47 protein-coding genes, 2 tRNA genes and 7 pseudogenes (1 of these 56 only partly in view) are annotated in these 57671 nt (G+C 42.6%); 31 read left to right on the forward strand and 25 right to left on the reverse strand.

Features of this window, described 5'->3' with window-relative positions:
- A protein-coding gene (gene gyrA / locus CFT61_RS00950; RefSeq protein ID WP_089542623.1) for a DNA gyrase subunit A crosses the window boundary here: on the reverse strand, positions 1 to 465 show its 5' end (the start). 2148 nt of this gene lie to the left of the window's left edge; only the first 465 of its 2613 coding nucleotides appear in the window; the start codon lies at positions 463 to 465; the stop codon falls past the left edge of the window.
- Positions 466 to 819: 354 nt separating this feature from the next.
- Here gyrA and CFT61_RS00955 point away from each other — a divergent pair, with 354 nt between their 5' ends.
- The 3 genes from CFT61_RS00955 to CFT61_RS00965 all read left to right on the forward strand — a co-directional run bounded on the left by CFT61_RS00955 (position 820) and on the right by CFT61_RS00965 (position 4003).
- Positions 820 to 3654 (forward strand): ATP-dependent Clp protease ATP-binding subunit, encoded by a 2835-nt coding sequence (locus CFT61_RS00955; protein ID WP_089542624.1) that lies wholly within the window; start codon positions 820 to 822, stop codon positions 3652 to 3654.
- 150 nt (positions 3655 to 3804) lie between these two features.
- A tRNA-Thr gene (locus tag CFT61_RS00960) sits at positions 3805 to 3877 on the forward strand.
- Between the two features lie 52 nt (positions 3878 to 3929).
- Positions 3930 to 4003: transfer RNA gene (locus CFT61_RS00965), tRNA-Gly, on the forward strand.
- Between the two features lie 425 nt (positions 4004 to 4428).
- Here the strand turns inward: CFT61_RS00965 and CFT61_RS00970 are convergent.
- Positions 4429 to 4584: a sulfate transporter gene (locus CFT61_RS00970; RefSeq protein ID WP_089542625.1), complete on the reverse strand. Its 156-nt coding sequence runs from the start codon at positions 4582 to 4584 to the stop codon at positions 4429 to 4431.
- 79 nt (positions 4585 to 4663) lie between these two features.
- A pseudogene (locus tag CFT61_RS00975) lies at positions 4664 to 5599 on the reverse strand (RluA family pseudouridine synthase); the annotation flags it as partial.
- Positions 5600 to 5847: 248 nt separating this feature from the next.
- On the opposite strand from CFT61_RS00975, the gene CFT61_RS00980 reads away from it, so the two are divergent.
- From CFT61_RS00980 to CFT61_RS01095, 24 genes are all read left to right on the forward strand, one after another.
- Complete coding sequence (locus CFT61_RS00980; RefSeq protein ID WP_089542626.1) at positions 5848 to 7467, forward strand: ABC-F family ATP-binding cassette domain-containing protein; 1620 nt, start codon at positions 5848 to 5850, stop codon at positions 7465 to 7467.
- A gap of 123 nt (positions 7468 to 7590) precedes the next feature.
- Positions 7591 to 8241 carry a nucleotide exchange factor GrpE gene (locus CFT61_RS00985; RefSeq protein ID WP_089542627.1) on the forward strand — a complete coding sequence of 217 codons (651 nt, stop codon included), beginning with the start codon at positions 7591 to 7593 and terminating at the stop codon, positions 8239 to 8241.
- A 14-nt stretch (positions 8242 to 8255) separates the two neighbouring features.
- Positions 8256 to 9416 (forward strand): molecular chaperone DnaJ, encoded by a 1161-nt coding sequence (gene dnaJ, locus CFT61_RS00990; RefSeq protein WP_089542628.1) that lies wholly within the window; start codon positions 8256 to 8258, stop codon positions 9414 to 9416.
- A 146-nt stretch (positions 9417 to 9562) separates the two neighbouring features.
- Positions 9563 to 10816 (forward strand): bifunctional folylpolyglutamate synthase/dihydrofolate synthase, encoded by a 1254-nt coding sequence (locus CFT61_RS00995; RefSeq protein ID WP_089542629.1) that lies wholly within the window; start codon positions 9563 to 9565, stop codon positions 10814 to 10816.
- A 122-nt stretch (positions 10817 to 10938) separates the two neighbouring features.
- Complete coding sequence (locus CFT61_RS01000) at positions 10939 to 12024, forward strand: aldose epimerase family protein (RefSeq protein ID WP_245398453.1); 1086 nt, start codon at positions 10939 to 10941, stop codon at positions 12022 to 12024.
- Positions 12025 to 12157: 133 nt separating this feature from the next.
- Positions 12158 to 13504 carry an MFS transporter gene (locus tag CFT61_RS01005; RefSeq protein WP_089542631.1) on the forward strand — a complete coding sequence of 449 codons (1347 nt, stop codon included), beginning with the start codon at positions 12158 to 12160 and terminating at the stop codon, positions 13502 to 13504.
- Between the two features lie 103 nt (positions 13505 to 13607).
- On the forward strand, positions 13608 to 14768 hold the full coding sequence (gene galK / locus CFT61_RS01010) for a galactokinase (protein ID WP_089542632.1): 1161 nt from the start codon (positions 13608 to 13610) through the stop codon (positions 14766 to 14768).
- Positions 14769 to 15396: 628 nt separating this feature from the next.
- Positions 15397 to 16584 carry an aldose epimerase family protein gene (locus CFT61_RS01015; RefSeq protein ID WP_089542633.1) on the forward strand — a complete coding sequence of 396 codons (1188 nt, stop codon included), beginning with the start codon at positions 15397 to 15399 and terminating at the stop codon, positions 16582 to 16584.
- A gap of 151 nt (positions 16585 to 16735) precedes the next feature.
- Positions 16736 to 18460, forward strand: coding sequence for a sodium:solute symporter (locus CFT61_RS01020; protein WP_089542634.1), 1725 nt, complete (start codon positions 16736 to 16738; stop codon positions 18458 to 18460).
- 254 nt (positions 18461 to 18714) lie between these two features.
- A complete protein-coding gene (locus CFT61_RS01025) occupies positions 18715 to 19395 on the forward strand; it encodes an NUDIX hydrolase (protein ID WP_089542635.1) in 681 nt (226 codons plus the stop codon).
- Between the two features lie 28 nt (positions 19396 to 19423).
- Positions 19424 to 20122, forward strand: a complete 699-nt coding sequence (locus CFT61_RS01030) for an L-ribulose-5-phosphate 4-epimerase (RefSeq protein WP_006846778.1) — start codon at positions 19424 to 19426, stop codon at positions 20120 to 20122.
- A 76-nt stretch (positions 20123 to 20198) separates the two neighbouring features.
- The gene (gene araA / locus CFT61_RS01035; RefSeq protein WP_089542636.1) at positions 20199 to 21740 is read left to right on the forward strand and encodes an L-arabinose isomerase; all 1542 of its coding nucleotides are present in this window, start codon (positions 20199 to 20201) and stop codon (positions 21738 to 21740) included.
- A 27-nt stretch (positions 21741 to 21767) separates the two neighbouring features.
- Entirely contained in the window at positions 21768 to 23360 is a 1593-nt protein-coding gene (locus tag CFT61_RS01040) for a xylulokinase (RefSeq protein ID WP_089542637.1), read from the forward strand.
- Positions 23361 to 23463: 103 nt separating this feature from the next.
- The gene (locus CFT61_RS01045) at positions 23464 to 25038 is read left to right on the forward strand and encodes an alpha-N-arabinofuranosidase (protein ID WP_176425460.1); all 1575 of its coding nucleotides are present in this window, start codon (positions 23464 to 23466) and stop codon (positions 25036 to 25038) included.
- 153 nt (positions 25039 to 25191) lie between these two features.
- A complete protein-coding gene (locus CFT61_RS01050) occupies positions 25192 to 27213 on the forward strand; it encodes a transketolase family protein (protein WP_022122119.1) in 2022 nt (673 codons plus the stop codon).
- A 157-nt stretch (positions 27214 to 27370) separates the two neighbouring features.
- Positions 27371 to 27814 carry an RpiB/LacA/LacB family sugar-phosphate isomerase gene (locus CFT61_RS01055; RefSeq protein ID WP_089542638.1) on the forward strand — a complete coding sequence of 148 codons (444 nt, stop codon included), beginning with the start codon at positions 27371 to 27373 and terminating at the stop codon, positions 27812 to 27814.
- Positions 27815 to 27997: 183 nt separating this feature from the next.
- On the forward strand, positions 27998 to 28870 hold the full coding sequence (locus CFT61_RS01060) for a nucleoside phosphorylase (RefSeq protein ID WP_089542639.1): 873 nt from the start codon (positions 27998 to 28000) through the stop codon (positions 28868 to 28870).
- Positions 28871 to 28925: 55 nt separating this feature from the next.
- Complete coding sequence (gene mnmE, locus CFT61_RS01065; RefSeq protein ID WP_089542640.1) at positions 28926 to 30344, forward strand: tRNA uridine-5-carboxymethylaminomethyl(34) synthesis GTPase MnmE; 1419 nt, start codon at positions 28926 to 28928, stop codon at positions 30342 to 30344.
- A 310-nt stretch (positions 30345 to 30654) separates the two neighbouring features.
- A complete protein-coding gene (locus tag CFT61_RS01070; RefSeq protein ID WP_089542641.1) occupies positions 30655 to 31587 on the forward strand; it encodes a helix-turn-helix domain-containing protein in 933 nt (310 codons plus the stop codon).
- Between the two features lie 124 nt (positions 31588 to 31711).
- Positions 31712 to 32818 (forward strand): site-specific integrase, encoded by a 1107-nt coding sequence (locus CFT61_RS01075; protein WP_089542642.1) that lies wholly within the window; start codon positions 31712 to 31714, stop codon positions 32816 to 32818.
- 163 nt (positions 32819 to 32981) lie between these two features.
- Positions 32982 to 33776: a hypothetical protein gene (locus CFT61_RS01080; RefSeq protein ID WP_089542643.1), complete on the forward strand. Its 795-nt coding sequence runs from the start codon at positions 32982 to 32984 to the stop codon at positions 33774 to 33776.
- A gap of 99 nt (positions 33777 to 33875) precedes the next feature.
- Positions 33876 to 34244 carry a helix-turn-helix domain-containing protein gene (locus CFT61_RS01085; RefSeq protein WP_089542644.1) on the forward strand — a complete coding sequence of 123 codons (369 nt, stop codon included), beginning with the start codon at positions 33876 to 33878 and terminating at the stop codon, positions 34242 to 34244.
- Positions 34245 to 34255: 11 nt separating this feature from the next.
- Complete coding sequence (locus CFT61_RS01090) at positions 34256 to 35650, forward strand: YfjI family protein (RefSeq protein ID WP_089542645.1); 1395 nt, start codon at positions 34256 to 34258, stop codon at positions 35648 to 35650.
- Positions 35651 to 35735: 85 nt separating this feature from the next.
- The gene (locus CFT61_RS01095) at positions 35736 to 36806 is read left to right on the forward strand and encodes a DUF6371 domain-containing protein (RefSeq protein WP_089542646.1); all 1071 of its coding nucleotides are present in this window, start codon (positions 35736 to 35738) and stop codon (positions 36804 to 36806) included.
- Positions 36807 to 37099: 293 nt separating this feature from the next.
- Here the strand turns inward: CFT61_RS01095 and CFT61_RS01100 are convergent, their stop codons facing one another.
- The 16 genes and pseudogenes from CFT61_RS01100 to CFT61_RS01175 all read right to left on the reverse strand — a co-directional run bounded on the left by CFT61_RS01100 (position 37100) and on the right by CFT61_RS01175 (position 49602).
- Positions 37100 to 38131: a hypothetical protein gene (locus CFT61_RS01100; protein ID WP_142990522.1), complete on the reverse strand. Its 1032-nt coding sequence runs from the start codon at positions 38129 to 38131 to the stop codon at positions 37100 to 37102.
- A 61-nt stretch (positions 38132 to 38192) separates the two neighbouring features.
- Entirely contained in the window at positions 38193 to 38681 is a 489-nt protein-coding gene (locus tag CFT61_RS01105; RefSeq protein WP_089542812.1) for an ORF6N domain-containing protein, read from the reverse strand.
- A gap of 793 nt (positions 38682 to 39474) precedes the next feature.
- Positions 39475 to 40107, reverse strand: coding sequence for an imm11 family protein (locus CFT61_RS01115; protein WP_089542649.1), 633 nt, complete (start codon positions 40105 to 40107; stop codon positions 39475 to 39477).
- A 44-nt stretch (positions 40108 to 40151) separates the two neighbouring features.
- A pseudogene (locus tag CFT61_RS17500) lies at positions 40152 to 40277 on the reverse strand (recombinase family protein); the annotation flags it as partial.
- A 107-nt stretch (positions 40278 to 40384) separates the two neighbouring features.
- Positions 40385 to 40798: a hypothetical protein gene (locus CFT61_RS01125; protein WP_089542650.1), complete on the reverse strand. Its 414-nt coding sequence runs from the start codon at positions 40796 to 40798 to the stop codon at positions 40385 to 40387.
- A 31-nt stretch (positions 40799 to 40829) separates the two neighbouring features.
- Positions 40830 to 41255: a hypothetical protein gene (locus CFT61_RS01130; RefSeq protein ID WP_142990523.1), complete on the reverse strand. Its 426-nt coding sequence runs from the start codon at positions 41253 to 41255 to the stop codon at positions 40830 to 40832.
- 161 nt (positions 41256 to 41416) lie between these two features.
- Entirely contained in the window at positions 41417 to 42451 is a 1035-nt protein-coding gene (locus tag CFT61_RS01135) for a hypothetical protein (RefSeq protein ID WP_089542652.1), read from the reverse strand.
- Positions 42452 to 43126: 675 nt separating this feature from the next.
- Positions 43127 to 43645, reverse strand: coding sequence for a hypothetical protein (locus CFT61_RS01140; RefSeq protein WP_142990524.1), 519 nt, complete (start codon positions 43643 to 43645; stop codon positions 43127 to 43129).
- A gap of 224 nt (positions 43646 to 43869) precedes the next feature.
- Positions 43870 to 44136, reverse strand: a pseudogene (locus CFT61_RS17505) (RHS repeat domain-containing protein); the annotation flags it as partial.
- A 457-nt stretch (positions 44137 to 44593) separates the two neighbouring features.
- Positions 44594 to 44758 (reverse strand): hypothetical protein, encoded by a 165-nt coding sequence (locus tag CFT61_RS16755; RefSeq protein ID WP_176425461.1) that lies wholly within the window; start codon positions 44756 to 44758, stop codon positions 44594 to 44596.
- A 315-nt stretch (positions 44759 to 45073) separates the two neighbouring features.
- Positions 45074 to 45298, reverse strand: coding sequence for a hypothetical protein (locus CFT61_RS01150; RefSeq protein WP_089542654.1), 225 nt, complete (start codon positions 45296 to 45298; stop codon positions 45074 to 45076).
- A gap of 217 nt (positions 45299 to 45515) precedes the next feature.
- Positions 45516 to 45746, reverse strand: a complete 231-nt coding sequence (locus CFT61_RS17145) for a hypothetical protein (RefSeq protein WP_089542655.1) — start codon at positions 45744 to 45746, stop codon at positions 45516 to 45518.
- A gap of 260 nt (positions 45747 to 46006) precedes the next feature.
- Complete coding sequence (locus tag CFT61_RS01160) at positions 46007 to 46510, reverse strand: hypothetical protein (RefSeq protein ID WP_089542656.1); 504 nt, start codon at positions 46508 to 46510, stop codon at positions 46007 to 46009.
- A 647-nt stretch (positions 46511 to 47157) separates the two neighbouring features.
- Positions 47158 to 47652: pseudogene (locus CFT61_RS01165) on the reverse strand (RHS repeat domain-containing protein); the annotation flags it as partial.
- An 839-nt stretch (positions 47653 to 48491) separates the two neighbouring features.
- Positions 48492 to 49181: a hypothetical protein gene (locus tag CFT61_RS01170; protein WP_089542657.1), complete on the reverse strand. Its 690-nt coding sequence runs from the start codon at positions 49179 to 49181 to the stop codon at positions 48492 to 48494.
- A gap of 82 nt (positions 49182 to 49263) precedes the next feature.
- Positions 49264 to 49602 carry an ORF6N domain-containing protein gene (locus tag CFT61_RS01175; protein ID WP_254918809.1) on the reverse strand — a complete coding sequence of 113 codons (339 nt, stop codon included), beginning with the start codon at positions 49600 to 49602 and terminating at the stop codon, positions 49264 to 49266.
- Positions 49603 to 49714: 112 nt separating this feature from the next.
- Between CFT61_RS01175 and CFT61_RS01180 the strand changes: the two are divergent.
- Together CFT61_RS01180 and CFT61_RS17150 are read left to right on the forward strand one after the other, a co-directional pair.
- Positions 49715 to 50878: pseudogene (locus CFT61_RS01180) on the forward strand (IS4 family transposase).
- 371 nt (positions 50879 to 51249) lie between these two features.
- Positions 51250 to 51450, forward strand: a pseudogene (locus CFT61_RS17150) (tyrosine-type recombinase/integrase); the annotation flags it as partial.
- Between the two features lie 724 nt (positions 51451 to 52174).
- On the opposite strand, the gene CFT61_RS01200 reads toward CFT61_RS17150, so the two are convergent.
- On the reverse strand, positions 52175 to 52426 hold the full coding sequence (locus tag CFT61_RS01200; protein ID WP_089542659.1) for a hypothetical protein: 252 nt from the start codon (positions 52424 to 52426) through the stop codon (positions 52175 to 52177).
- Between the two features lie 61 nt (positions 52427 to 52487).
- Positions 52488 to 53042, reverse strand: coding sequence for a hypothetical protein (locus CFT61_RS01205; RefSeq protein ID WP_089542660.1), 555 nt, complete (start codon positions 53040 to 53042; stop codon positions 52488 to 52490).
- A 389-nt stretch (positions 53043 to 53431) separates the two neighbouring features.
- Here CFT61_RS01205 and CFT61_RS01210 point away from each other — a divergent pair, with 389 nt between their 5' ends.
- Positions 53432 to 54580, forward strand: a complete 1149-nt coding sequence (locus CFT61_RS01210; protein ID WP_142990526.1) for a hypothetical protein — start codon at positions 53432 to 53434, stop codon at positions 54578 to 54580.
- Positions 54581 to 54786: 206 nt separating this feature from the next.
- On the opposite strand, the gene CFT61_RS01215 is transcribed toward CFT61_RS01210, so the two are convergent.
- From CFT61_RS01215 to CFT61_RS01230, 4 genes and pseudogenes are all read right to left on the reverse strand, one after another.
- Entirely contained in the window at positions 54787 to 55122 is a 336-nt protein-coding gene (locus CFT61_RS01215) for a hypothetical protein (protein WP_089542662.1), read from the reverse strand.
- 5 nt (positions 55123 to 55127) lie between these two features.
- The gene (locus CFT61_RS16760; protein ID WP_176425462.1) at positions 55128 to 55268 is read right to left on the reverse strand and encodes a hypothetical protein; all 141 of its coding nucleotides are present in this window, start codon (positions 55266 to 55268) and stop codon (positions 55128 to 55130) included.
- A 404-nt stretch (positions 55269 to 55672) separates the two neighbouring features.
- Positions 55673 to 56155: a hypothetical protein gene (locus CFT61_RS01225; RefSeq protein WP_089542664.1), complete on the reverse strand. Its 483-nt coding sequence runs from the start codon at positions 56153 to 56155 to the stop codon at positions 55673 to 55675.
- 462 nt (positions 56156 to 56617) lie between these two features.
- Positions 56618 to 56981, reverse strand: a pseudogene (locus tag CFT61_RS01230) (recombinase family protein); the annotation flags it as partial.
- Between CFT61_RS01230 and CFT61_RS01235 the strand changes: the two are divergent.
- A complete protein-coding gene (locus CFT61_RS01235) occupies positions 56962 to 57249 on the forward strand; it encodes a hypothetical protein (protein WP_176425463.1) in 288 nt (95 codons plus the stop codon). The pseudogene CFT61_RS01230 and the gene CFT61_RS01235 sit on opposite strands and share 20 nt — an antisense overlap.
- Positions 57250 to 57671: the final 422 nt, after the last annotated feature.

Raw genomic sequence — 57671 nt, forward strand, 5'->3', positions numbered from 1 at the left:
GTCGTCGAAGTTGTTCATCATATCAACGGTCTCCTTGTCGAGGTCGTCCATGATGTGCTCACCCATCTTGGAGAGTCGGCACTCTGTATAACGCATCGCTGCAGGAGAGTCGCCGTCCACAGAACCGAAGTTACCCTGTCCATCAATCAAAGTGTAACGCATGTTCCACTCCTGACCCATACGAACCAAGGCACCATACACAGAAAAGTCACCATGTGGGTGGTACTTACCAAGTACCTCACCAACTACGCGGGCACACTTCTTGTAAGGTTTATCACTGGTGTTTCCAATACCCAGCATACCATAGAGGATACGGCGGTGCACAGGCTTGAAACCATCGCGTACATCAGGGAGGGCACGAGCCACAATCACTGACATCGAATAGTCGATGTAGCTAGACTTCATCTCCTCCTCAATGTTTATTTTCATGATTCTATCATGATCCATTGTCTGATTTTCGTCCATATTTAAATTTTAATTGTTTATACCTTATTATATATATACCTATTTACCTTCTATTTTCAGGCGTTGACAGGTATTTGCCACCATCCAAGGGAGAAGCATCAGCGATTGCTTCCAACCAACCTCTCAAAAATGACTCGAAATTGCGTTTAAGGGCTTTTTCTTGCGTTTTAAGCCGTTTTAGCCTCTGCAAAATCACGACAAAGGTACAAAAATAAAATGAAATAAAAGGCATAGAATCGAAAAAAAACGATAATTTAGCATTAATTGTGTTTTAAAGAAGTAAAAAAGTTGCCTAAACTCTTGTTTGTTACCAAAATAATGTGTACTTTTGCATTTGAATTTAATGAGTAAGACATGCAAAATCCATTTCAACATATCAACGACGTACTCAACTACAGTGGCAAAGAAGCCTACCGTATGTTGGGAAATCAGGTGAACACTGAGCACCTGATGTTGGGAATCCTGCATTGTAACAACAAGCAGGTGAACGATATTTTCGAGCATTTTGGCATCAACACCGACGTACTCCGCTCCACGCTTTACGATTCGCAGGAACAGGCGATAGACAAAATCTCTGCTGAGGAAATTGCGGAAACAGAAGAAGGACGAGCCTTGAAGTACGACAAGGAGACCAGCGAAGTTATCAGCGAAGCCATTATCGAAGCTCGTCTCTGTGAGGGAAAGGCTGCTTTGGTACAACCGGAGCACCTGCTGCTCGCCATCCTGAAGAAGGATGAGTGCGACCCTGCCAAACTGCTCATCACACAAGGTCTGACCTATAAGAAACTGTTCGACTATATCAATGGTATCAACCTGGACATTGACAACAAACTTAATAAGTTGAACCAAGAAGTAGAGAACTACAAGCGCAATCAGATTGACGGGGATTCAGAACAGGAAGCTGTAGATGAAAAACCGGAAACAGAGACTGCGCCAGAGCAGGAACAAGAATCTGCCGAAGGCGACATCAACATGATTGACCTGCGAGATAAGCAACAGCTTCCAGAAAATCAGGAAGAAGCCGATACTTCTACCCTTCCTGACGGTGCAGCTTCAGCCCAGGACAGTCAGGGAGACCTGCTGGACCCAGAGGAGGAACCACTCGACTTCAGTGAAAATCAAAATTCCGACAACGGAAAGCTGGGTGGCAACAACGGCAAGAATGCACGCAATGTGGTGGGCGCCAAGCCAACTAAGTCGAATACTCCATATCTGGACAAGTTCAGCTACGATCTGACCAAGGCTGCCAAGGACGGAAGCCTGGATCCTGTAGTAGGAAGAGACAAGGAGATTACCCGCCTGATGGAGATTCTGGGAAGAAGAAAGAAAAACAACCCAGTATTAATAGGTGAACCTGGTGTTGGCAAAAGTGCCATCGTAGAAGGACTGGCACAGATGATTGCCAAGGGCGACCAGAGTTCCCTCTTCTTCAACAAGCGAGTATTGAGTCTCGATATGACAGGCATTGTTGCCGGCACCAAGTATAGAGGTCAGTTTGAGGAGCGCATCAAGGGCGTCATCAAGGAACTGGAGAGAAACCCGAACATCATCGTTTTCATCGATGAAATTCACACTTTGATTGGTGCGGGTGGCGCAGAAGGAAGTATGGATGCTGCCAACATCATGAAACCAGCTCTGGCACGTGGCTTCATCCAGTGCATCGGAGCCACCACCCTCAACGAATATCGCAAGAGTATTGAAAAGGATGGTGCTTTGGAGCGTAGATTCCAGAAGATCATCGTAGAACCTACTACTGCCGAAGAGACGCTGGAGATTCTGCATAACATCAAGGAGAAATACGAAGAGCATCATAATGTGAGCTACACAGACGAAGCACTGAAAGCATGTGTAAAGCTTGCTGACAGATACATGCACGACCGTTCCTTCCCAGATAAGGCCATTGATGTGATGGACGAGGCTGGCGCTCACATTCACATTAACAGTGCGACCGTCCCTGACGAACTCATAGAGGCTGAAAAGAAACTCAATGCAACCATCGCCAAAAAACAGGCTGCCGTGGCAAGCCAGAATTTCGAGATGGCTGCAACATTGAGAGACTACCAGACAAAGCAGGAACACGACATTGAGATGATGCGCAAGCAATGGGAGCATGGCGATCCGAACCACCGTGTCACCCTAGACGAAACGGAAATCGCCAAGGTAGTAAGCAACATGACAGGCATCCCTGTCCAGCAAATGGCAGAGAGCGATAATATTCGGCTGAGAAATATGGGCAAGGTACTCAAGGAAAAAGTGATTGCCCAGGACGCTGCCATCGACAAGGTTGTGAAATCCATCCAGCGCAACCGCATGGGACTGAAAGACCCTAACCACCCTATCGGTGTGTTTATGTTCCTTGGTCCTACAGGTGTTGGAAAGACCTACCTCGCCAAGAAACTGGCAGAAGAGATGTTCGGTTCGGCAGATGCACTCTTCAGAATCGACATGAGCGAGTATGCTGAAGGATTCAACACTTCACGCCTCATCGGTTCGCCTCCAGGATACGTTGGCTATGATGAAGGTGGACAGTTGACAGAGAAAGTACGCCGCAAACCATACAGCATCGTTCTGCTGGATGAGATAGAGAAGGCAAACAGCCAGGTGTTCAATCTCCTGCTGCAGGTAATGGATGAAGGAAGACTGACAGATGGAAACGGTCGTCTGATAGACTTCCGTAACACCATCATCATCATGACCTCCAACGCCGGTACCCGACAGCTCAAGGAATTCGGCAGAGGCGTAGGTTTCAATGCAGGCGGAATCGGCAGCAACGGGATGCCTATCGACGAAAAGGATAAGGAATATGCTCGCAGCGTCATTCAGAAGCATCTGTCCAAGCAGTTTGCTCCGGAATTTCTCAACCGTCTCGATGAGATTATCACCTTCGACCAGCTCGATTTGCCTGCTATCACCAGCATCGTAGATCTGGAGCTGAAATCTCTCGTAAAGCGAATTGAGAATCTGGGCTATCATTTCCAGATGACCGACAAGGCAAAGGAATTCGTGGCCAGCAAGGGATACGATGTGCAGTTTGGTGCCCGACCATTGAAGCGGGCTATTCAGAACTACGTGGAGGACGGACTCTGCGAGCTGCTGATGGAAGGTAACCTGAAGCCAGGAGCCACCATCAGCATCGGAAAGAATCCGAAGAAAGACGAATTGACTTTCAAAAATATGATAAAAGATTAATTTGGTATAGATATTTTTACTTATGGGAGCTTGTCTGTAAAGGCAGGCCCCATTTTTTTGTTAATGATAGTTAACCGGAAGAAAACTCTTCACAAATTATTTTCTCAATTAGAAAATTTTGGTTACCTTTGCATTCACTTAAAGAGAAAAGCCATGATGGCTCAGTTGGTAGAGCAACGCATTCGTAATGCGTGGGTCGCGGGTTCGAGTCCCGCTCGTGGCTCTCTTTTCTTCAGCAAGCCGTGCTTGCATCTCCCTCCAAAAGTTTTTTGTCTGCGAGATTAGCACATCGGTAGTGCACGGGCTTCCCAAGCCTGTGAGGCGGGTTCGACTCCCGTATCTCGCTCCATCTTCGATATAAGATACCGATATTTTTTATACCTTTGCATCAGATTTCAGAAAGATAAGAATTTCTTTTCTAATAGGTACGGTTCCTTTTTAATTAGGTTCAAATTCCTTTTCAGAAAGATTTAGGTATCGAGAAAGAAATAGATGATATTCTATTATGAAACTAACGAATATAACAAATAACAAACAATATAAACAGATCATGAAAGAGCTTTGGACTACTGGCGACACCCAGAAGGTAGCAGAGGGCGTACTCGGCTTCGACTACATCTGGCAATACCAATTGAAAAGACAATATAAATAGGTATTATTAGAAGGTAAAAAGATAACGTAAAGTCCGGTAAGGCAAGCGAAAGCTTGATTCTTACCGGACTATTTTTTTTTGAAATGGTCTGATGCTTAAGATAAATTAAAGCCAATAGCTTCTTAAGATAAATAAAGCCAATAGATGGCTGCAAGAACAGCTACGAGAATAACTCCCACCACCGTTTTGACCAAACAGGTTGCAACCTTCTTCAGGATAAAGAGACCAACAACCAGCGCCACCAGGGCAAAAGCATAATAAAGGAAATCATTATCCATTCCGTCCCTCCTTTCTGAATGGCTTGCGGTTTGCCTCCTTAGGATTTCGGCCTCTTTCATCGAAAGGTCTGTTGTCTTCCTTCATCGCCCTGACGAATTCATTTGGAATCGGAGTTTCGAATTCCATTGGCTGATGGGTTACCGGATGATAGAAGCAGAGAACATAGGCGTGCAGGCAAAGGCGACCACATGGATCATCACCATTACCATACTTGATGTCTCCACATACAGGATGACCCATATCGGCTGTATGAACACGAATCTGGTTCTTACGGCCTGTCTCCAACTTATACTCTACCAGAGAATGCGCTGTGGTTCGTTGCAGGGTATGGAAATGGGTAACAGCATACTTGCCACCATTGTCAGTATCACTGGCAAAGGTAATGTACGCCTTGTTGTCCTTCAACCAGTTGGCAACCGTACCTTCATCTTCCTCCATCTCTCCAGAAACCAGCGCCACGTATCGGCGGTCATATACATTATGGTGCCAGTCGTCTTCCAGGGCAAGTTCTGTCTGCTTGTCCTTGGCGTAAATCATCAAGCCCGAAGTATCTCGGTCAAGGCGGTGCACCACGTGAGCCTGACAGTTCTGACGGGTCTTGTGGAAGTAATCATCCAATACGCTCTTTACATTCAGGGTAGAATGACCGGCAGCCATACTGAGAATGCCCACGTTCTTTTCGATGACGATAAGATAACGATCCTCATAGACAATCTTAAGATAACGGCTCTTGAAGACATCCTGGTTCTTCTTGGTCTTGCTCACGCTCACCTTCATACCAGGTTTCAGGGCATAGTCAAACTGGGTGATGGTTTTGCCATCCACCTTGATTCCCCTGCCCTGCAGAGTCTGCTTCACCTTGGTCTTACTAGGACCTTTCACGTTTTCCATCAGCCATTCCAGCAACTGCGCAGGCTTCTCCACCCTGTAGTGGTCGTATTCATTGGGATTTCCGTAGCCATAAGCATTGTTGGTGTGCTTACTAAAATTTCCTTTTCTATTTTGTTGTCTCATGTTCTAAAACCAATTTCGTGTTTTGGATTCATCTTATGTTCTTAACACTCAAACCGAAGAATCAGCCCCTATTGGCGCCAATTCAGCCTACAAAAGTAAGACTTTTCTGCAAAATAACAAAGAGTAGCCCAGTTTTTAACTAAAAATTAGTAACTTTTGCCAATAAAACATTGATATACAAATAATTTTTCGTACCTTTGCACCCAAATAAAGATAAAATCAGATAAAAAGATATTTAGAAATAAGGAATGATTACAGTAACAAATCTTGCAATTCAATTCGGTAAGCGAGTGCTTTACAAAGATGTAAACCTCAAGTTCACACATGGTAATATTTACGGCGTAATCGGTGCCAACGGTGCCGGTAAGTCAACTCTCCTCCGCGCCATCAGCGGCGATTTGGAGCCAAACAAGGGTACAGTGGAGATGGGGCCAGGCGAGCGCCTTTCCGTTTTGGAGCAGGACCACTTCAAGTATGACGAGTTCCGCGTGATGGACACAGTTCTGATGGGTCATCAGCCTTTGTGGGAAAACATGAAGGAGCGCGAGCGCCTCTACTCTAAGCCAGAGATGACAGAAGAGGATGGTAACCTCGCTGCTGAGCTGGAGCTTAAGTTTGCCGAGATGAACGGTTGGGAGGCTGAGAGCAATGCTGCCCAGTTGCTTCAGAACCTTGGCGTAAAGGAAGATCGCCACGACAAGCTCGTAGGTGAGCTTTCCAACACAGAGAAGGTGCGCGTAATGCTGGCGAAGGCTCTCTTCGGTAACCCAGACAACCTCCTCCTCGATGAGCCTACCAACGACCTCGACCTCGACACCGTAGAGTGGCTGGAGGAATACCTCAGCAATATCGAGCAGACTGTCCTCGTGGTTTCTCACGACCGTCACTTCCTCGACGCTGTCAGCACACAGACCGTGGACATCGACTTTGGTAAGGTAACTATGTTTGCCGGTAACTACTCTTTCTGGTACGAGAGTTCTCAGTTGGCTCTCCGTCAGGCTCAGAACCAGAAGATGAAGGCCGAGGAGAAGAAGAAGCAGCTGGAGGAGTTCATCCGCCGATTCTCTGCCAATGTGGCTAAGAGTAAGCAGACCACATCCCGCAAGAAAATGTTGGAGAAGCTTAATGTTGAGGAAATCCGCCCATCTAGCCGTAAGTACCCAGGCATCATCTTCCAGATGGACCGTGAACCAGGTAATCAGATCCTGGAGGTTGAAGGTCTGAAGGCTTGCGATGAGGACGGAACAGTTCTCTTCGACAATGTAAACTTCAATATCGAGAAGGGTGAGAAGGTAGTATTCCTCTCTCACAACCCTAAGGCGATGACAGCCCTCTTCGAGATTATCAACGGCAACCGCAAGGCTGACGCAGGTGAATATAAGTGGGGTATTACCATCACAACAGCCTATCTCCCACTCGACAATACAGAATTCTTCCAGAGCGACATGAACCTCGTAGATTGGTTGAGCCAGTATGGTCCAGGCAACGAGGTGGCCATGAAGGGTTACTTAGGTAGAATGCTCTTCAGCGGTGAGGAAGTACTGAAGAAGGTGAACGTGCTCTCAGGAGGTGAGAAGATGAGATGTATGATTGCCCGCATGCAGTTGCAGAACGCCAACTGTCTGATTCTCGATACTCCAACCAACCACTTGGACTTGGAGAGTATCCAGGCATTCAACAACAACCTGGTAGCATTCAAGGGTAATGTACTCTTCGCCAGCCACGACCACGAGTTCATCAACACCGTGGCAAACCGTATCATTGAGCTCACTCCTTCTGGAACCATCGACAAGCTGATGTCTTATGATGAGTACATCTACGATGAGGCTATCAAGGAGCAGAAGGCTAAAATGTACGGAGTACAATAATAATAGAAAACCATATTAATTCATTTAGTTTTATACAAGTGCCAATTCGATGAGAATCGAGTTGGCACACTTTTTGTCAAAACAACCAACAAAAGAATAATCATGTTTAAAAAATTTAAGGCTATGTCAAAAGAAAAGAAAATTAATATAGAGGACGGTAACGCAAAGGAACAGGTTCTCAATGAGAATGCAGAACAGAACGCTACCCAGAATAACGATAACGTAGAGAATAAGACTGATGAGCAGAATGCTGAAAAGACTGACACAAAGTCGGCTGACACTGACAGTCAGGCAGAGAATACTGACAATGCGGCAGACAAGGCAGAAGTTGACCCTCTGAAGAAGGCTCAGCAGGAAGTAGAAGAGCTCAAGAAGGCTTTGCTTTACAAGACTGCCGAGTTTGAGAACTACCGCAAGCGCACCATGAAGGAGAAGACAGAACTGATTCTCAATGGTGGCGAGAAGACCATCTCTGCCATCCTTCCTGTCCTCGACGACTTTGAGCGCGCACTCGCCGACAAGAGCGAAGATCCTAAGGCTATCAAGGAAGGTGTACAGATGATTTTCAACAAGTTCATCAAGACACTTGAAGGTCTCGGCGTGAAGAAGATTGAGACTGCTGACAAGGATTTCGATGTAGATTTCCACGAGGCAATCGCTATGGTACCAGGAATGGGCGATGACAAGAAGGGTAAGGTAATCGACTGCGTACAGACTGGTTACACCCTCAATGACAAGGTGATTCGTCACGCTAAAGTAGCAGTAGGTCAATAAAAATATAGAGAAAAATGGCAAAGAGAGACTATTACGAGGTGCTGGGCGTAGATAAGCAGGCATCAGAAGACGAAATTAAGAAGGCTTACCGCAAGATAGCCATCAAATATCATCCAGACCGCAACCCTGGCAACAAGGAGGCTGAGGAAAAATTCAAGGAAGCTGCCGAAGCATACGAGGTTCTTCACGACCCTCAGAAGCGCCAGCAGTACGATCAGTTTGGATTCAACGGTCCTCAGGGAGGATTTGGCGGTTTCGGCGGTGGCGCAGGCATGGACATGAACGACATCTTCTCGATGTTTGGCGACATCTTCGGCGGTCACGGTGGATTCGGTGGCGGTTTCGGCGGATTTGGCGGAAGTGCCCAGCCACAGCAGTACCAGGGTAGAGACTTGCGCGTACAGGCTAAGCTTACTTTGGAAGAGGCTTACGCAGGTTGCACCAAGAAGTTCAAGATTCGCAAGGACGTTCCATGTTCTTCTTGCCATGGTACAGGATGTGAGAGTGGTTCTCAGCCAGAGACCTGCCCTACCTGTCACGGAACAGGTTACACTGTTCGCACCGTCCGTTCTATGTTCGGTACCATGCAGACCCAGGCTGCCTGCCCTACTTGCGGCGGCGAAGGTCACATTATCAAGAACAAGTGTAAAGCTTGCGGCGGCGACGGAATCGTAACTGGCGAGGAGGTTGTAGAGATCAACATCCCAGCTGGTGTTGATGACGGAATGGTTGTAACAGTTCCAGGAAAGGGAGGCGCTGGTAAGCACAATGGCGTAAACGGCGATCTTCAGGTGATTGTACGTGTAGAAAAGAACGAGAACTTTGAGCGTAAGGACAAGGATCTCTACTACAATCTCGTACTCGACTTCTCTACAGCCGTTCTCGGTGGTGAGGTAGAAATCCCAACATTGGAGGGAAAGACTACCATCAAGATTGAACCGGGCACCCAGCCGGGCAAACAGGTTCGCCTTCGTGGCAAGGGAATGCCAGCCATCCAGGGATACGGTTACGGAAAAGGAGACATCATCGTGAATATCACTGTCTATATTCCTAAGACTCTGAACAAGGAGGAGAAGGAACTGGTGAAGAAGTTCAAGGAGTGCGAGAACTTCCAGGCCGACAAGGCTACCAAGAAGTCTCTCTTCGACAGCATCAAGAATCTCTTCAATAAATAACTCTCTCCCATCATGAGGAGAAAGTGATTTCTAGAGAACAATATTTTTCTAGACAAACAAAAGATTACTGGCAATCTCAATCATTGGCTGACGCCGGTGTTGGGATTGCCTCTTTTTGTTTATACACATTATTATATATATAGGAAATGAATTATCAAGAAACAATAGAATATCTCTTCAACAGTACTCCTGTCTTTGAGAAAATCGGAGCGAAGGCTTACAAGCCAGGTTTGCAGACCACATTCGCCCTGGATGATCACTTCGGTCATCCTCATCAGAAGTACAAGACCATCCACATTGCCGGAACCAACGGCAAAGGCTCCTGCTCCCATACCCTTGCTGCTATTCTTCAGAGCCAGGGTTACAAGGTAGGACTCTACACCTCTCCCCATCTGGTAGATTTCAGAGAACGTATCCGAGTGAACGGCGAATGCGTTCCGGAGCAGTATGTCATTGACTTCGTTGAAGAGAACCGTGCCTTCTTCGAACCACTTCATCCATCCTTCTTCGAACTCACCACTGCCATGGCACTGAAATACTTTGCAGAGCAGAAGGTGGATTATGCGGTCATCGAGGTGGGACTGGGCGGAAGACTCGACTGCACCAACATCATCACCCCAATCCTTTCCATCATCACCAACATCAGCTTCGACCACACCCAGTTCCTGGGCAACACCCTTGCCGAGATTGCCGGAGAAAAGGCAGGAATCATCAAGCCTGGCGTTCCGGTAGTCATTGGAGAATACCTCCCGGAGACCCGACCAGTATTCGAAAACAAGGCGAAATCTGAGAATGCACCGATTCTTTTCGCCCAGGACTTTGATGTAACCCGTCTGGAAAGCAGCGAAATCTGCGATGTAGATATGGAGCTCAAGGGTTCCTATCAGGAGTGCAACAAGAAGACAATCCTGACTGCACTTCATATACTGCGCCAGAAACTCGCCATCAGTGATGAAGCCATCCGTGAAGGATTCGCCCACGTATGCGAACTGACTGGTCTGCGCGGAAGATGGGAAAAGCTCAATGATGCTCCCCTCACCATCTGCGATACGGGCCATAATCTCGCCGGCTGGAACTACCTTGCACCGCAGATCAACTCCGTAAAAGCCGAGACCAAGCACATCGTTTTCGGCATGGTGGATGACAAAGATGTGGTGCACGTATTACAACTATTGAAGGAAAAGCTGGAAAATCGGGTAAAGTACTACTGGACGCAGCCTTCTACCAAAAGAGCCATCCCTGTAGAGAAATTGAGTGAATTTGCATTAAAGTTAGGCTTACACGGAGAGATATATCATTCTGTAAAAGAAGCATATAACGCTGCTCTAAAAAATGCAGAAAAAGACGATTTTGTCTTCGTTGGCGGTTCAAGTTATGTAGTGGCAGATTTGCTCTCCTAGAAATTTTTAGTTTTTTTAAATCAAATAATTGCTAAATAATTTGTCACATTCATTTTTTTTAGTTACTTTGCAGTAGATTACTTTAGAACTCTAAAGTAGAGTAACTAAAAAAATGACATATTATGAATACAGAACCAGTTAACAAGTGTGGTTTGAAAAGAGAAGATTTTCAGACCACAGTACAGGGAAAGAAGACTGATCTCTTCGTGTTGAGAAACAATCAGGGCAACGAGGTTGCTGTGACGAACTATGGTGGTGCTGTTGTAGCTATCATGATGCCAGACAAGGACGGTAACTATGCCAACCTCGTTCAGGGTCACGACAACATCCAGGACGTCATCAACTCACCTGAGCCTTTCTTGAGCGTCCTCATCGGTCGATACGGTAACCGTATTAAAGAGGGTAAGTTCACTCTTCATGGCAAGGAGTACCAGTTAGCATGCAACGATGGCAAGAACCACTTGCATGGAGGTCCTACAGGATTCCACGCACATGTTTGGGATGCTACCCGCATGAGCGACAACGCAGTCGTTCTGAAGTACACCAGCCCATACGGCGAGGAAGGTTTCTCAGGAGAATTGACCGTCTGGGTGGCTTATACCTTGACAGACGACAATGAGTTCGTCATCAAGTATCAGGCAACCACCAACAAGATGACCATCTGCAACCTCACTCACCATGCATTCTTCTCAATCCAGGGTATTGCTAACCCTACCCCAACAGTTGACAACATCATCTGTCAGGTTAACGCAGACTACTATCTCCCTATAGATGAGACATCTATCCCTACAGGTGAGATCTTGAAGGTAGAGGGTACTCCATTCGATTTCCGCACTCCAAAGCCAATCGGACAGGACATCAATGCAGATGATGAACAGATTAAGAATGGTTCTGGTTACGACCATAACTATGTATTGAACAAGAAGGAAGAGGGCGAGTTGAGCTTTGCTGCTCGCATCAAGGATCCTGTAAGCTGCCGCACCATGGAGGTTTACACCACAGAGCCAGGTCTGCAGATGTACACAGGTAACTTCCTGGCAGGCATCAAGGGTCAGCATGGTGCAACCTTCCCACGCCGCAGCGCAGTATGCTTCGAGGCACAGAAGTTCCCAGACACACCTAACCACCCTTACTTCCCAAGCTGCAAATTGTGTCCAGGTGAGACCTACACCCAGAAGACCATCTATAAGTTTGGTGTAGAGAAATAAGATAAATCACTAATAATCAGATAGGAGTTGCTGCCTCTGAAAGAGAACTTCAAGGCAGCCACTCCTTTTTGCGGTAAAATTCTGACTAGAATAAACATTAAATAATAACAATATCAACTATCAAGTTTAAACAATGGAACAAAACAATGGAAACAACAACGGTCGTGTCATTGCAATCATCACGATGTGTTTTATCTTTGCAATGATCTCGTTCGTAACTAACATGGGAGCACCTTTTGGCAACATCTGGGGCTTCAAGTACTCTTGGGCAGCCATGATGGGTAACTTCATGAACTTCGCCGCTTACCTCTTTATGGGTATTCCCGCAGGTAAGATGATCGAAAACAAGGGTTACAAGAAAACAGCTCTCATCGCACTTGCAGTCGGTACAATCGGTTTGATGATCCAGTACTTATCAAGCATCTTCGGTGACGACATCCCAGTATTCACACTCAGCTCTGGCGCAGTTTGCCTCAACCTCATCATTTATCTGTTGGGTGCATTCATCTGCGGTTTCTGCGTATGTATGCTTAACACGGTGGTAAACCCAATGTTGAACTTGCTCGGTGGCGGTGGTAACCGTGGTAACCAGCTCATTCAGATTGGTGGTACATTGAACTCATTGAGTGGTACTCTTACCCCATTGTTGGCAGGTGTGCTCGTAGGTACTGTTACAGCCAACACCAGTATGAGCGACGTTGCCCCTCTCCTCTTCATCGGTATGGCAGTATTCATCGCAGCCTTCTTCATCATCTGGTTCGTAGCTATTCCTGAGCCAAACATCAAGAAGGAAAACGTGCAGTACGACCACAGTCCTTGGTCTTTCCGTCACTGCGTACTCGGTGTCATCGGTATCTTCTTCTATGTAGGTGTTGAGATTGGTATTCCTGCTCAGCTTATCTTCTACATCAGTAGCATGGACTTCACAGGTGCAGCTTCTGTAGGTGGTGCTTTCGCAGCGGTTTACTGGTTGCTTATGATGTGCGGCCGATTCCTCAGCTCATTCATCAGCGGTGCCGTTTCTACCAAGACACAGATGACAGTAGTATCAACAGTAGCTATCCTCCTGTTGCTCACAGCCATCTTCTTGCCTGAGGCAAACACATTGAACTTCTCTTTGGCAGGTGATTCAGAGATTGCAAGCCTTCTCAAGCTCGACGACCACGGTACTGGCGTTGTAGCATTTACAATCCCTACCAAGTGTGTGCTCATCGCCATCTGCGGTTTGTGTACTTCTATCATGTGGGGTGGCATCTTCAACCTTGCTGTAGAGGGTCTTGGCAAATACACAGCTCAGGCATCAGGTATCTTCATGATGATGGTAGTTGGTGGTGGTGTAATGCCTCTCATCCAGGATGCAGTTGCTAAGGCTGCTGGCCCTATCGCATCTTACTGGGTTATCATCGCCATGATCGCATACATTCTTTTCTATGCGCTCGCAGGTTGCAAGAATGTCAACAAGGACATCCCTGTAGAGTAAATTCCGGAAAATCCTATTCCCGGGTGAAGCAAAACTTGATTTATCCGGGAATAACTAATTTATAATCAAATCTTTAATAATAACTTTTTAAACAACAACTATTATGGATATCGAAAAAGTAAGAAGCCGTTTCATCAAGCACTTTGATGGCAAAACAGGTAACATCTATATGTCACCAGGTCGTATTAACCTGATTGGCGAACACACAGATTATAATGGTGGATTCGTATTCCCAGGTGCAGTAGATAAGGGCATTATGGCTGAAATCCGTCCTAACGGAACAGAGACAGTGATGCTCTACTCTATCGACTTGAAGGACCGTGTAGAGTTCAAGGTAAACGACCCTGAGGGTCCTCGCGCATCTTGGGCACGCTACATCTACGGTATCTGCCAGGAGATGAAGGCGCTGGGTGTTGATGTAAAGGGCTTCAATGCTGCATTCTATGGCGACGTGCCTCTCGGTGCAGGTATGTCTTCTTCTGCTGCTCTTGAGAGCTGCTTCGCTTTCGCTTTGAACGATCTCTTCGGTGACAACAAGGTTTCTAAGTGGGATCTCGTTCTCGCTGGTCAGGCTACTGAGCACAAGTACGTAGGTGTAAACTGCGGTATTATGGACCAGTTTGCTTCTGTATTCGGCAAGGAGGGCAAGTTGATGCGTCTCGACTGCAACAGCCGTGAGTTTGAGTACTTCCCATTCGAGCCTAAGGGTTACAAGCTCTGCCTGGTTAACTCTAAGGTTAAGCACGAGTTGGCTGGCTCTCCATACAACGACCGCCGCAACTCTTGCGAGAACGTGGTTAAGCACATCGCTGCCAAGCACCCAGAGGCTAAGTTCGAGACTCTCCGCGATTGCACATGGGAGCAGTTGGAAGAGGTTCGCGCTGAGGTAGGCGAAGAGGATTACAGCCGCGCTCACTTCGTATTGGGCGAGAAGGACCGCGTATTGGCAGTCTGCGATGCTCTTCAGAAGGGTGACTACGAGACTGTAGGCCAGAAGATGTATGAGACTCACCACGGTTTGAGCAAGGAATACGAGGTAAGCTGCGAGGAGCTCGACTTCTTGAACGATGTTGCCAAGGAGAATGGTGTTACTGGTAGCCGTATCATGGGTGGTGGCTTCGGTGGCTGCACCATCAACTTGGTTAAGGACGACATCTACGACAAGTTCGTTGAGGATGTTACAGCTAAGTTCACTGCTAAGTATGGTCACGCACCTGAGGTTTATCCAGTAGTTATCTCTGAGGGTTCTCACAAGGTTTGCTAATAGATACACATTATTAATTATAATATAAAGGAACTGCAGTTGGTGTTTGCCAGCTGCAGTTTTTTTCGTTATAAGATATTGTCACGACTTGAAAGCTTTTGCCCTTTCAGGGCGACAGGCTTGCATCCACAGTAACCCAGGGCGTTGCCCTGGGCTAGGAGCTTCTGCCCTTTCAGGGCGTGCTGGTTCAGGAGTTTTGGGGCGAAAATCAAACATGGATTGCAAAAAACGATAATGACCGGAAATGACAATGACCGAAATCAACCATTGATTGAAAAATGAAAATGACCGAAAATGACCATGACCGGAAATGACCGGAAAAGCTTAATGACACTTAATGACACAGACCTTAATGACACGACCGAATCATAAACTAACCCAATCATAAAACGAACCCATCATAAAACTAATCTTTGATAAAATTCCACATATTTACACTACTCCATCATAAAACACAGAGAAAAGACAAAAAACACGGGAAAAAGAGCAGAAAAGAGGGGGCTTTGATGCAAATAGTGTTAAAAACACACTATAGAAGAAAAAAAGTTAGGGAAAAGTATTGTGGTTTCAAAATAAAATTGTAATTTTACACCCAAAATTAGTAAACAACATTAAAAGCAACCTAGAAATGAACAACGTAAAGAACCTTTTTATGGGAGTTGGTTTCGCAGCAGTCGCTACCCTCTCAGCATGTTCTTCAAGCAGCAATGCTAGTTTAACACAGTCAGGCTTGAATCCAGCAGACTTCGATTCTACTGTTTTGGGCAAGAAGACTGAGTTAGTTACCCTCAAGAATGCCAACGGCATGGAGGTTTGCCTCACCAACTATGGTGGTCGTGTAGTTTCCATCTCTGTTCCTGACAAGGATGGCAAGCCTACAGATGTAGTGCTCGGCTACGACAACATCCACCAGTATGCAGACACCCTCAACTCTCCTTCTGATTACGGATCATCAGTAGGCCGTTACGCCAACCGTATCAAGGACTCCAAGTTGACTCTTGCAGGCAAAACATATAATCTGAAGCCAAACGACAATGGCAACTGTCTTCACGGCGGTGGTACTACCGGTTGGTTGAACCAGGTTTACGACATTACAGAGAAGAATGATTCTTCTGTAACCTTCACTATCCAGGCAAAGGATGGCGAGAATGGCTTCCCTGGCAATGTTACTGCAACAGCAAAATATACGGTAAAGAGCAACAATACACTCGATATCGAGTTTGGTGCTACAACCGATAAGGAGACCGTGGTTAACATGACCAACCACAGTTACTTCAACTTGAATGGCGATCCATCCAAGGAAGGTTTCGACCAGGTAATGTACATCAATGCTGATAAGTTCACACCTGCAGATTCACTCTATATTCCAACAGGTGAAATCAAGGACGTAGAAGGAACTCCAATGGACTTCCGCACTCCTACCGAGATTGGCAAGAAGGTAGATTACAGCTTCGACCAGATCAAGAACGCTACAGGTTACGACCACAACTGGTGTCTGAATACCTATAAGGATGGCAAGGGCGACGACAAGACCGTCTGCGCAAGCCTCTACTCTCCAAAGAGCGGAATCCTCCTTGAAGTCTTCACCAATGAGCCAGGAATCCAGGTTTATACAGGTAACTTCCAGGGCACAGGTATTGCCTGCAAGCATGGAATCAAGTATCCTAAGCACGTGAGCGTCTGCTTCGAGAGCCAGAAGTATCCTGATTCACCAACCAAGATTGCCCAGGGCGTAAAGGGATGGACAGATGCAACCTTGAAGCCAGGAGAGAAGTACTACTCTCACCTCGTTTACAAGTTCAGCGTTAAGAAGTAAGGAATGGCTACGCGGCGGATTACAAATCCGCCGAAACCCAAATAAGGAAGGCAAAGCGGCGGATTGCAAATCCACCGAATTCCATAGGATTAAGCATCCAATAAAAGAAAGAATAAACAATAATAAATAAACAAACGATCTTATAGTAATTATGAATTGGAATTCAACAGAATTCGTATGGCTTGATTGGACAGTACTCGCCATTGGTGTAATCGGCGTAATCTGGGCTGTCTGGCATGCGATTGTGAAAGACAGAAAGGCTCAGAAGGGCGAAGACTCTTCTGCTTACCTCTTCGGTAAGGGCGAGCCATGGTATGTAATCGGTATGGCTATCTTCGCAGCCAACATCGGTTCAGAGCACCTCGTGGGTCTTGCTGGTACTGGCGCCAAGAGCGGTGTAGGTATGGCTCACTGGGAGATGCAGGGTTGGATGATCCTCATCCTCGGTTGGTTGTTCGTACCTTTCTATCAGTTGCTCATCAACAAGATGGGTAAGATCATCACCATGCCAGAATTCCTGAAGTTCCGCTATACTCAGCGTACAGGTTCATGGCTCTCTATCATCACACTCGTTGCTTACATTCTCACCAAGGTGAGCGTTACTGCACTTACAGGTGGTATTTTCTTCGAGTATCTCTGGGGCTTGAACTTCTGGGCAGGTGCTATCGGTTTGATCATCCTCACCACCATCTTCACCGTATTCGGTGGTATGAAGGGTGTAATGACATTGTCAACCATCCAGACTCCTATCCTCGTCATCGGTTCATTCCTCGTGCTCTTCCTCGGTCTCTCTACCCTCGGCGGTGGAAGCGTCTCTGCAGGTTGGGCAGATATGATGGACTACTGCGGCAAGTTGAACAACGGCTACGGAACAACCCACATGTTCCACTGGGAGGCAGGTGACTCAATGTATCAGGAGTATCCAGGTTTCGTAGTATTCATCGGTGCAACCATCATTGGTTTCTGGTACTGGTGTACTGACCAGCATATCGTTCAGCGTGTACTCGGTCAGGTTCCTGGCGAAAGCAACGTAGAAGTTATGAAGCGTGCCCGCCGCGGTACTATCGCAGCCGGTTTCTTCAAGGTTCTCCCTTGCTTCATGTTCCTCATTCCAGGTATGATTGCAGCAGCCTTGGCTCAGAAGGGCGCAATCCAGATGAACGAGACTGATGCAGCCTTCGCCATCATGGTAAAGACCGTGCTTCCTGCAGGTATCAAGGGAATCGTAACCATCGGTTTCATCTGCGCACTCGTTGCTTCATTGGCAGCATTCTTCAACAGCTGTGCTACCCTCTTCACCGAGGACTTCTACAAGCCATTGAAGAAGGGAATGTCTGAGGCTCACTACGTACTCGTTGGCCGTATCGCTACCGTAGTAGTTGTAATTCTCGGTTTTGCCTGGTTGCCAATCATGATGAAGATGGACACCCTTTACAACTACCTCCAGGGAATCCAGTCACTCCTGGCCCCAGCCATGGTAGCAGTATTTGCGATGGGTATTTTCTTCAAGAAGATTACTCCAAAGGCAGGCGAATACACCATGATCACCGGTTTCCTCATCGGTATGCTCCGCCTCGTCACCAACGTCATTACCGATACTGGTAAGGCAACAATGGATGGTGCGTTCTGGGATTACACAGCATGGTTCTGGCAGACCAACTGGCTCGTGTTCGAGTGCTGGCTGCTCATCTTCCTCATCATCTTCATGGTAGTAGTGAGCTGCTTCACTCCAGCCCCAAGCAAGGAGCAGGTAGAGGCTATCACCTTCACATCCGACTTCAAGAAGTCTATCCGTGAGAGCTGGGGTGCGTTCGATATCATTGGTACAATCGTAGTAATCGGTCTCTGCGCTGCATTCTACGCTTACTTCTGGTAAAATATAGAACTGGTAAAATATAGAAAAAGTTAGGAGTTAGAAGCTGAAAGGATGGAATTTTCCTTTAGTGTGTATAGTTAGCAGGTTCCTGTCTTCTCCTTCTGACTCCCAACTTCCCTAAAGAAACTCTTTGGCGACAAGGCTCCCTTTTAGAAACTCAGTCAGAAGAGCATTCAGAAGCGCAGCCATAAGCTGAAGTAAACAAAACTATCAATCAAATTCATTGAATCTTAACATCAAAAATCAACACGACCATGACGCAGTTTTATAACGAATACCCCAAGGTTCTGGTTTCCGTGGATTGCATTATCTTCGGATTTAACGGCAACAACCTTCAAGTCCTGATAGGCAAACGAAAGATGGACCCGGGACGTGGCGAATGGTCACTCTATGGTGGTTTCGTTGGAGCCAACGAAAATCTAGAGGACGCTGCAAACAGAGTTATCCTGGATCTAACTGGAATGAAGAACCTCTATATAAGACAAGTGGGTGCATTCGGCAGAATCGACCGAGACCCAGGTGAGCGAGTTATCTCCATCGCCTATTGCGCCCTCATCAATGTGGTAGATTACGATGATAGTCTCCGCATCGAACACGGTCTGGAATGGGTAAGTCTGAACGAACTTCCAGAACTCTATTCCGACCACCGCACCATGATTCACGACGCCATCTGTCAGATCCGCCGTCGCATCAATCATGAGCCACTGAGCTTCAAGCTCCTCCCCGACCTCTTTACGCTGACTCAGCTTCAGCACGTATTCGAGGCTGTGATGGGAGAAGAGATTGACAAGCGCAACTTCCGCAAGCGCGTGAAGGATATTGACTTTATCGAGAAGACAGAACTCATCGACAAGGTTACTTCGAAACGAGGTGCCGCCCTCTACCGCTTCAACAAGAAAGCATACGAGGAAGACCCATCGTTCATCTTGAAATAGAAAATAAATAACTTTAACGAAATATATTATGTTAGAAGAATTAAAAGAAAAAGTGTTCAAGGCAAACCTTGACCTGGTGAAGCACAATCTCGTGCTCTTTACATGGGGAAATGTAAGCGGAATCGACCGTGAGAAGGGTCTGGTTGTCATCAAGCCATCAGGTGTTGACTACGACACCATGAAGGCGAGCGATATGGTAGTAGTTGACCTGGAGACCGGCAAGGTTGTTGAAGGCGACCTGAATCCATCTTCAGATACTCCTACCCACCTGGTTCTCTACCGTGCATTCCCAGAGTTGGGCGGCGTGGTTCACACCCACTCTACCTACGCTACAGCCTGGGCTCAGGCAGGATTGGACATCCCTAACATCGGTACTACCCACGCAGACTATTTCCACGACTGCATTCCTTGCACCGATGCAATGACAGAGGATATGATGGCCGAGTATGAGCACAATACAGGTGTAGTCATCGTTGACAGATTCAAGAAGGACAATATCAATCCGGTTCACACTCCAGGCGTACTGGTGAAGAACCACGGTCCTTTCACATGGGGTAAGGATGCTGACCAGGCTGTCTATCACGCAGTGGTAGCCGAGCAGGTGGCAAAGATGGCGTTCATCTCTTTCAGCGTGAATCCAAACACCACCATGAACCCATTGCTCGTAGAGAAGCACTTCAACCGCAAGCACGGTCCTAACGCTTACTACGGACAGAAGAAGCACTAATCTCCGAATGAGATTGATGCTGACAGAAGAAAAAAAAGATTTTCAATAACACAATATTTAAAAACAACAAACAATCATGATTAAAGCATTTGAGAATTTAGAAGTATGGTTTGTAACTGGTGCACAGCTTCTTTACGGAGGCGAGACAGTTAAGATAGTAGATGGTCACTCAAAGGACATGGTAGATGGCCTGAACAACAGTGGCATCATCCCTATCAAGGTGGTTTACAAAGGCACAGCTAACTCTTCTGCAGAGGTAGAGGCTGTGATGAAGGCTGCCAACAACGACGCTAAGTGCGTGGGTATCATCACATGGATGCACACCTTCTCACCAGCTAAGATGTGGATCAAGGGTCTGCAGGCACTTGAAAAGCCTCTCCTCCACTTCCATACACAGTATAACGCAGAACTCCCTTGGGATTCTATCGACATGGACTTCATGAACCTCAACCAGTCAGCTCACGGCGATATCGAGTTCGGTCACATCTGCACCCGTATGCGCATCCCTAGAAAGGTAGTTGTAGGTTACTGGAAGAGCGAAGAGGCTCAGAAGCAGATTGCTACATGGGCTCGCGTAGCTGCAGGTGTTGCTGATGCTCACAACGTACGCTGCTTGATGTTCGGTATGAACATGAACAACGTAGCCGTAACTGATGGCGACCGCGTAGAGTTCGAGCAGCGCATGGGTTACCACGTAGATTACTACCCAGTATCTTCACTTATGGAGTACTACAAGAAGGTTACTGATGCTGAGGCAGATGCACTCGTTGAGGAGTACAAGAAGGAATACACCATCAAGATTGATGAGTCTGGCGAGGAAGTATATTGGGAGAAGGTTAAGAACGCAGCTAAGGCTGAGATCGCTCTCCGTCGTGTATTGAAAGATGAGAACGCAGTAGCATTCACTACCAACTTCGATGACCTCGGCGATGCAGACATCGACGATCCTAACTTCTGCGGTTTCGACCAGATTCCTGGTTTGGCTTCACAGCGCCTGATGGCAGAGGGTTACGGTTTCGGTGCAGAGGGTGACTGGAAGACAGCTTGCCTCTTCCGCACACTCTGGGTAATGAACCAGGGCTTGGAGAAGGGTTGCTCATTCCTCGAGGACTACACTCTCAACTTCGCTGCCGACCGCACATCTAGCCTCCAGAGCCACATGCTCGAGGTTTGCCCATTGATCGCAACAGACAAGCCAAAGCTCGAGGTTCACTTCCTCGGCATCGGTATCCGCAAGCAGCAGACAGCTCGCCTCGTATTCACATCTAAGACAGGTAAGGGTGTTAAAGCAACAGTAGTTGACCTCGGCAACCGTTTCCGTCTCATCGCAAGTGAGGTAGAGTGCATCGAGCCAAAGGCAATGCCTAAGCTCCCTGTAGCTTCTGCTCTCTGGGTTCCACAGCCAACCTTCGAGATTGGTGCAGGTGCTTGGATCCTCGCTGGTGGTACTCACCACAGTGCATTCTCTTACGACATCACTGCTGAGTACTGGGAGGACTTCTGCGAGATCCTGGGTATTGAGTTCGTCAACATCGACAAGAACACAACTATCAGCAGCTTCAAGCAGCAGCTCCGCAACAACGAGATTTATTACATGCTCAACAAAGCATTGCGATAATTAAAGTAAAGAAAACATTTAAAAAAAATGAGCGCAAAAACTATTATAGAATCAGGTAAGGCCATTCTCGGTATCGAGTTTGGCTCTACCCGAATCAAGGCTGTCTTGATTGACACCGACAACAACCCTATCGCACAGGGTAGCTTTGAGTGGGAAAACCAGTTGGTTGATGGTTTGTGGACTTACAGCATCGACACCATCTGGAAAGGTTTGCAGGATTGCTACGCTGACCTCCGCAAGAACGTGAAGGCTGAGTACGACTGCGAAATCAAGCAGTTGGCTGCTATCGGTATTTCTGCGATGATGCACGGCTACATGGCTTTCGGCAAGGATGAGAACATCCTCGTTCCTTTCCGCACCTGGCGTAATACCAACACCGCCCAGGCAGCAGCCGAGCTTTCAGAGCTCTTCCACTTCAACATCCCATTGCGTTGGAGCATCTCTCACGTTTATCAGGCTATCCTGAACGGTGAAGAGCACATCAATAAGATTGACTTCCTCACCACGCTCGCTGGTTACATCCACTGGCAGCTCACTGGCAAGAAGGTTCTGGGCGTAGGCGACGCATCAGGTATGCTCCCTATCGATTCCAACACCAACAACTACGATGCAGAGATGGTGACTAAGTTCGATAAGCTCATCGAGCCAAAGAACCTGGGCTGGAAGATTCTCGACATCCTTCCAGAGGTATTGAATGCAGGCGAAGATGCAGGCGTTCTTACCGAGGAAGGAGCGAAGAAGCTCGACCCATCTGGCAATCTCCAGGCTGGTACTCCTCTCTGTCCTCCAGAGGGTGATGCTGGTACGGGCATGGTGGCTACCAACGCTGTTCGCCAGCGTACAGGTAACGTCAGTGCAGGTACTTCATCTTTCTCTATGATCGTGTTGGAGAAAGCCTTGAGCAAACCTTACGAAGTCATTGATATGGTGACAACTCCAGACGGCAGTCCTGTAGCCATGGTTCACTGCAACAACTGTACTTCCGACCTCAACGCTTGGGTTGGTTTGTTCAAGCAGTACCAGGAGTTGCTCGGTGTTCCGGTAGATATGAACGAGGTATTCGGCAAGCTCTACAACCACGCTCTTGAGGGCGATGCTGATTGCGGTGGCTTGATTGCTTACAACTACATCTCCGGTGAGCCTGTAACCGGTTTGGCTGAAGGTCGCCCAATGTTCGTACGTTCTGCCAACGACCACTTCAACCTCGCCAATTTCATGCGCGCCAACCTCTACGCTTCAGTAGCCGTATTGAAGATTGGTAACGATGTATTGTTCAAGGACGAGAAGGTGCAGGTGGACCGTATCACCGGTCATGGCGGTTTGTTCAAGACCAAGGGTGTAGGTCAGCGCATTCTTGCAGCAGCCATCAACTCCCCTATCTCTGTCATGGAGACTGCAGGCGAAGGTGGTGCTTGGGGTATTGCCCTGCTCGCAGGCTATCTCGTAAACAATGCAGAGAAGTTGAGCCTGGCTGATTATCTCGACCAGAAGGTATTTGCCGGCAATACAGGTGTAGAAATTGCACCTACAGCAGAAGACGTAGCTGGATTCGACAAGTACATCGAAACCTACAAGGCTGGTCTTGCCATCGAAAAGGCAGCTGTAGAGAACAAGAACTAACTTTTAAGTGGACTCAGCAACAAAATATCAATACGTTTGTGGGGGGAATCAGCCTCCACAAACGTATTATTCTAAAAGTTAATAAAAATTTAAACTTATAAGAATGATGAATAAACTCTTTGCAACCACACTCTTATCTACAGCGGTTGCATTCTCAGTTCAGGCTCAGGATGTAACAGGAACTATCCATGCGAACCAGGGAACTCAGAAAATCAACCGCGAAATCTACGGACAGTTTGCTGAGCATCTCGGTAGCTGTATCTATGGTGGACTGTGGGTAGGTCCGGAGTCGAACATTCCTAACACCCAGGGTTACCGCAACGACGTGCTCCAAGCTCTCAAGGACTTGAAAGTGCCTGTTTTAAGATGGCCTGGAGGATGCTTCGCCGACGAATACCACTGGATGGACGGAATCGGTCCGCGTGAGAATCGCCCTAAGATGCAGAACAACAACTGGGGAGGAACCATCGAGGACAACTCCTTCGGAACCCACGAGTTCCTGAATCTCTGCGAGATGCTGGGCTGCGAGCCTTACATCAGCGGTAACGTAGGTTCGGGAACGGTAGAGGAACTGGCTAAATGGGTAGAATACATGACCAGCGACGGCGATACTCCGATGGCAAAGCTCCGCCGAAAGAACGGACGCGACAAGGCCTGGAAGGTAAAGTACCTCGGAGTGGGCAACGAGAGCTGGGGATGCGGTGGAAACATGCGCCCAGAGTACTACTCTGACCTCTTCCGCCGTTACTCCGTATATTGCCGCAACTATGATGGCAACGAGCTCTACAAGATTGCATCAGGAGCCAGCGACTATGATTACAACTGGACCAAGGTGCTGATGGACCGTGTAGGTCACCGTGCCAACGGAATCTCCCTACATTATTATACAGTAACCGGCTGGGACGGCAGCAAGGGTTCTGCCACCAAGTTCAGCAACGACGACTACTACTGGACCATGGGCAAATGCCTCGGCATTGAAGACGTGATCAAGAAGCACGAAGCCATCATGGACAAGGCTGACCCTAAGAAGCAGATCGGTCTGCTCGTAGATGAATGGGGAACCTGGTGGGATGAGGAACCAGGAACCATCAAGGGTCACCTCTATCAGCAGAACTGCATGCGCGATGCTTTCGTGGCAGCCCTCACACTCAATGTGTTCCACCGTCACGCCGACCGCATCAAGATGGCAAACATCGCCCAGGTGGTAAACGTGCTCCAGTCTATGATCCTCACCGACACCAAGGGCACCGGTCACATGGTTCTCACTCCAACCTACCACGTGTTCAAGATGTACAAGGACTTCCAGGATGCAACCTATCTCCCTATGGACGTGAAGTGCGATTCTATGGATGTTCGTGGCGATGTTCACGCCAAGGACGGCAGAAAGATTCCAGTGGTTTCTACATCAGCTGCCAAGAAGGCAGACGGCACCGTAGTGGTTTCACTCGCCAACGTAAGCCTCGATAAGGCTCAGGAGGTAGTGTTCAGCCTCGATGGACTGAAGGCTCCAAAGACAGTGGCAGGCGAGATTCTTACCTGCAAGAAGGTGAGCGATTTCAACGATTTCGAGCACCCGGATGTAGTGAAGCCAGCAACATTCAAGGATGCAAAATTGAAGAAAAACACCTTGAAAGTGAAAATTCCTGCAAAATCTATCGTAGTTTTGAAAATAAAATAGTACTTTTGTAGGATAAATTGCTTACATCATCAGTTCTCTTCTCCGCAAGAGGCTGATAAGCAATCAGTTTCAGACCTCTTTCGGCCTAAACAGGGAGAGGGCGGAACGTTTCAGCAGAAAAACAATAACAACAATATTAAATACATTTGTATGATGAACGACATTAAAGTAATGAATCATGCAGCAGATAATATCCGTATCTTGGCTGCTTCAATGGTAGAAAAGGCAAACTCTGGTCACCCAGGTGGTGCTATGGGTGGTTCTGACTTCATCAACGTACTCTTCTCAGAGTACCTGGTTTATGATCCAGCAGATCCAACATGGACTGGCCGCGACCGCTTCTTCCTCGACCCAGGTCACATGAGCCCAATGCTCTATGCTGGTTTGGCTTTGCGTGGTTTCTTCTCAATGGAAGACCTCAAGCAGTTCCGCCAGTGGGGTTCTGTAACTCCAGGTCACCCAGAGCTCGATCTTCAGCGTGGTATCGAGAACTCATCAGGTCCTCTCGGTCAGGGTCACGCACTCGCAGCTGGTGCAGCTGTTGCCGAGAAGTTCCTTGAGGCTCGTCTGGGTTCAACCATGATGCAGCACAAGATCTACGCATACATTTCTGATGGTGCTGTAGAGGAGGAAATCTCTCAGGGTGTAGGTCGTATCGCCGGCAACCTCGGTTTGAACAACCTCATCATGTTCTACGATTCCAACGACATCCAGCTCTCTACAGAGTGTGGCGTTGTAATGAACGAGGATACAGAGATGAAGTACAAGGCTTGGGGCTGGAATGTCATCAAGATCAATGGTAACGACGTTGCTCAGATCCGTGAGGCTCTCGATGCTGCCCAGAAGGAGCAGGATCGCCCTACCCTCATCATCGGTAAGACCGTAATGGGTAAGGGTGCTCTCCGCGCAGACGGCACAAGCTACGAGGCTTGCATCAATACTCACGGTGCTCCTCTCGGTGGCGACGCTTACGTCAATACAATCAAGCACCTCGGTGGTGATCCTGAGAATGCATTCGTTATCTTCGACGATGTAAAGGAGATCTACGCTAAGCGTGCTGAGGAGTTGAAGAAGATTGTTGCTGAGCGCAAGGCTGCAGAGGCTGAGTGGCGCAAGGCTAACCCAGAGAAGGCTGCTCAGATGGATGAGTGGTTCAGCGGCAAGGCTCCTAAGGTAGATTGGAGCAAGGTTGAGCAGAAGGCTGGTTCAGCTACTCGTGCTGCTTCTGCTGCTTGTCTCGGTGTTTTGGCAGAGCAGGTTCCTAACATGATCTGTGCATCTGCTGACCTTTCTAACTCAGATAAGACAGACGGTTTCTTGAAGAAGACCAAGAGCATCGTTCGCGGTGATTTCTCAGGTGCTTTCTTCCAGGCAGGTGTTGCTGAGTTGACAATGGCTGATATGTGTATCGGTATGATGCTCCACGGTGGTGTGGTTGCAGCAATGGGTACATTCTTCGTATTCTCTGATTATATGAAGCCAGCTGTTCGTCTCGCTGCCCTGATGCAGGTTCCAGTTAAGTTCATCTGGACTCACGATGCATTCCGCGTTGGTGAGGACGGACCTACTCACGAGCCAGTTGAGCAGGAGGCACAGATCCGCTTGATGGAGAAGTTGAAGAACCACGCAGGCAAGGACAGCGTTCGCGTATTCCGTCCAGCTGATGCTGACGAGACTACAGTTTGCTGGAAGCTCGCTATGGAGAATGTTGAGACTCCTACAGCGCTCATCTTCTCGCGCCAGGGCATCGCTAAGTTGCCAGAGGGAACAGACTACGAGCAGGCTGCTAAGGGTGCTTACATCGTAGCAGGCAGCGACGAGAATCCAGACGTTATCCTCGTAGCAAGCGGTTCTGAGGTTTCTACATTGGAGGCTGGTTGCGAGGCTTTGCGTGCCGACGGCATCAAGGTTCGCGTGGTAAGTGCTCCATCAGAGGGCTTGTTCCGTGGTCAGAGCAAGGAGTATCAGGAGAGCGTATTGCCAAAGAACGCTAAGATCTTCGGTATGACTGCTGGCCTTCCTGTAACACTCCAGGGTCTCGTAGGCGCCAACGGTAAGGTTTGGGGCATGGAGAGCTTCGGTTTCTCTGCTCCTTACAAGGTGCTCGATGAGAAGCTCGGCTACACAGGCGAGAACGTTTACAAGCAGGTAAAGGCTTTCTTGGCTGAGGCTTAATTAGCATAAACTAAACAGGAGTTGGAAGCTGGAGTTGGATATTTTGCCGGATGGCAGATTTCCATTTCCGGCATCCGACTCCTTTCACTCTTTTAATATTAACCTTGTGAAGGATAAGGGTTTACCCCGGTTTCTTCACTTAAAAATTTAAAGTATTATGGAAGTAAAGACAGTTGGTATTGCATGCGACCATGCAGGTTTTCCATTGAAGCAGTTCGTATTGGAATATTTGGAGAAGAAGGGTTATCCTGTAAAGGATTACGGTACATACAGCGATGCGAGTGTTGACTATCCTGACTTCGGCCATGCGCTCGGCGAAGGCATTGAGAGCGGCGAGGTTTATCCAGGTATCGGCATTTGCGGCAGTGGCGAGGGAATCGCCATGACTTTGAACAAGCATCAGGGTGTACGTGCCGGTTTGGCATGGTGCAAGGAGATTGCTCATCTCGTTCGTCAGCACAATGATGCCAATGTATTGGTACTTCCAGGACGTTTCATCGACAACAAGACCGCCGAGGCTATCCTCGACGAGTTCTTCGCTACTACCTTCGAGGGTGGCCGTCATGAGCGCCGCGTCAAGAAGATTCCTGTTCAGAAGTAAGGAAGGAGTTAAAGGAATTTTAAGGAGTTAAAGGAGTTAAAGGAGTTAAGGAGTTAAGACGATTGTCATGTAGCTTAAAACTACGCCCAAAAGACTGTTGTCTTAACTCCTTTAGCTCCTTTACTCCTTTTAACTCCCCCATCTCTTCATATAATAATTTATAACCATCAAAACATAAAGATTATGAGCAAATATTTTGCAGAGTCAGAACTCATCATCAATGAGGATGGAAGTTGCTTCCACCTTCATCTGCGCCCGGAGCAGGTGGCTGACAAGGTAATCCTCGTAGGCGACCCAGGCAGAGTAGCCCTCGTAGCATCCCATTTCGAGACCCAGGAGTGCGAGGTTTCCAGCCGAGAATTCCACGCCATCACCGGTACATATAAGGGCAAGAGAATCACCGTGCAGAGCACCGGAATCGGATGCGACAACATCGACATCGTGGTCAACGAGCTGGATGCGCTGAAGAACATCGATTTCGCTACCCGCACCGAAAAATCGGAGCACACCACCCTCACCCTCGTGCGCATCGGAACCTGCGGCGGCTTGCAGCTCAACTGTCCTGCCGGAACCTTCGTCGCTTCACAGAAGAGCATCGGTTTCGATGGACTCATCAACTTCTATGCCCGCCGCAACGAAATCTGCGACCTCGAGACCGAGGCTGAATTCAAGCGCCAGGTGAAGTGGAACGACCAGATTGGCAATCCATACTGCGTGAACAACGACCCGGAACTGCTCAATCAGATTGCCAGCGACGACATGGTTCGCGGAATCACCATCGCCTGCGGCGGATTCTACGGTCCTCAGGGCAGAGAGCTCCGTGCCCCGCTTGCCGACCCGGAGCTTAACCAGAAGATTGAAGCATTCGAGTATAAAGGCTTGCGCGTCAACAACTTTGAGATGGAGAGTTCTGCCCTGGCTGGTCTTTCTCTCCTCTTAGGCCATAAGGCACTCACCTGCTGCATGGTCATCGCCAATCGCCGTGCCCTCAGTGCCAACACAGGCTATAAGAGCACCATCGACAACTTGATAAAAGTTGTATTAGATAGAATCTAGTTCATTGCAGCAATACGCCCTGAAAGGGCAAAAGCTTTAAAATAAACAAGAAAGAATGAAGAATCAAGAAGAATGTATCTGCGCCCTGGCAACCCCAGCTGGCGGTGCAATCGGAATCATCCGACTCAGCGGCTCCGACGCCATTACCCTCACCGACAAAATCTTCCAGTCAGCCAACGGCAAATCCCTGGAAGAAGCCAAGCCCTACACCCTGCATTATGGAGAAATCAAGGATAAGGATGGCAACACCATCGATGATGTACTGGTGAGCGTGTTCCGTGCACCCCACAGTTATACAGGCGAGAATTCCACCGAAATTTCCTGTCACGGCAGCCGGTACATTCTTCAGCAGGTTCTCCATCGCTTTACGGAGGTAGGATGTCGCCAGGCAGAACCCGGCGAATACACCCGTCGTGCCTATCTCAACGGCAAGATGGACCTCTCGCAGGCAGAGGCAGTAGCCGATCTCATCGCCTCTACCAACAAGGCAACCCACAAGATGGCGCTTAGCCAACTGAAGGGTCACTTCAGTAACGAACTCTCCCTGCTGCGCGAAAAATTATTAAAGATGACTTCGCTCCTGGAGTTAGAGCTGGACTTCAGCGACCACGAGGAACTGGAGTTTGCCGACCGCAGCGATCTCCAGGCACTAGCCGAAGAAATCAATCATAAGATTACCACCCTCGCCCACTCCTTCGAGACCGGCAACGCCCTGAAGCAGGGAGTAGCCGTAGCCATCGTAGGCAAGACGAATGTGGGCAAGAGCACCCTGCTCAACCGTCTGCTCCACGAGGAAAAAGCCATCGTGAGCGACATTCACGGAACCACCCGAGACGTAATCGAAGACACCACCCTCATCGACGGAATCACCTTCCGCTTCATAGATACGGCAGGAATCCGCAAGACGGATGATGTGGTAGAGAACATCGGAATAGAGCGCACCTTCCAGAAGATGGAAGAGGCGAAGATTGTAATCTGGCTATTGGACGAGCAGCCATCGGTCTCAGAAATCGAGGAGATGAAGCAGAAGAACCAGGGCAAGAAGCAGCTGGTGGTATTCAATAAGATGGATAAGCTGGAGGATGAAAAGCTTGAGCTCGATAAGTTCACCCATTCCTGCGGTTCAGATTCCTGCGAAACAGAATCCACTGAAGCAGAATCCCCACTCTTTATCAGTGCCCGCACGGGCGAGAACGTTTCATCCCTGGAGCAGGCATTAGTAAAAGCCGCTGATATTCCGGAGATTACCGAGAACGACGTCATCATTACGAGTGCCCGCCACTACGAGGCTCTTCTCCGTGCCCAGGATTCCCTCTCCCGAGTATTGGAGTCGATGGAAATGGGAATGAGCGGCGACATCATCGCCGAGGATTTGAAAATGGTACTGGAGGAGCTGGGAGAAATCACCGGCGGCCAGATCAGCAGCCAGGAAACACTGAACAACATCTTCAAGCATTTCTGCGTGGGGAAGTAAGTCGTGATAAACAACGATTAATATCGACAATAAATGATAGTTAAGGTGCTCAAAATGAGCACCTTTCTTTTTAGCCTTACTATTGGTTATAATCAATGATAAGGCTTTTTTAGCACCTTTTTGTACCGCTCTTGTACCTCCACTTTTCAAAAGTAATAATTTGAGACTCCATTTTTGGCAAATGAGTGCAAGATTGCCGAGAGTTTTGGACAATGATGGACGATGATATAAGACTATTGAAAATAAACGGAGTAATGACAGACGACTTTTTCTACAATAAATTAAGTAAAAAAGTATAAAAAGCGTACAAATGACAGCAAGCAAAGAAAGAATTCTAAAAATTTGCGAGTATTGTGGGAAGAGCTTTTATGCATCAAAATCCACAACTCGTTATTGCTCCAAGCAATGCAACAGTTATGCCTATAAGGCAGCAAAACGTGAGGAGAAAGTAAAGATGGCTGAGACAATGAGCCACCGAAAAGCTTCCGAGAAATCCATGTCTGAAATCCTCGTGAAAGAATACCTCACTATTCAAGAGGTCGCTATACTTTTGGGACTAAGCAGACAGACCATATATAATATGGTGTATAGTGGTAAGTTGCGAGCATCCAAGATTACTTCTCGTTTATCTTTAATCAGAAAGCGAGATATAGATTATCTTGTTGATAGTTTGCCATACACCACAAAAAAAAGTGCTTCAAAAGAAGCAGTTCATGCAAACCGAGAGCTACCTGTTCCAGAATATTACTCTGCCAAGGAAATTGCAGAAGTCCACAACACTTACGAGACGGCCATCTATGAGATAGTCAAGAAAGTCAAGATTTCAAGAATATCCATACAAGGAAGAGTATATTGGAACAAGAAAGAGGTGGATGATTATTTTGCACACCTGTCTCCAGATCCAACCATCAGTGAATGGATGACTGTTATGGACATTCAACAGAAATATTGTATGACGAAAACAGCCGTATATAGTTTCGTTAGTCACAATGCTATTCCAAGAAAAATGGAAGGTAACAATGTTCTGTATTCCAAGCGTCATGTACAATTGGCAAAAGGTGAATCCGTAGAAGACCAACTTTATTATACAATACCGGAGGCCATGAAGTTGTATGGTTTAAGTCAGGACCAGATTTATAAGCGTATCAAGAAATACGCTATTGAAAAGGTGAAGATTGGCAAGTATATCAAGATTTCCAAGCGAGATTTAGAGAAAGCTATCGGCAAGCCTAAGGTTATTTAGTGGTTATCAAAAGGTTAAGTTGTACCCCATTACATAACTCTATTATTTTGCAATCGATTTCAAAGATCTCTTAATACAGGATCATATATGAAACATAAGTATCACATTATAAAAAGTAAACATCATGGTAAATACATGTACAAGAGTTTCTCTTCGCCAAAGAGCGATTAAAAACGACCGTATTTCTCTTTATTTGGATTTCTATCCACCAGTACGCAACCCTGAGACTATGCAAATGAGTCGCAGGGAATATTTAGGTATCTATATCTATGCTCATCCAAAGAATGAGATGGAACGTGAGTTTAATACAGATATGCTCAACAAAGCAGAGGCCATCCGTTGTATCAGAACCCAATCACTCATCAATGAAGAATTTGGTTTTTTGGACAAAACACGACAGAAAGCTGATTTTTTGGCATACTTTGAGAAGATGACACATAAGAAAGATGACAAGTGGACATGTGTCTACAAGCATTTCTTCAAATTTGTTCAAGGTCATTGTACATTTGGGGATGTGACAGTGGAACTTTGCAAAAAGTTCAGAGAGTATCTTCTGAATGCAAATCAGTTGAATCGAACAAAACAAAAGGTATCTCTCAACTCTGCAGCAGGTTACTACTCTACTTTCCGTGGTCTCTTAAAAATCGCCTATCGTGACAAGTGGCTGCGTGAGAACATCAATGACTATCTGGACAAGATTGAGCCACAAGATGTAAAGAAGGAGTTTCTTACCCTCGATGAAGTAAAGCAGTTGGCAGCTACTCCTTGCGATATACCTGTACTGAAGTCTGCCTCCCTCTTTGCTTGCCTCACTGGATTGCGAATCAGCGACATCTTAAAATTGCGTTGGGAAGACTTCGAGATAGCTCCCGACCAAGGCTATTGCTTGCGTATTCGTACCCAGAAGACTCAGACCGAGGCAACCTTGCCTATCAGCAACGAGGCATACGAACTATGTGGTGAACCAAGCACGGGTATCGTGTTCAAGGGATTGAAGCGCAGCATGATTAACCATCCCCTTAAAGCATGGTTGAAGAAGGCAGGAATCACCAAGCCATTTTCATTCCATTGCTTCCGGCACTCGTATGCAACAATCCAAATCGCCTTAGGCACAGACATTTACACGGTTTCGAAGATGCTTACCCATAAGAATGTAAGCACAACACAGATATATGCCGACCTCGTGAACGCAAAGAAAAGAGAGACAGCAAATAAGATTTCTCTTAAATAAAACCATTGCATTCATTTCATGGTGCCCGATATTGAAAAAATGTTCAATATCGGGCTTTTTAGTTAAAGGCTCCTAAAAGTTTTACGTGAGTCACGCGTGACTCACGTGTCAGTTTCTGCTGTTTTTCCTATTTTTGCGCCACAAATGATTAATAATACGCAATATGAAACAGTTTAAAAAAGAATTTATGACACAGCATTTATTGGTTTTGTGTGCAATGTCTATCATTGGTGCACTTGTTCGCAACGAAGCTATGCAATATGGTGTAGACACCTTTAGCTGCAACTTGACGTTCGTTATCTCAACCACCATACTGATGGTTGTTTATCTCCATGCATTAGATAGTATCGTACGATTGCTTGCCCCATGGTTTAAGCATATCTTTTGTAATACAGTAAACAATACAGAAAGAAAGCGTCTGTCTTCTATTGCCATCAATGAAACAAATACATATGATGAGGGAGAAGAGCTAAACCTGGAAGATGTAACTTTCGTCTATGCAGATGAAGCCTCTTCTTGTATTACAAGCTATGAACAGTTGAGACAGGAAGCATTGGAAGACAAAGCCAAAAAGGAAAAGGTCTTGTTAAACTCAGCTATCGATTATACCAGAAGAACTTTTGCTGCCTACATGAAAGAGGAGCATTTGAACCAACTTTGTGACAACATCGCTATTTTCCAGTGTTGTGCCTCTACACACATGAGACATCATTCATTGATTGTTGATAAGGCTATTCGCACTATAGACTTAATGCATTATGCTTGGAATATAGGAAATCTCTTCAAGAAGAAAGGCATTGATACAGCAACCTTTATAAAACAAGTTTTTGCTGATGCGCTGGTTGATGTGGAAATATCCACTATTATAAGGAAGTTAAGAATGGAAGGTACCTGCATCATTGAATTACTACCAAGCTTAGATGTTCAAGGCGGAATCAAGACAAATTATTGTTGCTGATAAGCATTGAGCGGTTATTCAGAGTTTATATCTCAGTGATATTTATCCCCATTACATAACTCATTTACTTTGTACCCGAATAATAAAAAATGAACAGATATGATAAATGAAAGTATCACCTTTGATAAGTTACCACAAGCGGTATCTTATTTAACAGAACAAGTTATCGAGTTGAAGCAAATGGTATCAGCACTTCAACCTACATCATCAGCAAATAACCATATATTGGTTGAGATTGATGAGGCTGCTATTATTATAATGAAGTCGAAGCCAACCATTTATCGATTGGTTAACCAAGGCATTCTACCATCCTATAAAAAAGGTAAGAAGCTATACTTCTATAAGGATGAGCTGCTTGCATGGATTGAGAATGGTCGAAAAGCTACCAAGGAGCAGAACCATTCTGAAATGCTAAAAGCCATGCAAGGTGGAATGAAGCGCAAACCCAAGTCAATGTATAATTTTTAACTCTATGCCAAATGACAGCTTTAAATAACAATAAGGAAACTTCCATCAATCCAATGATTATCATGGATAAGGCTATTGATATGGGTACTCGCCTATCAGGAAGCCTGTTTCCCGTAAGCATCTTTCCTGCCAAGATTCAGAGAATCATCAAGGAGGTCCACGAATGCCACAGTTTTCCTACCGACTATATATCAGCAGCCATACTCACAGCATTGGCTGTTGGTATCGGCAACACGCACTTGGCACAGATGAAACAAGGTTGGCTTGAAAGTCCTATCTTATACATGGCTCTTATCGGAAGACCAGGAGCCAACAAGAGCCACCCACTTAGCTTCGCTATGAAGCCATTCCTCGATTACGACTATGAGCAAAACAAGTTGTTCGAGGAGCAATACAGTAAGTTTGAGGAAAAGATGTGCATGTCTCGCAAGGAACGCATTGAAAATGGAGAGGATGGATTTCCGCAAGAACCTGTACGCAAACGTTTCTTGGTCTCTGATGTCACACCAGAAGGCTTGAGCTATATTCATGCGCAGAACAAGAGGGGTTTATGCCTATGGACAGACGAGCTATCTGCATGGTTCAAGAACTTCAACCGCTATAACAATGGTTCAGAGGAACAGTTCTGGTTATCTGTCTTTAGCGCCAAGACAACCATATCAGACAGAAGAAGTTCCAAGAGTTCCATTTTCATTAAACGCCCCTATATCTCAGTAATCGGAACCATCCAAAAGAAGATACTTAGTGAGTTGGCGAAAGGCGAACGCTCCAGCAACGGCTTCATCGATCGCATTTTGTTCGTCATGCCTAACCTTCAGCAGAAAGCGAGATGGAGTGACCGAGAGTTGCCCGATAATATAGAGCGAGATTGGCAAGCCATCATTCAACACCTTATTGATATGGAGTGTCCAATAAATGAGCAACAGGAAATCGAGCCTCATGTCTTATCATTCACTGAAGAAGCTAAGGCAAGGCTCTATGAATGGCAGCATCATTTCTCCGAGCAATGCGACAATGAAACAAATGATACCATTGTCAGCATCTATTGCAAGTTGGAGATATACATCATCCGTTTCTGTCTGATTATTCAATTGGCACGATGGACGTGTGGAGAATGTGATAAGGAAGCCATCGACCTGCTGAGTGTAGAGCGAGCCATCCGATTGACAGATTATTTCAAGAACTCTGCCATATCAGTACAAAATATCCTCAACGAGAATATGCTCACCGCTCAACAACAAGCAATCGTCAACCATCTTCCTGCAACATTCACTACAGCCCAAGCTCATGATGTCGCCAAAGAGAACGACATGAAGTCAAGGACATTGGAAAGATTTCTGAATGATAACATCGGAGTCCTATTTCGCAAAGAGAAGCATGGAGAATATTCAAAGATTAACTCGTGACGGTATTGTCGGTTTTGTCGCTTTTGACGGTTTTAATACCAAAAGCGACAAAACCGACAGAACCGCCACATAAAAAAGAAATGAAATGAGTACACATAGATTCATATTAGAGCCATACAAAGGCATCGCTACCCGACATACATGTCCAGAATGTCATAAGAAACGTAGCTTCGCCCGATATATTGACACAGAAGGGAAGATTGAGTTTCCTCCTTACGTGGGTCGCTGCAACCATGAGCAAAGTTGTGGTTATCACTTCACTCCCAAGGATTTTTTTGAGAAGAATCCCGAAAAGAATGAGACATTCACAAAGGATGAGACTATTTCATATAAGAAGAGAGAAATGCCGAAGCCATTACCCACTTCTTATATAGACGAGAACATCATGCGAAGTTCTCAGAAATGTTATGAGGCGAACAACCTTTTCTTGTTTCTATCTTCTCAATTCGGTGAAACAGCTACTCTTTCTTTGATGGAGAAATATCATGTCGGAACTTCCAAACACTGGACAGGTGCCACGGTATTTTGGCAAGTTGACAATCAAGGTAAGGTGAGAACTGGTAAGGTAATGCTCTATTATCCCGAGACAGGTAAGCGAGTAAAAGAACCATACAACCATATTTCATGGGTACACTCGCTTATCCCCCACAAGGATTTCAATCTCTGTCAATGCTTCTTTGGCGAACATCTTATAAATAAAGACAAGACCAAGCCTATAGCATTGGTTGAAAGTGAGAAGACAGCCTTGATAGCCTCCTACTATCTTCCTCAATTCTTATGGATAGCAAGTGGTGGTAAGAATGGTTGCTTTAACACGAAGTCGTTATCTGTTCTGAAAAACAGAGATGTGGTCTTATTCCCTGATTTGGGAGCGACAACAGTTTGGCAAGATAAGCTGCCAATGATGCAAGTTCTCGGCATCCGTGCAACACTTTTCGACTTTTTAGAGCATCAAGCCTGCGAAGAAGATAAAGCTAAAGGCTTGGACATTGCTGATTATTTGCTCAAAATCAAGCCTGCAGAAGCAAAACTTCAAGCCCTCATCAAACAGAATCCTGCCATTCGGAAGTTGATAGATGTCTTCAAACTCGAAATTATTGACGAGCCTCAACCACGTTTCCGCACTCCTAAAAGGCAACGTGGTTTCAGACTCTGAGATGATTTGAAAAATCGAGGTATCTGACGATAGCAAGTTATGTTTTGAGTTACTCAAAACCTTTCGAGTTACTCTCGAAAGCACTTGCCTATCGGTAGATACTCTCCAAAGTCGAGTATCTGAATCAACCTATCGGTAAGCAGAGAATTGCATATATGATGACTTACTGTCGTATAGATTCATTGATTTACTGTCGTATATATATGCATGTCATATGATAAAACGTTTTACATGGAATGAGTAGAAAAAGCCAATTTTTTCTTTCTACTATATATGTCATCGATTAATGATTCCTATTCTTGCGACAACTCCCAAGGCATACACCTACTATATGAAGATAAAGGCATTTGCTTGCCATCATACTCTTGTACGATTTGTTTGCGAAATAAAAGTCCAGAGTCATGTTCTTCCCACTTTATGCCCGTCACATAAGCCTTACCTTCTATCATTTTGATACCTATTGTATAATAAATCTTGTACCCATTACCATCACCATATGAAAGAATGAAGTCACTGCGTTCTACAAAATCCGTAGTTTTGTCTTTCCATGGTTTAACCAGCATTTCATATGGTAACCACCCTCCAGTAGGCTCTCCATTGCCTATCACATTATCATAAACCTCCTGTTTATTTTTATACTCAACAAGCAAGAGACGATCAGAGCAAATCGGAGGTATAGGAGCATCTTTCCAACTATCAAAATTAGGAGACAAAATTGCCACCCTAAAATCTTTAGCGAGCTTTAAGCTATCAACTACATCATAATTGGTTGAGATAGCAACTCCATGCCATTTATTAAATTCATCAATACATTGAGGACAATCCTTTATCCATAATGTGTCATTACAAAATACCATGGGAAGTTTGCGTTTGCCAATGGCAGAGATTTTCATTTTTCCACCCTGTTTGGTAAGTGTATATGGTCTTTGAATATGTAGGGAATCTGTTTGCAGATGCACTATATAAACATTCTTGTCATATTTCATCTTTTCCACATACAAAGAACCAAATACACTATCATTAAGGGTATCTATATCGCACCCATATATATCAAAATTCATCCTATTAACGTCAGCAACAATATCATCACAGCAGAAGTTTTTGAGGAATGATACAAAATCGTCTTGCAAAGCTTGACAGTAGGCTTTGCCTTTAGAATCATCGACATTAACTCTTTGAGCATAATAGTCATTACAGCCAACATAAAACTTCCTGAAAAATTCCGCTATGCTGTCATTCTCAGAGGTTTCTGTGCATTGGACTTTTTGATTGCAACCACAAAGGTGCAAAATGACCACCAATAATAAAATTATCTTTTTTACCATATTTTCCACCAAATAATGATTATACACAAATAAATTTCGTGCCATTAAAAGGCACATAAAGTCAAAAATAGATATGTTGCATTTCCAATTGATGGTATTCCAAGAGGAAGAGACGCTGAAACACTTCGGCATTGTTCTGTAGAAAGTGACGCATTGAAGTGAAAGCTCGCATTATTCGAATATTCACCTCAATCGCAGTGTCAGAACGTAAAACACTACTAAGCATAGCGACTCCGTTTTCAGTAAATACGTAAGGCATGTATTTCAAATGTTGTCCGCGTCCTTCGTTTAAGGTCGCAATTTGCGACCTTAAACATTCGTCCTTGGTCAATTGAAACATGAAATCTTCAGGAAATCGTTTAATATTACGTTTTACTTGCTCATTAAGACGCTTTGTTTCAACGCCATAAAGTGTGGCAAGGTCACGGTCAAGCATAACTTGTTGTCCTCTAATGATTTTTATTAGAGGCTCTATATTGTCAACACCAACCAACTGGTCACTTTCTGTGGTCAGTTCGCTGCTCTCTTTTTTTTCTATTTTATCTGTCATATTTATATTCATTTTTTTAAAATCACAAATTGTGACTTTGAACATTACCATATTTAACAGCATTCAAAGGTAGTGCTTTTAGCCTTTAAGCCACTATTGCACAACCCTTTTTTTGAAAAGAACGTAAAATTAACAAAGATATTGCTGTGATTGTAGTTTTATTAGCATAAAGCTCTAAAGCAGCCAAAGGAGAACAAGAGCAAGGAAGCAGTGGAGACCAACAAGGACATCGAGCAGTTGTTGCTTTCCATCCAAAAGGCTTTCGAAGTGCTTGTGGAAAAGAGAACGGACTTACCCTGTTCCTACCATTCGGGACGACACTCGTTCGCCAGCCTCATTACGCTGGAGGCAGGTGTGCTGATAAGCTTGAAGAATATACGGCAGTTTTGGGAAATAGAGTTAGCTTGGATTCCATAGCTGGAACTTATAACGGAGTGTTACCACCTAATGTTGAAACAACACTCACATTAAATGCTGATGGTACCTATCTGTTGATACAGTCATACAATGAAAAGTAGAACAAACAGGAAAGGTTAAGAGGAACATTCCAAGTGCTTGACTACAACATCCTGATGCTTGTGCATCCTTAAAGCGGTGAGCATACCTTCTACAAGGTGAAGGATGCCAACCATATTTTATTCTGATAGATTCGTTTGGCAATGAACCCCAAATAGATAAAAGATAGAATTACATTCTGAGGAAGGAAAGATAAAATGCAAATAAACTGTGTTAAACCATAATATTATAGCCTAACCCAGTTTATTTCACACGCTCAATGACAAGAATAACAGTGTTAAAATGTAATCGAATTAGAAAAAGAAATTCCTGTTACACCACTGCTTTCTAATTTATCCTTTAAACCCTCCGACACATAGATATTAAAATCGAAAGGCAGTAAAAAAAATAAATCTAAAGACCTATCAAAATTTTCTTTTAATACGATTTTATTTAATGAAACACCAAATGAACCATCTTCGTCTTTCGCTTTTAACTTCATATAGTGCTCATACGACTTTATTTTTATTGGCCCTTTATTTAGAAATTCCCATTCTGTTTGGTAAAACTCTGATTCTTCGTAATTTAAAGCATCTACAAGATTTGGTTGTGATAAGTGCAGCCAATAGTACTCATATTCTTGGTCATTTGTTTTAATAGATGCTTCAAAAAACTGATGTTGCATGACATGTGAACTATCAATTATCTCTTTGACTTTGGAACTGATTAAAAAATCAGTAAATGGACCTGCTGTAGAACTTAAGACATCTGTAAACTTTGCTTTCTTTTTCAAACGAAAACTTAACTTTGGCTTTATGCCCGAAAATATTTTCCAAGAACTGATTTGTTGTGCTTGGAATACAGACAAGCAATCGACTTGCGGATATATGCTGTATGCCTCTTTCTGTAAAATATAATATTTTTTTTCCATCTTTTTGAACCCCTTTCTTTGAAAAGAACGTAAAATCAATAGTATTATTGCGATAATTGTACTTTTAGTAATTGCTTCACTCGTTGTACCGTACTTACTCGTTTACCACTCAACTTCGCCACATACCGAATGGAGTATCTCTTGCTGAGCAAATCTATTATCTGCCCATACATCGGTTGTCCGCTAAAATGTGTACCTATGTTCATAATTACTTGAATTAATAGTAACAAGAAACAAGGTAACTAAAAGAGCTAAATTCCAAGCAGGTGCATTACGGTTATGGCTCTAATTGATTATCTATGATGTTAAACGTGTCTGTTAATTCCATCCTTCTACTGCTATTTATTAAATTATATTCTGTAGGAAATATTATTTCTTTGGCTGTAACAAGAATAGGTCGTGGAGTACTATAATCGAACCAATAATATTTTCCTGTTTCTATGTTTGTTAGTTTTTGCGCATAACACCACGGACCAAATTCTTTTATTATCAATTTATAATGTCCTGTTAAGTCTATCAAATCAGGATGACAGCCAAAAGAATCAACAGGCAGATTTCTTAGTGTGTCTTGAACATTCATATCCAAATCTTCGAGACACATCTTAGTGGTAGTTGTACGGTTTTTAAAGGTACAATTACCAAGAACTATCATTATTGTTAAAAGTACAAAAGCTAATTTAATCTGTTTCATTTATTTATTCTCATTCTACAATTCTTATTATTTATTCCATAGTTACCTTATCCTTTTTCAAAGCTAATCTTTCACTTAAGATTTCCTTGACATATTTGGCGAGAAGTTGACTATTGCCTTTTACATCAAATGCCATAAGGCTCTGTTCATGACAAGGAGTCATTCCTCTACCATCATCAGCTTGTTGCCAAAGTTCTAAATGAATTATGCCTGTTTGAACATTCAACTTTACTATGCAAGCCACGGATTGTTGATAGTAACTTTTTAACGAACGTTCTTTAATAAACTTCAGATAAGCGGATGTGGAATTTATTGAAGTTCGTATGATCATACTACTTTTACCCAAACAGAAAAATATCGCATTGGCCAATTCTTCCTCGGATGCTGTAGCAGGAAGAAAGATAATTGGTTTATCTTCTACTTGGTATCCCTCAAAAATCCGATAGAGAGTTATCACCTTGAAACCTTTTGATGAAAAGGAAATGCAACAAGACTTTTTCCTATGGGAATAGAGAAGTTTGCAAAGCCAAAATTTTATTCTTTTACACATAAACATAGTGAATTCATATTTCTCCTTCCGAAGTTTATTTATAGCAAAGTTGAAATTTGCAAGATATATTATTTGAAATCATTTTCACAAGGCGCATTATAATTACATGTTAATCGCCATCCATCTTCCAATAAAGATAACACCTCTTGAGATACAAAGATGTTATTTTTCCTGGTAAAACATTTATTCATAGCTCTCAATATTACTTTATAGATTTGCATGGCTTCGATTGAGCTATCAGTAAAGACAGCAACACGACCTGCGATTAAAACATTTTCTGCATTGTCGTATATTCCTCCAGTACTTAACTCAACACCTGTAGGATTAGATGCAAGATCTACGATGTAATGAAAAGAGCCATTTCTTTGTTTCATAATTCTATACTTCACCTCATTATTTAAGGGGAGTACCATGTATCTATTATCCAAAGAAATCCAATTGGCATAGCCTGTATGACCAAGTTTAGAAAAAATTGATATGATGTTTTCTCTTCTTATCGCCTTCTGTTTAAATGCCCCCATCAGGGTATATTCTATTGGAATTCTTATTTCAACCATAGACATCATCTTGACTATATCCGCTTTCGTTAGAAAGAATATTTGCTGCTTGCTTTTCATCCGTCCATCATTCATCAGCCTTTTATCCCCTTGCCTATTTTGTACAAACAGGACATATAACCCACCAATTAATAATACAAAGAAACTTCCAACCCACAGGTAGTAACCTGCTGCCATAGTAATCATTTGTGTATGACCAGATTCGTCTATTTTAGCCTCAGGGCAAAAAGCAAACAAAAGACTCAATCCAAATGTAATAGAACTCAATGTTAAGAAACACTTATATTTATCTTTTATCAAGGACCTAATCGCAAAAACGTATGTTATTTTAGAATACCATGCCAAGAAGTAGACTTTCAAAAATCCTTCATGAAAGAGTATTCCTGCCCATCCCAAAAGTAAGCAAAACAGACTCCCAAATAAATAATTTTCGGTTGGTGGCATATTAGAATAGTAGAATGGCGTAAATATACAAGCCATTAAATAGCACAAAAGACTAAGTACTATTACAACTTTCTTACCTATAAATTTTCTATATTTTTCCATTCTACCTCCGTTTTAAAGTGTTCTATTTTGGATCAAATAACAAAGGACGTTTACTGGCGATGCGCCTTAATAATATCTCCATCTTGGAGAAGCCAAACAGCTTTTTGCCTAAGTCCTTAATGGATGCACCTATGTGATATACACAGTTAGCTGCTCTCCTTTTTTTTCTATTTTATCTGTCATATTTATATTCATTTTTCCAAAATCACAAATTGTGACTTTGAACATTACCATATTTATCAGCATTCAAAGGTAGTGCTTTTAGCCTTTAAGCCACTATTGCACAACCCCTTTTTTGAAAAGAACGTAAAATTAATAGTTTTATTGCTGTGATTGTAGTTTTATTAACTCACCCTGAAAGGGATATGTATAGAGTGTTGTATGCATTCCCTTTCAGGGTGATTTTTTATGGTTCATCCAGAAATTCGATGATTTCTGCTACTTGTTGCCGGGTGTAGAAGTGGGAAAACTATACTGAACAAAATGCAAATAAACTGCATTAAACTATAACAGTGATAGCATGACACAGTTAGCTTACACTCTCCTTGCGCAACTTTTCTCGTGTGCTATTTAGCAATAGTAGGCTATCATCGCAGAATTTCTGCGCAAGTTATTTTTTAACATTACTAACTATAACGTTTATTGCTAAACACAGTGCTTTAATCCCAGTCTAACTCATGATTTATGATTTTTATAATAAAGCGGTGAAGCTAATAACAACATTTCTTTGATAACAGTCTGTATATCATTAGGAAAATTCTCAATAAATGCCTTATACCCAGAAGCCACTTTATGATAATTCACATATAATGTATATTTAACATTATCCTTAGCTATATTTGCATCAAAATATGAACACGTTTTTAATTTAGAAATTGCATTTTGTATTGTTTCTTGTTGGGTAACAGCAAGTTTCCTTCTAATAAGGGGATATGATGAATTCCATACAATATTATTATTTGATATTGTATTTGCATTTTTAACATATCCTATCCCATATGTTAATATCGTGTCGCAATATTCAATTATTTGATAATCGGAATCTCCAAAATCCATAACTAAGATTATAGATTTTCCCTTCTTTTGAAGATGGTTTGATAGCGATGATATTTTGAGATTGTTTTTATCTTGACGTGTATTAGAACACGAGCCTATAGTAAATAATAGGCTAATAATTAAAAATAGTCTGAACATAATCATTTGTCTTTATAATAGCCATTGGCTGGATAAATTCCATCCAATGACTTGTTTTTAAATTAGTATGCTCCTCGTGGATGTAATCCTTGATCTTTACGAATGTCATTTTCTGTAATATCATTCTTTTTTACATGATTTAAACCAACAGTTGCTGCTTCTTCTTTGCTTAGAGTTTCCATGACTCTTTGCCCCCGATTATTCATATAGGAATAAGACTCGCTTTCTGAATACAACACTTCACCAAAAGGAACATATTCGATATGCTGTACCACCTCGCCATCAAGGTTGGTGATATAACTACTGCAACCCAAATGGTCTGGGTGGTAGTAGAACTGCATCATCTCGTATGCGTCGCCCTCTTGGAAGTTATTCTTTGCAGCTCTTGCTAAAGCTCGTGTCTGAGCAGCCTCCAAGCTCCCGTCATTGCAGCAGAAACCCTTGCCGTCCACATAGTCGTTGTTGTCCTTGCCATTGTACGGCACTGCAAAGGTTGCCTCCTTTTTTTCTATTTTATCTGTCATATTCTATATTCATTTTTCCAAAATCACAAATTGTGACTTTGAACATTACCATATTTAACAGCATTCAAAGGTAGTGCTTTTAGCCTTTAAGCCACTATTGCACAACCCCCTTTTTGAAAAGAACGTAAAATTAATAGTTTTATTGCTGTGATTGTAGTTTTATTAACATAAAGCTCTAAAGCAGCCAAAGGAGAACAAGAGCAAGGAAGCAGTGGAGACCAACAAGGACATCGAGCAGTTGTTGCTTTCCATCCAAAAAGCTTTCGAAGTGCTTGTGGAAAAGAGAACGGACTTACCTGTTCTTACCATTCGTGACGACACTCGTTCGCCAGCCTCATTACGCTGGAGGCAGGTGTGCTGATAAGCATGAAGAATATACGGCAGTTTTGGGAAACAGAGTTAGCTTGGATTCCATAGCTGGAACTTATAACGGAGCCCGTTCAGGAGGACACCCGACACGATTATCCTCTCGCTCTGTTGTATAGAGCGGTTTGAAAATGTCTTCGTCAACCTTGGAGGTTACTTCCTTGTAGAACTTGTTATGCCATGCTGACTCATCGTCGTACATACGACTCTCTCGCTTGCACATCAGCCCTGAAGGAGAACTGAACAAGTTGAATTGCTTTGTCTTTGGACTCTTTTGGAATTTTCAGTGATACCTAAAAATTTCTTTGCGGTTTTTCGTGCCCTAATCAATATCCCCTAAAAAGACTGGTTAGTTCACATTCATAATGTTATGATTTTTTGATTAATTTGCGTAATATTTTTTCCCACTTTTTTTCAGATATTAATGATTCTGGAAGATTTGGCAAAAAAAACAAAAAACCATTAAAATAATCGATCCAATCATGAATGACGAAGCAAACAAAACAAATTATGCTTGATAATATTTTTATTATTTTGTTCATAACAATATTTTAAATTTTAGTAAAGGTATGTAAGCATGATAACTTACGGTGTAGAACGTCTCCGCACCATTGCAATACTTCAAATATGTGCGCTGCTCAAACTTGTCGTAGCCAATCTTGCTCACATAGTCGTAGCCGTAAGATTTATAGCCATGCACCTTCTCAAGCTGACCACCGAGATTGTAAGAGTAAGTAATCTTCTCCTCGTCTGGATAAATCATCTCTAACCCGTAGTGCTTGGATTTTATATGGAAAAACTTTCAAAGATACAAGGGAAATATCCTCTGTTAAGCCCTGCTGAATTTTAAGGTGGTTTAAAACCTTGTTTTGTTGATACTTTCATATTGCTTCTATTTTTATGTTATAGCTAAAGAACGATTGGCTATTGAATTTATTGCGTTGATTTGCAGCATAATCAGAAAACGCACAATAATATGTCTAACGTTTTTTCCATGTCTCACCAAGCAGAGATAACTTGGCGACACGCATATTCAAGTCATACACGTTTTTACGCCAAAGGTGTGTCTCTGCGTTCCTGCTCTCCATCCTGCTTCTGTCGCGCCATTCAAATAGGTCGATTACTATGGTACATCCTACGACGATGGTGACAATCGTTATGCCAAAAACCATCCATCGGCAGACATGCCCGGTCTGTTTCTTGTGTTCCATTTTGTTGCTGATTTTTTATAATTCTACTACATTTTGATATGATTTAATTTGTTTGAACTGGCAAAGTTACGGTTGGAATGTCACAATCAAGAATTTTCGCAGCATTTATAACAACTTTTATGGAATAAAGACCTTTATGGGAATGTGATGAAGATGGAGAGGGTTGCAATCATACAATTGGGCATACAAAGACCTTTGTATAATATCTTATAAAAATGGACTGTGCCATTTCACACAATCCCTTTTTGAAAGAATTTTAATTAGTCTATATTGACTTCAGCTTTATAGCTCTGATAAATTTCTCCTCTATTATTGTATTTAAATAGAAAAGCCGAAATAACAGGCGATCCATAAATGCCAACCATTTTATCTTTTGGTAGGATGTCGCATCTTATCATTCCTTTATATGGCTCCGAAAAATTTGCTATATACATACAAGAATCACAAGTTTCAGGACCGAATATAGATAATAAAGCTTCAGAATATGTTGGAGCGTTCCAAATAAATTTTTTCTCTATTCGATAAGACCAGAGAATTTGTTTGGTCTGAGTATCAACCATATCTGAAAAAATATCCCAATCAAGATCATAAATCGAATCTGAAACACACAGTTCTTTTGAATGGTAATAAACTTGCAGAATATCAAATGCCATATTTATAGCTCTCTGCTCATTTTTATTACCATAAATGATATTCTGAGCTGCTATCGTCAAAGAAGCCCCCAAAATGCACATCAAAAAGAATATTCTCATAATGATTCTCATTTTGTTTTAATATAATGAGCCTTTTTCCCCATGGAACTATTGTACTTCAACGAAGTTAAAGCCGATTCATTAAAAGGAATAATATTACCTTCTTTTGTATGGATCGCTTTATAATTTAACCTTTCTCCATAATTAAACCCTTGTTTGTTGAGTTCATTGCGGATTATATTCATGTTATCAACAACTGGTCCAGTTCCAAAAAGTTCTGTAGAATCATGATAGTCTCCACCTATTGTTGTATGATGAAGTTCATGTAAGAAGGTCATGCCAAAACCAAGCGTATTGCCATCTACACCAACAGCACCTTTAACCATATTACTGATTTGCTCAAAACTGAGACCTATTTGAGTTCCAGATGTAACAGTACGTTTAGCATGATAGGATACTTCTATCTCGGTTTTGTTGTCAATCATTTTTATCAAGAAATTCCTTGCAGTTTTACTTCCTGCATCTATTTCTTTTCCTTTTTTGTTGGTAATCTTATTAACAATAGGTTTTCCTTCATCATTTTTAGCATATTGCAACTTGTTATCCTTGTCCAAACTGAGTTGTAATCCCGTTTGAGAAGCCAAATCTTTTATTACAGACTGAGTTGTTGACAATTTAAGTTGTTCATCAGCCAAACGAACTTTTGTCATATCAATTTCCATACCTGTAGGATCTGTATATTTCAGCGGATTAGAAATAACATAACAAAACGTTGACACATTGGAATATTTTTCCTCTTTGGGATCTATAGAAAGCCAAAGACTCAACCTCGGATCATAATACCTCGCTCCATAGTAATACAATCCTGTCTCCTCATCGAATTCCTTCGCATTGAAAAGATAAGGTGTATTCCAAATGTTGTTGCGCTCCTCAACGAACACTTCACCGAAAGGAACATACTCGATATGTTGCACCACCTCGCCATCAAGATTGGTGATGTAACTACTGCTACCCAAATGGTCTGGGTGGTAGTAGAACTGCATTTTCTCGTATGTATCGCCCTCTTGGAAATTGTTCTTCATTGCTCTTGCCATTACACGTGCTTGCGCAGCCTCCAAGCTGCCGTCATTGCAGCAGAAGCCCTTGCCGTCCACATAGTCGTTGTTGTCCTCGCCATTGTACGGCACTGCAAAGGTTGCCTCCTTTTTTTCTATTTTATCTGTCATATTTATATTCATTTTTCCAAAATCACAAATTGTAACTTTGAACATTACCATATTTAACAGCATTCAAAGGTAGTGCTTTTACCTTTAAACCACTATTGCACAACCCCTTTCTTTGAAAAGAACGTAAAATTAATAGTTTTATTGCTATGATTGTAGGTTTATTAACATAAAGTTCTAAAGCAGCCAAAGGAGAACAAGAGCAAGGAAGCCGTGGAGACCAACAAGGACATCGAGCAGTTGTTGCTTTCCATCCAAAAGGCTTTCGATGTGCTTGGGGAAAAGAGAGCGGACTTACCTATTCCTACCATTCGGGACGACACTCGTCCGCCAGCCTCATTACGCTGGATGCAGGTGTGCTGATAAGCTTGAAGAATATACGGCAGTTTGGGGAAATAGAGCCAGCTTGGATTCCATAGCTGGAACTTATAACGGAGTGTTACCACCTAATGTTGAAACAACACTCACGCTAAATGCTGATGGTACCTATTTGTTGATACAGTCATACAATGAAAAGTAGAACAAACAGGAAAGGTTAAAAGGTTCTTTCCAAGTGCTTGACGGCAACATATTGATGCTTGTGCATCCTGCGAGTGGGGACAATATATTCTATAAGGTGATGGAGGACAACAGTATTATTTTTATAGACTCGTTTGGCAACGAACCTAAAAAAGAAAATCGGGATAACTATGCCCTAATAAAGAAATGAAATGTAAATAAACTGTGTTTACCCATTGTAGTAGAACACAGCTTATTTTACACTCGAACCAAAGATGGACTTTTACAAATTATTGTTTACAAAGACATATTGAATAGTAAACACACTAAGATTATTGTTGCTTTTTGTAGTATTCACCTCTCCATTTTATACCATTTGGTGTAACTTGTATATACTCTCCTAATAAATAATATTGATTGAAAAGTTTATCTGTTACATCAGGTAGATTTATAATAATACTTTTCTCAGTATTCAAATCCACTTTATACGGATACTCGTAGTATAAGACACCAAAGTATTGGCCTGCGGGATTACTTTCGGTATAATACATTGGTTGGAATGTAAATCTGAAACTTTTTGGAGAATTAATTCTATTACGATTCAATACTATAGCACATGTCCCTTTTTCAGTAATCCCAGAATACGAAATAGTTCCACAATAAACATTAAACTTTATAGGCATAGTTGTATTCGGAACTTTGAAAAGTATTTCAGCAAGAGTTTTATTACCAGAAACTTCTTCGATAATTAAAATGTTTTTAAAAGCACTTTGCATCGGTCCTTCTATTGAATTTATCTCAAAAAAAGTATCGCTGACTTTAGTTATTTGACAAATAGCCAAAGGAAAGCTCTGTTCCCCCTCTATAGAAGAGGAGGAATAGAACTTTAGTGTGTCATTTTTAATTTCTATCAATTTTGAACTGGTTTCATTATGATAGATACCATTTTCAAGTTTTTTAGATGTTTCACCAAAACTAACCAATCCTATAACTGACAAAAAAATACAAAATATAAATCTCATTTATTTTTCAATTTTTGTTGACCCTTCAAAAAATCAGAATAATCTTTAATCATTGGATAGCCATATCCACCATTCGGATCTTTTATGGGCCTACATAATGAACATTTGAACGAACTGTTGAGTGCTTCAAACTATTGAACCGGTCACAATTTGTGACCAGTTCAGCCATTTCCTCCTTAGTTAGTTGAAAACGGAAACGTTCAGGAAATCTCTCCATATTACGTTTTACAGCTTGATTTAACACCCTGTTTTCCACTCCATAAAGTTCAGCCAAGTCTCTGTCTATCATAATTTGATTTCCACGAATAGACATTATTCGACTTTCTACAGGAGTGGTAACTACGACTTCATCATTTTGTAACTGGTCACAATTTGCGACCAGTTCTCCTTTATCTTGATGTTCTATATCACTACTGTCCAATAAAAAAGGGCAATTCGATCTTTGAAACAGTTGAATTATAGTCTTTTATGCAGTATTTTGCAATGAAACGGACTTGATTTTGTAACTTTGCAGCCAAAAAGAATTGGCTACTATGTTTCAAGACAAATATGTTTTCGCTCAACTTACTGCATTTCAGAATAGAACTCAGTTCAACAACTACGTACGCAAGTATGATGGCAACCGATACGTGAAACACTTCACTTGCTGGAACCAGCTTCTTGCAATGATGTTTGGGCAACTGAGCAATCGTGAGAGTTTACGTGACTTGATAGTTGCATTGGAAGCTCATCGAGCTAAGCAATATCATCTGGGGCTTGGACGTAATACTATCGTAAAAGCAACTCTTGCTTATGCCAATCAGACTCGTGATTACAGGATTTTCGAAGACTTTGCATTCTATATGATGAAGGAAGCTTGCAAAAAGCGAGAAACCAACATTTTGAATATACCAGGAAAGAAGTATGCTTTTGATTCGACAACTATTCCGTTGTGTCTTGCAACTTTTCCATGGGCAAAGTTCAGAAGTAAGAAAGGAGGAGTCAAAGCACATGTCTTATATGACGTAGAAGCACAAGTTCCAGCTTTCTATACTGTGACCACAGCATCAAAGCATGATTCTACAGCAATATCTTCAATTACGTATGAACCAAATAGTTACTACATTTTCGATAGGGCTTATGATACTTTCAAGGAACTTTATAAGATTCATCTTACAGGTTCCTACTATGTAGTCAGAGCCAAAACGAACTTGAAGTACAAAATGGTAAAATGGAAGCGAAGAATGCCAAAGAATGTACTAACTGATGCAGAAGTAAAACTAACAGGATATCTTTCCGAAAAGAAGTATCCTGAATCATTCAGATTCATTCGATACTACGATGAAGAAGATGATCGTGAGTTTACTTTTCTGACGAATGCAAAGCATCTTTCTGCGTTGGATGTCGCGAATCTATATAAAAAAAGATGGTTGGTTGAACTATTTTTCAAATGGCTAAAGCAGCATCTTAAGATAAAGAGATTCTAGGGCACAACGAAGAATGCTGTACGCATACAGATTAGTGTTGCCATTATCACTTACTGTCTCGTGGCTATTGTGCACCATGATATGCAATTGAAACGCTCGACATATGAAGTTTTGCAGATTCTAAGCATTTCATTGACGGACAAAACCCGTCTAAGAGATCTATTTGATAAGACTATTTTCAACGATGTCAAAGAACTCGATTATCCTCTTTTTAAGGGACTATTTGATTAATTAATTAACGTGTCCAATTTTTATTGGACACTAATGGTTCTATATTATCTGCCATATTTCTATCTTTATTTTTAAGGTCACAATTTGTGACCTTAAACGTGTTGTTACTTATTATTGCATTCAAAGGTAGTGCTTTTAGCCTTTAAGCCACTATTGCACAACCTTTTTTTTTGAAAAGAACGTAAAATTAATAGTTTTATTGCTATGATTGTAGTTTTATTAACATAAAGCTCTAAAGCAGCCAAAGGAGAGCAAGAGCAAGGAAGCCGTGGAGACCAACAAGGACATCGAGCAGTTGTTGCTTTCCATCCAAAAGGAAGAGATGTGCTTGTGGAAAAGAGAACGGACTTACCTATTCCTACCATTTGTGACGACACTCGTTCGCCAGCCTCATTACGCTGGAGGCAGGTGTGCTGATGGAGACCATCTGCAAGATGCTCGGTCACAAGGATGTGAAGATGACGCAGCGGTATGCGAGAGTAACCCAAAAGAAAGCGCATCCTTCGTTTCACTTGTCACAACGTTGTTTTCTTTCATTTGCACGTCTCCTCAAAATAGTACTAAAAAAATAAAACAATATAATCAATAAAATTATTACATGGATAGATGTAAATAATACCAGATAGAACCACCACGTAAACGCTGCTCCACCAGCCCCTTTATAGATCATTAAGTAGTACAAAGGAAATGAATAACCAACAAACACAATGGCATTTATTGAACATTTTTTGTGACTAATAAAAATCCATTCTATTAGTAGCAATATTATGCATATTAAAGAAATAGCATATAGGATTATATTATCATTCATATTTTAAATTATTTTATAAATCGTTTTGTATAGCTTTTAAATACAAGTACTCACATATATAAACAAGCAATCCTAAGCCTATATATAAGAATCTCTCATAAGGCATAGATGAAACGCCCCACCAATTATATACAAAAAACAACAGAAATGCGATGCTTAATGTACCAAACAAGATTCTATTAAACTTATTACTACCATAGACCATAAATGTAAAGATATAACCTACAATATATAACATATCATTATAAATATACAATAAGCTTAGTGCTATATCAGTTTTACCTCTAAAAAACACATGGAATATATGTGATATAATAATGTATGCAACCAATCCTATTATTATAGAATATATTTTTTGTTGTTTCATAACTTATTCCTCTTATTTTTTCTTTTTGATAGTGTATGCCCGCATATTTTTAGGAGAATAACTTGTTTTACCCACCCTCATTTCGTATTGTCCATTAGGCATACGAGTAGGAGTTAACCTATATCGTTTTTTTTGCCCAATTCACAGCACGAACTATCATAGCGTTATCATAACCATTGCTGTAGTCTGGTGATGGAAATATGATATTCATCAAACTTCCATCTCCAAATTTCTTTCCAATGTCTATTGTTTCTCCTGCTGCTATTTCTGAATTTTTACTTCTTTCAAATACATTTCTATATTCATTCAATGCAAATGGAATTTGCCCTATGGCATCTGTCCAATATGGGACTCCTTCGATCTCAACCATAAAATAACCATCGCCAGGTTTGCCATTTGCTTTCCGCTATATAGAAGTTCACAATATTATCTTATTCCTTTGTGAAACAATGTATTGATTTTTCAGATAAGTCCACTATAAACATCTTATAATCTTTATTGTTGCCATTGAGAGGATTAATAACATGATTTTTAGGATTATCTGCAAATGCGTTGGTCGTATTTATTTCATATTTTGTAGTTCTATATGCATACAGATTTGCGAATACAAAAAGATGCATATTTTCTTTATAGCATAAGTATTGTCTAAAATAACAATCTATTGTATTGTTTTTATTAGAATAATGATTTTTATCTTTGTTATCAAGATATTTCGCAACAAGAGTTTCTACATTATATATGCAATCTTTTGTCATTTGCATATATTTCTGTTTGTTCGTTAGAACTTTTTTCCCATTTGCAAATTGAGCATTAGACGATAAAACATGTATTTTGGAATCATTACTGCAATCTTTCGCCCATTTCTTCTCAATTATTGTTGAGTTTGTATTTTGCTCTTTTCTTTCACCTTTACAGGCATACAAACAGAACAAAATTATTACTATGAAATACTTTTGCCACATATAGTAAAATTTTTGATTGAACATTCAACTTTTCTTTTCAAGGATTCTAAGAACTTGACTGGCTCGCTTGTGCTTGAGCTCGCAAAATTGCCCCTTTTATGGTTTGGACAGCTTTATCTACTGTTATATTGTTTTCTTCCATTATACTCTGTTTTGATATTATTTAAAAAGGTAGTGCTTTTAGCCTTTAAGCCACTATTGCACAACCCCTTTTTTTGAAAAGAACGTAAAATCAATAGTATTATTGCGGTGATTGTGTATTTTTAATCGCTTAACTCGTTGCACCGTACTTACTGTTAAACTTGGGTTAACTTTACAGTTTTTTTTAGGAGCTTGGCTTTTTTTACAAAAAAAATCGTAAATTTGCAGCGAGAAATAAAAACTTGAAGAATAAACAACATAAAAATGAACTTATGAAGAAAATCTCGTTGATAGTGATGAGCTGCATAATAGCTTGCGGACTGCTCGCCAACCACAGCATCGTGAAGGGCGGAGAAATGTCACCTAAGGTAGAGGACACGGTATCGATTGCCAAGAAAATCACTGATAGTCAATGGCTATCGAACAACTCCGACACGTTGGAAGTGGACACAGCTGGCGAAGACTCGGTGGTGAATGTGGTGGCCTACTTCTGCAAGGGCGACACCTGCGAATACTGGATCTATGAGAATGAGTGGAAGGTGGACGGCAAGGACACGGTGAAGACGCTCGGCGTATCCACCCAGGTGCGCCTCGTGGTAAACGATTCCACCAGCAAGGGCTATAAGATGAGCTACACCTTCCTGGACGTAAAGGCCGATTCGGTGGGCGACAACTTCCGGGACAAGATGATGGCCATGGTAGCGGAGCGCACCGCCAAGAGCGTGATAGGCACCACCGTCAACTTTGAGACCGATGAATATGGTAGCATCACCAAGATTACCAATCTCTCGCAAATCAAGAAGCAGGCAAAGGCTCTCTTCAAGGCGAGCATGAAGGACATCGCCTCCATGCCCATCATGCAGGCAATGAAGAAGGCGATAGGTCTTGACTTCATGAAGATATGCAACCAGGCTAACACCGACGAGGTGGTGGAGGGCTACCTGGAGGAGCTGAAACTGCTCTTCGCCTGCCACGGAAGCCAATATGCCGTGGGCGAGCATCACGAGCACGAGGATGCCACCAAGGATAGCTACGCCAACGACACTTATATCAATGCCAGCCTAGAGAAGAATGGCAACTACACAATCACCTGCGAGGTGGTCAGCGTGATACCAAAGGAGACCGTGAAGGAGGTGATGGGCGGACTGATGGGTGCCATCACGGAAGGACTGAAGGGCAAGAAGACCGAGGACGGCAAGGATCATGATGGCGACATCAAGGACTTGGACGACGCGTTTAAGAAGGAGATAGAAAAAGCAGTTGACCAAGATGCCCAGACCTCGGAGTATCTCAGTGTAACCTGCTTCGAGGATGGCTGGCCTAGCAGCGTGTTGAAGCAAAATAAATCTGTGATAGCTGGCCGTGGCAAGCTGAAGCAGAAACTCATCGAGGCTTGCCGATTCGCACAGCGCGAGAAATGATGAACTATTTCGACCTGTACAGATTGAATACAAGGTGATGGATGCCAACTTTATTGTATTAACAGACTCTGTTGGTAATGAGCCAGAGGGTGAGACTGCAAAATTTTATGTGTTGAAAAAAGTAAAAAATATGCGACTTATAAAAAACGTTGATAGTAATTTTGCTACTCACGTTTTTTATAAGTCGTGACACATTACTTGATTATTTATTCAAAAATTCTAAACAAACCATACATTATAGACCCAAAACCAACAACATATCCTTTAAGATAATCAATATAGGCTATTGTAAAACTCGGTGGGAAATTACGCCTGTCTTTGTATGTGATATTTAGGAATGTAATACCATAGGATATTGCACAAATACTATCATATCTTTTAAATAAGATGGTTGTTATTCCTAAGCATATCATCAAAATAGAAAAAATCAAGTAAGTGCCATTTTTTATGGTACTTACCGACTTTTTGTGCTTAATAACAGAAATCATTATTGCAATTCCTGTTATAGACGCTAATATTCCCCAAAACCAAATATCGTTCATAATTATTACTTTTTGCAAATAGTACTATCGTTTTTGACTTCTTCTTGTTTCTTTTCAATTATCATATCTATAATCCTTTCGGCTCCAGATAATTTTAAATTAGTTTCTTGCTTTAGGATTTCTGTTCCAAGTTCAATACTTAACATTATGCAATCTTTTGCATAATCATATTATTTTTCACTTATGACGAAGCTTTATATACAAGCCCAAAATTATTATCGTATTTATGGCAAACCAAATAAAATTTATAGTAACACCAGTATCGAATATCTGGTAAACCATATTTATGATAGCATCATTATCTATAGTTTCTACCTCGTATTTTATACTAACATACGCATTTACCACAAAGATAGCATAAACAAAAACCATTAGAAATGATATAATCAAGTAAATTATTAACAGTTTCTTCATAAACAATCATCTATTAAAATCCTGACTACTACTATTGCTTCCACTTCCAAAAGAACCAAAACCATTCCCACTTGAAGAAGAACGTGTATTTGAATTGCCTTTTTTATTGGACAGTAGTGAATTATGATAAATCGAGTTACTTCATTAAAATTGATTTATTATTGCTGCCATAGCCGATAATCTTGACATCTACTTTTGAATGGATTAAAGTTGGTGAACCTTGTATCTTGTATTGGAAGTAGATTGTATCTATTTTCTCTGTTGTGGCTATTTTAAGAGTTTTAACTTCGTCGAATATATCCAATGTTATCTTTTTGAATTTTTTATTGTCGCAAATAACCACTCTTTTTTTTACAATATATCCTCGTTGGTCTGTCTTGTACTCAATAGCAACGTATGCCTCCAAATTATTTTTTTGAAACTCAATAGGATATTTACATTTTCTTTTCAATTCGTTTATAAACAACTCTTTATTTCTATAGTCAGGATTACCTGTGCTTACTTGGCATACATCAAATAGTTGCGGAGATGTTCCCACAAGAGACACATTAGTATTGGAGTTGCATGAACCAAATACTACCAAAACTGTCAATAATATAATACCTACTAATTCCTTCATCTTTATTCTATATGATTTTATCTATGACTCCACTTTAAAAAGTGGATTAAATTTGAATTAAACATATGCCTTGGAAAGCCTTTATGCAATCCTCGGCGTTAACTAACTCTGACAACCAGTTGGCGAACGAGTTGTTTATGCAACGTGAAAATGCCTCCTGTAGCCCAAATATAGCCCCAAAGTGGGGCGATTCGCTCTTTGAACTATTTTGTTGCCATCTTGGAGAAACCAAACCACTTTTTGCCTAAGTCCTTAATGGATGCACCTATGTGATATACACAGTTCGCTGCTCTCCTTTTTTTTCTATTTTATCTGTCATATTTATATTCATTTTTCCAAAATCACAAATTGTGACTTTGAACATTACCATATTTAACAGCATTCAAAGGTAGTGCTTTTAGCCTTTAAGCCACTATTGCACAACCCTTTTTTGAAAAGAACGTAAAATTAATAGTTTTATTGCTATGATTGTATTTTTAGTAATCGCTTAACTCGTTGCACCGTACTCACGCCCCTTCCACTTAACTTTTGCCACATCCCGAATGGAATATTCATTGCGGAGCAAACTAATAACTTCCCTATATTCGGCTTCCATCTGTTCTGCCGTTTTTACATAGCCTACATTGCGTCCGAGTTTTCCACCTTTCTCTATATACCGCTTCCTTCCTGACTGCAATCGGAATGAGATATTATCACGTTCCAATTGCGCACAGGTTGAAAGCGTGGCTATCATTATCGGGGCAAAGAGGGACGGATGTCCTTCATCGTCCAATAATATAAGCTGTTCCTTTTGAATGTAGAGGTTAATGCCACAGTCAATGAGTTGCAGACAATGTGCCGTTAAATTTGATTTTGGTTTTGCAGCAAGAGTCAGAATATGGAAAGATACAGGAGAACCATTGGATGTAATATTCGGTAATGGTATGGGAAGAAATTTTCTCTTTAAAACCTTTGTAGAGCAAACCAATCACTCACCAAATGACTATGAGAAAATGGCTTCTGACTCTATTGTTAAAGTACCATTGCAAACTATACATGAACCAGAGGTTATTTGGAACGACAATAGTGACAAACAAGATGAACGGCTACGATAATAAGCCTGTATTGATGAAATAACACAAGGAATAAAATAATATTTTTTAAGATAATAGTTTGCTCTAATCCAATATAAATCTGTATCTTTGCAACCAGATAAGCGTTCTGTAACACAAGAAACGGAAGAGGCTGAGAAACAATGCATTGCATTTGTTTCCAGAATCTTACAAAAAAGGGCTAAAAGGAGCGGTACAACTTCATCGCTAACAGGCTGAGAATAAGCATATTACATTTGTTGTTCATTTTCTCTGCACTTGTAAAAAGGGTAGTTGTACCGTTTAAAAGATAAAAGCTTAACTATCAGCAACATCCACATGTTGCATCGGAAAGTAATATTGCAGCAATACGCCCTGAAAAGGGCAGAAGCTCCTAGCCCATGGTAACACCCTGGGTAAACTAGAGCGCAAACAAATCGCCCTGT

Origin of the sequence: Segatella copri, from assembly GCF_002224675.1 — a bacterium.
In the GTDB taxonomy this organism is placed as follows: Bacteria; Bacteroidota; Bacteroidia; order Bacteroidales; family Bacteroidaceae; genus Prevotella; species Prevotella copri_U.

Bases quoted from the DNA above. Each gene is read 5' to 3' on its own strand.
- CFT61_RS00955 (WP_089542624.1), top strand. From the start codon at position 820: ATGCAAAATCCATTTCAACATATCAACGACGTACTCAACTACAGTGGC.
- CFT61_RS00970 (WP_089542625.1), bottom strand. From the start codon at position 4,584: ATGGATAATGATTTCCTTTATTATGCTTTTGCCCTGGTGGCGCTGGTT.
- CFT61_RS00980 (WP_089542626.1), top strand. From the start codon at position 5,848: ATGATTACAGTAACAAATCTTGCAATTCAATTCGGTAAGCGAGTGCTT.
- CFT61_RS00985 (WP_089542627.1), top strand. From the start codon at position 7,591: ATGTCAAAAGAAAAGAAAATTAATATAGAGGACGGTAACGCAAAGGAA.
- dnaJ (WP_089542628.1), top strand. From the start codon at position 8,256: ATGGCAAAGAGAGACTATTACGAGGTGCTGGGCGTAGATAAGCAGGCA.
- CFT61_RS00995 (WP_089542629.1), top strand. From the start codon at position 9,563: ATGAATTATCAAGAAACAATAGAATATCTCTTCAACAGTACTCCTGTC.
- CFT61_RS01000 (WP_245398453.1), top strand. From the start codon at position 10,939: ATGAATACAGAACCAGTTAACAAGTGTGGTTTGAAAAGAGAAGATTTT.
- CFT61_RS01005 (WP_089542631.1), top strand. From the start codon at position 12,158: ATGGAACAAAACAATGGAAACAACAACGGTCGTGTCATTGCAATCATC.
- galK (WP_089542632.1), top strand. From the start codon at position 13,608: ATGGATATCGAAAAAGTAAGAAGCCGTTTCATCAAGCACTTTGATGGC.
- CFT61_RS01015 (WP_089542633.1), top strand. From the start codon at position 15,397: ATGAACAACGTAAAGAACCTTTTTATGGGAGTTGGTTTCGCAGCAGTC.
- CFT61_RS01020 (WP_089542634.1), top strand. From the start codon at position 16,736: ATGAATTGGAATTCAACAGAATTCGTATGGCTTGATTGGACAGTACTC.
- CFT61_RS01025 (WP_089542635.1), top strand. From the start codon at position 18,715: ATGACGCAGTTTTATAACGAATACCCCAAGGTTCTGGTTTCCGTGGAT.
- CFT61_RS01030 (WP_006846778.1), top strand. From the start codon at position 19,424: ATGTTAGAAGAATTAAAAGAAAAAGTGTTCAAGGCAAACCTTGACCTG.
- araA (WP_089542636.1), top strand. From the start codon at position 20,199: ATGATTAAAGCATTTGAGAATTTAGAAGTATGGTTTGTAACTGGTGCA.
- CFT61_RS01040 (WP_089542637.1), top strand. From the start codon at position 21,768: ATGAGCGCAAAAACTATTATAGAATCAGGTAAGGCCATTCTCGGTATC.
- CFT61_RS01045 (WP_176425460.1), top strand. From the start codon at position 23,464: ATGATGAATAAACTCTTTGCAACCACACTCTTATCTACAGCGGTTGCA.
- CFT61_RS01050 (WP_022122119.1), top strand. From the start codon at position 25,192: ATGAACGACATTAAAGTAATGAATCATGCAGCAGATAATATCCGTATC.
- CFT61_RS01055 (WP_089542638.1), top strand. From the start codon at position 27,371: ATGGAAGTAAAGACAGTTGGTATTGCATGCGACCATGCAGGTTTTCCA.
- CFT61_RS01060 (WP_089542639.1), top strand. From the start codon at position 27,998: ATGAGCAAATATTTTGCAGAGTCAGAACTCATCATCAATGAGGATGGA.
- mnmE (WP_089542640.1), top strand. From the start codon at position 28,926: ATGAAGAATCAAGAAGAATGTATCTGCGCCCTGGCAACCCCAGCTGGC.
- CFT61_RS01070 (WP_089542641.1), top strand. From the start codon at position 30,655: ATGACAGCAAGCAAAGAAAGAATTCTAAAAATTTGCGAGTATTGTGGG.
- CFT61_RS01075 (WP_089542642.1), top strand. From the start codon at position 31,712: ATGGTAAATACATGTACAAGAGTTTCTCTTCGCCAAAGAGCGATTAAA.
- CFT61_RS01080 (WP_089542643.1), top strand. From the start codon at position 32,982: ATGAAACAGTTTAAAAAAGAATTTATGACACAGCATTTATTGGTTTTG.
- CFT61_RS01085 (WP_089542644.1), top strand. From the start codon at position 33,876: ATGATAAATGAAAGTATCACCTTTGATAAGTTACCACAAGCGGTATCT.
- CFT61_RS01090 (WP_089542645.1), top strand. From the start codon at position 34,256: ATGACAGCTTTAAATAACAATAAGGAAACTTCCATCAATCCAATGATT.
- CFT61_RS01095 (WP_089542646.1), top strand. From the start codon at position 35,736: ATGAGTACACATAGATTCATATTAGAGCCATACAAAGGCATCGCTACC.
- CFT61_RS01100 (WP_142990522.1), bottom strand. From the start codon at position 38,131: ATGGTAAAAAAGATAATTTTATTATTGGTGGTCATTTTGCACCTTTGT.
- CFT61_RS01105 (WP_089542812.1), bottom strand. From the start codon at position 38,681: ATGACAGATAAAATAGAAAAAAAAGAGAGCAGCGAACTGACCACAGAA.
- CFT61_RS01115 (WP_089542649.1), bottom strand. From the start codon at position 40,107: ATGGAAAAAAAATATTATATTTTACAGAAAGAGGCATACAGCATATAT.
- CFT61_RS01125 (WP_089542650.1), bottom strand. From the start codon at position 40,798: ATGAAACAGATTAAATTAGCTTTTGTACTTTTAACAATAATGATAGTT.
- CFT61_RS01135 (WP_089542652.1), bottom strand. From the start codon at position 42,451: ATGGAAAAATATAGAAAATTTATAGGTAAGAAAGTTGTAATAGTACTT.
- CFT61_RS01140 (WP_142990524.1), bottom strand. From the start codon at position 43,645: ATGTTCAGACTATTTTTAATTATTAGCCTATTATTTACTATAGGCTCG.
- CFT61_RS16755 (WP_176425461.1), bottom strand. From the start codon at position 44,758: ATGTGCAAGCGAGAGAGTCGTATGTACGACGATGAGTCAGCATGGCAT.
- CFT61_RS01150 (WP_089542654.1), bottom strand. From the start codon at position 45,298: ATGATTTATCCAGACGAGGAGAAGATTACTTACTCTTACAATCTCGGT.
- CFT61_RS17145 (WP_089542655.1), bottom strand. From the start codon at position 45,746: ATGGAACACAAGAAACAGACCGGGCATGTCTGCCGATGGATGGTTTTT.
- CFT61_RS01160 (WP_089542656.1), bottom strand. From the start codon at position 46,510: ATGAGAATCATTATGAGAATATTCTTTTTGATGTGCATTTTGGGGGCT.
- CFT61_RS01170 (WP_089542657.1), bottom strand. From the start codon at position 49,181: ATGAGATTTATATTTTGTATTTTTTTGTCAGTTATAGGATTGGTTAGT.
- CFT61_RS01200 (WP_089542659.1), bottom strand. From the start codon at position 52,426: ATGGTTGAGATCGAAGGAGTCCCATATTGGACAGATGCCATAGGGCAA.
- CFT61_RS01205 (WP_089542660.1), bottom strand. From the start codon at position 53,042: ATGTTCAATCAAAAATTTTACTATATGTGGCAAAAGTATTTCATAGTA.
- CFT61_RS01210 (WP_142990526.1), top strand. From the start codon at position 53,432: ATGAAGAAAATCTCGTTGATAGTGATGAGCTGCATAATAGCTTGCGGA.
- CFT61_RS01215 (WP_089542662.1), bottom strand. From the start codon at position 55,122: ATGAACGATATTTGGTTTTGGGGAATATTAGCGTCTATAACAGGAATT.
- CFT61_RS16760 (WP_176425462.1), bottom strand. From the start codon at position 55,268: ATGTTAAGTATTGAACTTGGAACAGAAATCCTAAAGCAAGAAACTAAT.
- CFT61_RS01225 (WP_089542664.1), bottom strand. From the start codon at position 56,155: ATGAAGGAATTAGTAGGTATTATATTATTGACAGTTTTGGTAGTATTT.
- CFT61_RS01235 (WP_176425463.1), top strand. From the start codon at position 56,962: ATGCCACAGTCAATGAGTTGCAGACAATGTGCCGTTAAATTTGATTTT.